Annotated in this window: 52 protein-coding genes (2 of these 52 only partly in view); 30 read left to right on the top strand and 22 right to left on the bottom strand. The window is 63.4% G+C overall.

Translation table 11 applies throughout. The features are described 5' to 3' along the window. Positions 1-278: the 5' end (the start) of a hypothetical protein gene (locus tag AC1TPF_RS26740; RefSeq protein WP_482145819.1), read on the bottom strand. Its footprint begins 733 nt before the window's first position; the window shows 278 of its 1,011 coding nt (coding positions 1-278); its start codon is at positions 276-278; its stop codon lies off the left edge, out of view. Positions 279-515: 237 nt separating this feature from the next. Here AC1TPF_RS26740 and AC1TPF_RS26735 point away from each other — a divergent pair, with 237 nt between their 5' ends. From AC1TPF_RS26735 to AC1TPF_RS26715, 5 genes are read left to right on the top strand one after another with little or no spacing between them, the layout of a single operon-like run. Continuing rightward, positions 516-1,613 carry an alpha/beta hydrolase gene (locus AC1TPF_RS26735; protein ID WP_482145818.1) on the top strand — a complete coding sequence of 366 codons (1,098 nt, stop codon included), beginning with the start codon at positions 516-518 and terminating at the stop codon, positions 1,611-1,613. Continuing rightward, on the top strand, positions 1,610-2,899 hold the full coding sequence (locus tag AC1TPF_RS26730; RefSeq protein ID WP_482145817.1) for an oxygenase MpaB family protein: 1,290 nt from the start codon (positions 1,610-1,612) through the stop codon (positions 2,897-2,899). The genes AC1TPF_RS26735 and AC1TPF_RS26730 overlap by 4 nt, the downstream gene beginning before the upstream one ends. Continuing rightward, complete coding sequence (gene hmgA, locus AC1TPF_RS26725; protein ID WP_482145816.1) at positions 2,896-4,236, top strand: homogentisate 1,2-dioxygenase; 1,341 nt, start codon at positions 2,896-2,898, stop codon at positions 4,234-4,236. The genes AC1TPF_RS26730 and hmgA overlap by 4 nt, the downstream gene beginning before the upstream one ends. Further along, complete coding sequence (locus tag AC1TPF_RS26720) at positions 4,233-5,708, top strand: aldehyde dehydrogenase family protein (RefSeq protein ID WP_482145815.1); 1,476 nt, start codon at positions 4,233-4,235, stop codon at positions 5,706-5,708. The genes hmgA and AC1TPF_RS26720 overlap by 4 nt, the downstream gene beginning before the upstream one ends. 54 nt (positions 5,709-5,762) lie before the next feature. Next, on the top strand, positions 5,763-6,830 hold the full coding sequence (locus AC1TPF_RS26715; protein WP_482145814.1) for a lipocalin-like domain-containing protein: 1,068 nt from the start codon (positions 5,763-5,765) through the stop codon (positions 6,828-6,830). 88 nt (positions 6,831-6,918) lie between these two features. On the opposite strand, the gene AC1TPF_RS26710 is transcribed toward AC1TPF_RS26715, so the two are convergent. Beyond that, positions 6,919-7,500: an FKBP-type peptidyl-prolyl cis-trans isomerase gene (locus tag AC1TPF_RS26710; RefSeq protein WP_482145813.1), complete on the bottom strand. Its 582-nt coding sequence runs from the start codon at positions 7,498-7,500 to the stop codon at positions 6,919-6,921. A gap of 138 nt (positions 7,501-7,638) precedes the next feature. On the opposite strand from AC1TPF_RS26710, the gene AC1TPF_RS26705 reads away from it, so the two are divergent. The 3 genes from AC1TPF_RS26705 (at position 7,639) to AC1TPF_RS26695 (ending at position 10,903) form a co-directional block, all read left to right on the top strand. Beyond that, positions 7,639-8,865: an amidohydrolase family protein gene (locus tag AC1TPF_RS26705; protein WP_482145812.1), complete on the top strand. Its 1,227-nt coding sequence runs from the start codon at positions 7,639-7,641 to the stop codon at positions 8,863-8,865. 96 nt (positions 8,866-8,961) lie between these two features. Then, entirely contained in the window at positions 8,962-9,801 is an 840-nt protein-coding gene (locus AC1TPF_RS26700; protein ID WP_482145811.1) for an SDR family NAD(P)-dependent oxidoreductase, read from the top strand. Positions 9,802-9,820: 19 nt separating this feature from the next. Beyond that, a complete protein-coding gene (locus AC1TPF_RS26695; protein ID WP_482145810.1) occupies positions 9,821-10,903 on the top strand; it encodes a phosphotransferase family protein in 1,083 nt (360 codons plus the stop codon). Positions 10,904-10,919: 16 nt separating this feature from the next. Here the strand turns inward: AC1TPF_RS26695 and AC1TPF_RS26690 are convergent, their stop codons facing one another. The 8 genes from AC1TPF_RS26690 to AC1TPF_RS26655 form a co-directional block, all read right to left on the bottom strand. Continuing rightward, positions 10,920-12,401, bottom strand: coding sequence for an ANL family adenylate-forming protein (locus tag AC1TPF_RS26690; RefSeq protein ID WP_482145809.1), 1,482 nt, complete (start codon positions 12,399-12,401; stop codon positions 10,920-10,922). 4 nt (positions 12,402-12,405) lie between these two features. Continuing rightward, complete coding sequence (locus tag AC1TPF_RS26685) at positions 12,406-12,837, bottom strand: PaaI family thioesterase (RefSeq protein WP_482145808.1); 432 nt, start codon at positions 12,835-12,837, stop codon at positions 12,406-12,408. 27 nt (positions 12,838-12,864) lie between these two features. Then, entirely contained in the window at positions 12,865-13,992 is a 1,128-nt protein-coding gene (locus AC1TPF_RS26680) for an NDMA-dependent alcohol dehydrogenase (protein ID WP_482145807.1), read from the bottom strand. Between the two features lie 30 nt (positions 13,993-14,022). Then, positions 14,023-15,603 carry a class I adenylate-forming enzyme family protein gene (locus AC1TPF_RS26675; RefSeq protein WP_482145806.1) on the bottom strand — a complete coding sequence of 527 codons (1,581 nt, stop codon included), beginning with the start codon at positions 15,601-15,603 and terminating at the stop codon, positions 14,023-14,025. Then, positions 15,596-17,101: a class I adenylate-forming enzyme family protein gene (locus AC1TPF_RS26670; RefSeq protein ID WP_482145805.1), complete on the bottom strand. Its 1,506-nt coding sequence runs from the start codon at positions 17,099-17,101 to the stop codon at positions 15,596-15,598. Before AC1TPF_RS26670 ends, AC1TPF_RS26675 begins: the two co-directional genes overlap by 8 nt. Beyond that, a complete protein-coding gene (locus AC1TPF_RS26665; protein ID WP_482145804.1) occupies positions 17,101-17,886 on the bottom strand; it encodes an enoyl-CoA hydratase/isomerase family protein in 786 nt (261 codons plus the stop codon). The genes AC1TPF_RS26670 and AC1TPF_RS26665 overlap by 1 nt, the downstream gene beginning before the upstream one ends. Continuing rightward, complete coding sequence (locus AC1TPF_RS26660) at positions 17,883-18,686, bottom strand: enoyl-CoA hydratase/isomerase family protein (RefSeq protein WP_482141966.1); 804 nt, start codon at positions 18,684-18,686, stop codon at positions 17,883-17,885. Before AC1TPF_RS26660 ends, AC1TPF_RS26665 begins: the two co-directional genes overlap by 4 nt. Before the next feature lie 78 nt (positions 18,687-18,764). Continuing rightward, entirely contained in the window at positions 18,765-19,583 is an 819-nt protein-coding gene (locus AC1TPF_RS26655) for an enoyl-CoA hydratase/isomerase family protein (RefSeq protein WP_482141967.1), read from the bottom strand. A gap of 170 nt (positions 19,584-19,753) precedes the next feature. Here AC1TPF_RS26655 and AC1TPF_RS26650 point away from each other — a divergent pair, with 170 nt between their 5' ends. Genes AC1TPF_RS26650 through AC1TPF_RS26635 form a run of 4 tightly spaced genes read left to right on the top strand, consistent with a single transcriptional unit; the run spans position 19,754 to position 23,385 of the window. Then, on the top strand, positions 19,754-20,929 hold the full coding sequence (locus AC1TPF_RS26650) for a thiolase family protein (protein ID WP_482145803.1): 1,176 nt from the start codon (positions 19,754-19,756) through the stop codon (positions 20,927-20,929). Positions 20,930-20,975: 46 nt separating this feature from the next. Next, entirely contained in the window at positions 20,976-21,737 is a 762-nt protein-coding gene (locus AC1TPF_RS26645; protein ID WP_482141969.1) for a crotonase/enoyl-CoA hydratase family protein, read from the top strand. Between the two features lie 52 nt (positions 21,738-21,789). Next, positions 21,790-22,560, top strand: coding sequence for an SDR family oxidoreductase (locus AC1TPF_RS26640; RefSeq protein ID WP_482145802.1), 771 nt, complete (start codon positions 21,790-21,792; stop codon positions 22,558-22,560). A 27-nt stretch (positions 22,561-22,587) separates the two neighbouring features. After that, on the top strand, positions 22,588-23,385 hold the full coding sequence (locus AC1TPF_RS26635) for an SDR family NAD(P)-dependent oxidoreductase (protein ID WP_482145801.1): 798 nt from the start codon (positions 22,588-22,590) through the stop codon (positions 23,383-23,385). A gap of 21 nt (positions 23,386-23,406) precedes the next feature. Here the strand turns inward: AC1TPF_RS26635 and AC1TPF_RS26630 are convergent, their stop codons facing one another. Both AC1TPF_RS26630 and AC1TPF_RS26625 read right to left on the bottom strand, forming a co-directional pair. Further along, on the bottom strand, positions 23,407-23,598 hold the full coding sequence (locus tag AC1TPF_RS26630; RefSeq protein WP_482141972.1) for a ferredoxin: 192 nt from the start codon (positions 23,596-23,598) through the stop codon (positions 23,407-23,409). Continuing rightward, on the bottom strand, positions 23,595-24,827 hold the full coding sequence (locus AC1TPF_RS26625; protein WP_482141973.1) for a cytochrome P450: 1,233 nt from the start codon (positions 24,825-24,827) through the stop codon (positions 23,595-23,597). The genes AC1TPF_RS26630 and AC1TPF_RS26625 overlap by 4 nt, the downstream gene beginning before the upstream one ends. 179 nt (positions 24,828-25,006) lie before the next feature. Here AC1TPF_RS26625 and AC1TPF_RS26620 point away from each other — a divergent pair, with 179 nt between their 5' ends. Next, complete coding sequence (locus tag AC1TPF_RS26620; protein ID WP_482145800.1) at positions 25,007-25,795, top strand: SDR family oxidoreductase; 789 nt, start codon at positions 25,007-25,009, stop codon at positions 25,793-25,795. Between the two features lie 73 nt (positions 25,796-25,868). Then, the gene (locus AC1TPF_RS26615) at positions 25,869-27,143 is read left to right on the top strand and encodes a cytochrome P450 (RefSeq protein WP_482145799.1); all 1,275 of its coding nucleotides are present in this window, start codon (positions 25,869-25,871) and stop codon (positions 27,141-27,143) included. A gap of 103 nt (positions 27,144-27,246) precedes the next feature. Here the strand turns inward: AC1TPF_RS26615 and AC1TPF_RS26610 are convergent, their stop codons facing one another. The 3 genes from AC1TPF_RS26610 to AC1TPF_RS26600 are packed head-to-tail and all read right to left on the bottom strand — an operon-like array spanning position 27,247 to position 30,570. Then, positions 27,247-28,392 carry a thiolase family protein gene (locus AC1TPF_RS26610; RefSeq protein ID WP_482145798.1) on the bottom strand — a complete coding sequence of 382 codons (1,146 nt, stop codon included), beginning with the start codon at positions 28,390-28,392 and terminating at the stop codon, positions 27,247-27,249. 39 nt (positions 28,393-28,431) lie between these two features. After that, a complete protein-coding gene (locus tag AC1TPF_RS26605; RefSeq protein ID WP_482141977.1) occupies positions 28,432-28,848 on the bottom strand; it encodes a Zn-ribbon domain-containing OB-fold protein in 417 nt (138 codons plus the stop codon). A 45-nt stretch (positions 28,849-28,893) separates the two neighbouring features. Continuing rightward, positions 28,894-30,570: an acyl-CoA synthetase gene (locus AC1TPF_RS26600; RefSeq protein ID WP_482145797.1), complete on the bottom strand. Its 1,677-nt coding sequence runs from the start codon at positions 30,568-30,570 to the stop codon at positions 28,894-28,896. A 114-nt stretch (positions 30,571-30,684) separates the two neighbouring features. Between AC1TPF_RS26600 and AC1TPF_RS26595 the strand changes: the two genes are divergently transcribed. Continuing rightward, positions 30,685-31,365: a PaaI family thioesterase gene (locus tag AC1TPF_RS26595; RefSeq protein ID WP_482141979.1), complete on the top strand. Its 681-nt coding sequence runs from the start codon at positions 30,685-30,687 to the stop codon at positions 31,363-31,365. A gap of 49 nt (positions 31,366-31,414) precedes the next feature. Further along, positions 31,415-32,332, top strand: a complete 918-nt coding sequence (locus AC1TPF_RS26590; RefSeq protein ID WP_482141980.1) for an enoyl-CoA hydratase/isomerase family protein — start codon at positions 31,415-31,417, stop codon at positions 32,330-32,332. Here the strand turns inward: AC1TPF_RS26590 and AC1TPF_RS26585 are convergent. From AC1TPF_RS26585 to AC1TPF_RS26575, 3 genes are all read right to left on the bottom strand, one after another. Continuing rightward, entirely contained in the window at positions 32,319-33,221 is a 903-nt protein-coding gene (locus tag AC1TPF_RS26585; protein ID WP_482145796.1) for an alpha/beta hydrolase, read from the bottom strand. The two genes, AC1TPF_RS26590 and AC1TPF_RS26585, sit on opposite strands and share 14 nt — an antisense overlap. Beyond that, on the bottom strand, positions 33,218-34,567 hold the full coding sequence (locus AC1TPF_RS26580) for a flavin-containing monooxygenase (protein WP_482145795.1): 1,350 nt from the start codon (positions 34,565-34,567) through the stop codon (positions 33,218-33,220). Before AC1TPF_RS26580 ends, AC1TPF_RS26585 begins: the two co-directional genes overlap by 4 nt. A gap of 96 nt (positions 34,568-34,663) precedes the next feature. Further along, complete coding sequence (locus AC1TPF_RS26575; protein WP_482141983.1) at positions 34,664-35,428, bottom strand: TetR/AcrR family transcriptional regulator; 765 nt, start codon at positions 35,426-35,428, stop codon at positions 34,664-34,666. A 273-nt stretch (positions 35,429-35,701) separates the two neighbouring features. Here AC1TPF_RS26575 and AC1TPF_RS26570 point away from each other — a divergent pair, with 273 nt between their 5' ends. From AC1TPF_RS26570 to AC1TPF_RS26525, 10 genes are all read left to right on the top strand, one after another. After that, complete coding sequence (locus AC1TPF_RS26570) at positions 35,702-36,517, top strand: enoyl-CoA hydratase (RefSeq protein WP_482141984.1); 816 nt, start codon at positions 35,702-35,704, stop codon at positions 36,515-36,517. A 71-nt stretch (positions 36,518-36,588) separates the two neighbouring features. Then, on the top strand, positions 36,589-37,818 hold the full coding sequence (locus tag AC1TPF_RS26565; RefSeq protein ID WP_482141985.1) for an amidohydrolase family protein: 1,230 nt from the start codon (positions 36,589-36,591) through the stop codon (positions 37,816-37,818). Further along, complete coding sequence (locus AC1TPF_RS26560) at positions 37,815-39,455, top strand: acyl-CoA synthetase (protein WP_482145794.1); 1,641 nt, start codon at positions 37,815-37,817, stop codon at positions 39,453-39,455. The genes AC1TPF_RS26565 and AC1TPF_RS26560 overlap by 4 nt, the downstream gene beginning before the upstream one ends. Before the next feature lie 16 nt (positions 39,456-39,471). Continuing rightward, positions 39,472-40,326 (top strand): amidohydrolase family protein, encoded by an 855-nt coding sequence (locus AC1TPF_RS26555; RefSeq protein WP_482145793.1) that lies wholly within the window; start codon positions 39,472-39,474, stop codon positions 40,324-40,326. A 22-nt stretch (positions 40,327-40,348) separates the two neighbouring features. Continuing rightward, positions 40,349-41,446 carry an acyl-CoA dehydrogenase family protein gene (locus AC1TPF_RS26550; protein ID WP_482145792.1) on the top strand — a complete coding sequence of 366 codons (1,098 nt, stop codon included), beginning with the start codon at positions 40,349-40,351 and terminating at the stop codon, positions 41,444-41,446. 14 nt (positions 41,447-41,460) lie between these two features. Continuing rightward, positions 41,461-42,654: an acyl-CoA dehydrogenase family protein gene (locus AC1TPF_RS26545; RefSeq protein ID WP_482145791.1), complete on the top strand. Its 1,194-nt coding sequence runs from the start codon at positions 41,461-41,463 to the stop codon at positions 42,652-42,654. A 54-nt stretch (positions 42,655-42,708) separates the two neighbouring features. Then, positions 42,709-43,914, top strand: coding sequence for an amidohydrolase family protein (locus AC1TPF_RS26540; protein WP_482145790.1), 1,206 nt, complete (start codon positions 42,709-42,711; stop codon positions 43,912-43,914). A gap of 226 nt (positions 43,915-44,140) precedes the next feature. Next, positions 44,141-46,882, top strand: coding sequence for an ABC transporter permease subunit (locus AC1TPF_RS26535; RefSeq protein ID WP_482145789.1), 2,742 nt, complete (start codon positions 44,141-44,143; stop codon positions 46,880-46,882). Beyond that, positions 46,879-47,598, top strand: coding sequence for an ABC transporter ATP-binding protein (locus AC1TPF_RS26530; protein ID WP_482145788.1), 720 nt, complete (start codon positions 46,879-46,881; stop codon positions 47,596-47,598). Before AC1TPF_RS26535 ends, AC1TPF_RS26530 begins: the two co-directional genes overlap by 4 nt. Positions 47,599-47,634: 36 nt before the next feature. Continuing rightward, positions 47,635-48,894: an ABC transporter substrate-binding protein gene (locus AC1TPF_RS26525; RefSeq protein WP_482145787.1), complete on the top strand. Its 1,260-nt coding sequence runs from the start codon at positions 47,635-47,637 to the stop codon at positions 48,892-48,894. 94 nt (positions 48,895-48,988) lie between these two features. Here the strand turns inward: AC1TPF_RS26525 and AC1TPF_RS26520 are convergent, their stop codons facing one another. Beyond that, positions 48,989-50,209 (bottom strand): CaiB/BaiF CoA transferase family protein, encoded by a 1,221-nt coding sequence (locus AC1TPF_RS26520; RefSeq protein WP_482145786.1) that lies wholly within the window; start codon positions 50,207-50,209, stop codon positions 48,989-48,991. Positions 50,210-50,347: 138 nt separating this feature from the next. Here AC1TPF_RS26520 and AC1TPF_RS26515 point away from each other — a divergent pair, with 138 nt between their 5' ends. From AC1TPF_RS26515 to AC1TPF_RS26500, 4 genes are read left to right on the top strand one after another with little or no spacing between them, the layout of a single operon-like run. Beyond that, the gene (locus AC1TPF_RS26515) at positions 50,348-51,904 is read left to right on the top strand and encodes an aldehyde dehydrogenase family protein (RefSeq protein ID WP_482145785.1); all 1,557 of its coding nucleotides are present in this window, start codon (positions 50,348-50,350) and stop codon (positions 51,902-51,904) included. Between the two features lie 58 nt (positions 51,905-51,962). Further along, positions 51,963-52,811: a mycofactocin-coupled SDR family oxidoreductase gene (locus tag AC1TPF_RS26510; protein WP_482141996.1), complete on the top strand. Its 849-nt coding sequence runs from the start codon at positions 51,963-51,965 to the stop codon at positions 52,809-52,811. 53 nt (positions 52,812-52,864) lie between these two features. Then, positions 52,865-53,674 carry an NAD(P)-dependent oxidoreductase gene (locus AC1TPF_RS26505; protein ID WP_482145784.1) on the top strand — a complete coding sequence of 270 codons (810 nt, stop codon included), beginning with the start codon at positions 52,865-52,867 and terminating at the stop codon, positions 53,672-53,674. A gap of 10 nt (positions 53,675-53,684) precedes the next feature. Beyond that, positions 53,685-55,223, top strand: a complete 1,539-nt coding sequence (locus AC1TPF_RS26500; protein WP_482145783.1) for a coniferyl aldehyde dehydrogenase — start codon at positions 53,685-53,687, stop codon at positions 55,221-55,223. Here AC1TPF_RS26500 and AC1TPF_RS26495 read toward each other — a convergent pair. The 3 genes in view from AC1TPF_RS26495 to AC1TPF_RS26485 are tightly spaced (at most 11 nt apart) and all read right to left on the bottom strand, a layout consistent with a single transcriptional unit that may run on beyond the window. Next, the gene (locus AC1TPF_RS26495; protein ID WP_482145782.1) at positions 55,183-55,800 is read right to left on the bottom strand and encodes a cysteine hydrolase family protein; all 618 of its coding nucleotides are present in this window, start codon (positions 55,798-55,800) and stop codon (positions 55,183-55,185) included. The two genes, AC1TPF_RS26500 and AC1TPF_RS26495, sit on opposite strands and share 41 nt — an antisense overlap. Further along, positions 55,797-56,813, bottom strand: coding sequence for an aromatic ring-hydroxylating oxygenase subunit alpha (locus AC1TPF_RS26490; protein ID WP_482145781.1), 1,017 nt, complete (start codon positions 56,811-56,813; stop codon positions 55,797-55,799). Before AC1TPF_RS26490 ends, AC1TPF_RS26495 begins: the two co-directional genes overlap by 4 nt. Before the next feature lie 11 nt (positions 56,814-56,824). Further along, positions 56,825-57,060, bottom strand: partial view of an acyl-CoA carboxylase subunit beta gene (locus AC1TPF_RS26485; RefSeq protein ID WP_482145780.1) — the 3' portion only. 1,267 nt of this gene lie beyond the right edge of the window; 236 of the gene's 1,503 nt are visible here — the last part of the coding sequence; its start codon lies beyond the right edge, outside the window — the gene reads right to left on this strand; it ends in the stop codon at positions 56,825-56,827.

The following is a 57,060-nucleotide window of genomic DNA, read 5'->3' as shown; positions in this document are numbered from 1 at the left end:
TCGGCTTGAACCGGTAGTTGCTCGTGGTGCGCGAAACGCCACACGGTTTCACCGTTGAAGATCACCAGCGGCCGGCCATCTATCGATTCGACACGGACCTTTGGCTCGTCGCGCCAGACTTGAAGGTCATCGACTCCCGCTACGTACAGCGGTATTACTTCGTTTCCAGCCATGAGCAGGTTTCCGGTATCGATGGGACCGGACCGGGAGATGACACCCTGAATCGGCACATCTGGACCGTCGACCAGCTTTTTGAGGACCTCGATCCATTTGGTCATAGTCCTCAGCGTGCCAGACGCAGACGCGGGCATCCTCGTGTTCGGGGGTGGCTCCTTGGTTTCACTGGAACATACCCTCCGGTATGGTACGGTCGCGACTTGTGATCTGGATCGCAATACCCGCCATGTCTTGATCACGCGAAGTCGTGTGCCACGCCGAACAGGAAGTGAGCCCAACGTTTGACGATCGGTGACAGTTTTCAGCGAATCCCGTTTGAGCCCGCCACGGATGGGCGGGTGGAAAGCCATTCGGGTTTGACCCGCCACTATCCGACCTTGCCCGCCAATTTTGTGACGCCAGAGGGGTATTCGAAGCGTGTTGGCCTGATCATGGCCCATCCCGCGTCCAATTTTCTGACCCATTTTCTGCTCCGCGGATTCGCTGAAGCGGGCGTTCCGATCATGAGTATCAACACCCGATACAGCACCAACGAGCCGGCGTTGATCATGGAACGGGCCGCCCTGGATCTCGGTTGTGGTGTGCGGTGGATGCGCGAAGAGCTGGGATTCGAGAAGGTTGTCATACTCGGTTTCAGCGGGGGAGGGTCGCTGGCCGCGTTCTACCAGGCCCAGGCGTTGAACAACGATGTCACGCAAACGCCCGCGGGTGATCCGGTTGACATGTCCGCACTGGTGCCCGCTGACGGGCTTGCTCTCATCGGTGCGCATCCGGGCCGCGCAAGGGTGTTGCGGCATTGGATCGATGGCTCCGTGGTCGATGAATCGAATCCCTTTGAGACCGACGTGCACCTGAATCTCTACAACACGCGACGAACAGTTCCGCTGGATCCGGCCTGGGTGGAGGAATACCGCAACGCGCAACTTCGTCGGATTCGCCGCATCGACGACTGGGCTCTCGACCAATTGGGAGTGCTCGACCGACATGGCGCGGCTGATCGGGCATTTGTTGTCCATCGCACCGTGGCCGACCCGCGGTTTGTCGACCTCACAGTCGATCCCAGCGACCGCGCGATTGGGAGCATGTACGGCGACCCTGCTGCGGCGAACATGGCGGCCGGTGGCCTCGCCCGGTTCAGCACGGTCCGATCGTGGTTGAGTACCTGGAGTTTTGATCGCACCAACGCCGATGCGCTGCGCAATCTGAAGGCGGTCACAACACCGACAACGGTGGTTTGCCTGCGCGCCGATCAGGCCGCATTTGTCAGTGACTCGCGCGATATGTACGAGGCATCAGCAGATCCGCAGGCATCGCTGACCGAACTCAACAATCTCAACCACTACCTCGTCGATCAGCCCGGTGGCCTGCCGATGATCGTCGAAGACTTGAAGTCCTGGCTCATCAAACGCGAACTTGCAGAGGGATTCGAATCGTGACCATCGACGAAACCGCGGTGCCGACAGTCGAATCCGGCCCGGCAACCGCCAGCCATCCGACTGCTTTCTGCTACGAGGAGGGAATGAACTCCCCGGGTGTCCAGCGGGCGCAGACGTTGGTGCGCAGGATCTTCGGTGCCGAGATGTTCCCGACGCAGCGGCAGATCGACGACATCTGTGCCGACATGTTCACGGCGGATCCCGTTGCGGAACGGTTTGTCGACGAGGTCTTCTACGGCGACATCGGGCCCACCCGTGGGCGTGCGATGCTGCAACAGGCATTGGCTGAGGGTATTTCGTCGCTCGCCGATCCACCGGAGTCGATGGTGGCCCTGTTCGACGAGTTCGAGCATGTACCGGACTGGGTGGATCCAGAGATCGTCGAACGGGGTGCGGCGATCTGGCGGCGTTGGGGCACAATGTTGTTCAGTGTTGCCGGCGGGATCACCCTCGAGATGTACACCGAATCGTCGGTCGCGACCCCGCTGTCGCTGGCAGGCGGATATGCCGGTGACAACGCGTTGCGCAGATTCCTGGAAACGGCGAGATTTTGGATCGACGTGTCGGAACCGGAGGCGCTGCTGACCCGTGGCAGCAAAGGCCGTGAGACCGCGATGCTGGTTCGCGTGATGCATGTGTCGGTGCGCAGGCGGGTGGCCGACCACCCCGAATGGGATACCGAGAAGTGGGGCATCCCGATCAGTCAGACCTACATGCTGCTGACGCTGCTCGGCGGCAGCGTGGCGCCTGCGCTCGCCCTGCGGCTGGTCGGAATACAGACGCCTGCAAGCGAAATCCGCGAGCTGATCCACTTCCAGAAGTACATGGGGCACGTCCTCGGAGTGCGGACCCGGTGGCATCCGGAGACCATTGCCGACTCACTGCGGCTCCTTCTGCTGGTCGCGGTGTCCCGCAGTCACGATGCAGGTGATCACGGTGCCGAACTCATCGAGTCCTTCCCGAGGGCGTTCGCTCCACGTTATGGGCACACCGGATTGAAGAAGTTCAGGGAAAAGTACAACGGCACGATCTATGCGGCGTATTCGGCTGTCTTCATGATGCCGTGGACCCGAAAGAAGTACGACATGCCAAGCGCCGTCCCGGGACTACTGTGGTTGATTGCACGACTACCGGCGGTGACGGTCTACGAAATACTGCGACGACTCATTCCGTCGTTGGCCCGTCGTCACGAAAGTCTCATGCGCCGCCACCGGGAGAACTGGTATCGCGCACAGATGGACGGCCGGGAGTCGGAGTTCGACGCCTCGGGGGCGCTGCGGCGATGACTGGGTCGAAGGGCAAGGCGGAGTCGAACAACAAGGCAGAACTGCAGTACCTGGCCGGTTTCGGTAACGAGCACTGGTCCGAGGCGATCCCCGGTGCCCTGGTCACCGGCCAGAACTCACCGCAGCGCGCACCGATGGGTCTGTACGCCGAACAGATCTCGGGCACCGCCTTCACCGAACCCCGAACCATCAACCGGCGCACCTGGATGTACCGGATCGTGCCGACCGCCGCGCACCGCCCGTTCGCCCGGATCGATGACGGCAGGCTGCGCAGTGCTCCGATCAGCACACCTGCTGACCCGAATCGGTTGCGCTGGGATCCATTGCCCGCGCCGACCGGATCGGTCGACTTCCTCGATGGCATCTATACGATCGCCGCCAACGGGGATGTGCTGACGCGCAACGGAATCGCAGTCCACCTGTACTCTGCGACAACTTCGATGACCGACCGCTACTTCTCGAACGCCGATGGTGAACTCCTCATCGTCCCGCAATCCGGTGAGCTGACGATCCGCACCGAACTCGGGGTGCTGGATGTCGGTCCGGGCGAGATCGTTGTCATCGGACGCGGTATCAAGTTCTCCGTCGACATCGCCGATGACCTGGTGTCGGGGTATATCTGCGAAAACTACGGGGCCTACTTCGAGCTGCCGGAGCTCGGCCCGATCGGCGCCAACGGTCTGGCACACGCACGGCACTTCCATCATCCCGTTGCGGCGCACGAAGACGCGGCGCGCAATGTGCAGTGGGTCAACAAGTTCGGTGGCCACCTCTGGGCCACGGACCTGGATCATTCTCCGCTGGATGTGGTGGCATGGCACGGCAGCCACGGCGTGTACAAATATGACCTGGCACAGTTCAACGTGATGGGGACGCTCGGCTGGGACCATCCCGACCCGTCGATCTTCACGGTGCTGACGTCGGTGTCAGAACGACCGGGGCAGGCCAACGTCGACTTCGTGGCATTCCCGCCGCGTTGGGTGGTGGGGGAGCACACCTTCCGGCCACCGCACTTTCACCGCAACGTGATGACCGAGTTCATGGGTCTGATCTACGGCGTCCACGATTCGAAGGCCGAAGGCTTTGTTCCCGGTGGATCGAGCCTGCACAACATGTTCGCCGCGCACGGCCCGGACCTGCAGACCTTCGAGACCGGTAGCAACGCCGATCTCGCACCTCAGAAGTTCGACAACTCATTGGCTTTCATGTTCGAGACGCGGTGGCCGTTGGTGGTCACCGAGTTCGCCATGGCGGCCGCGCACCGGCAGAACGACTACGACGGCGTCTGGTCCGGTCTGCACCGCAACTTTCAACCACCGACAAGGGAGTTCTCATGACCGCTGCAGCAGTCCGGCCGAAATCACCCGTGCTCCCCGAGGCGGGTTTGCGGATCGGTGGACGGGTACGTCCATCGGCAGGCGGGCAAACGTACCGATCCATCAATCCGGCCGACGAATCGTTGGTCGTCGAACTCCCGGCCGGCAATGCCACCGATATCGATGAGGCCGTCAGCGTCGCTCGCACAGAGTTCGAAGAGGGCGAGTGGGCAACCATGCCCGCACATGAGCGGGGTCGGGTGCTGTCCCGGGTGGCAGACCTGATCGAGGCCGATGCAGAGAATATCTCTGCACTGGAATCGGTCGAGATGGGCAAGCTGTATGTGGACACCGTGAACGGTGATGTCCCGGCCGCAGCCGCCGTGTTCCGGCATTTCGGGGGATGGGCCGACAAGATCCAGGGATCGACCGCACAGCTACCGGATATCGCCGGGCAGCACCGGTTCGGATTCACGCTGCGGCAACCGGTGGGCGTTGTCGGTGCGATCACCCCTTGGAACAATCCGCTCGTCATCGCCGCGTGGAAACTCGCGCCTGCTCTTGCTGCCGGATGCACCGCGGTCGTCAAACCCGCTGAGGACGCGTCGTTGTCGACCATCCGCCTGGCCGAATTGTTCTCCGAGGCAGGACTTCCCGACGGTGCGCTCAACGTGGTGACCGGGCTCGGTGACGTAGCGGGCGCTGCGCTCGCCGGACATGCTGGTATCGACAAGATCTCGTTCACCGGTTCGGCGCGGGTCGGCAAGCAGATCCAACCGCTGGCCGGCGACAAGTTCCGCAAGATGACATTGGAGCTCGGCGGGAAATCGCCGCAACTGATCTTCCCGGACGCCGATCTGGACGCGGCGATGTTCTGGATCGCGATGGGCAACTTCTACCACCAGGGACAGGTGTGCGCGGCCGGTACCCGAGTCCTGGTCCACGAATCGATTGTCGACGAGGTCGTCGAGGGCTTGACCGCGGCTGCGCGCGCTGCGGTTATCGGTGATCCGATGGATCCGTCGAGCACGATGGGAACGATCGTGAACGAAAAGCAGCTCGACCGGGTGATGGGCTACATCGAGAAGGGCAAACAGGAGGCCGAGCTGATCACCGGCGGCAACCGGATCGCCGGCCCGGGCTTCTTTGTCGAACCAACCGTCTTCCGCGGGACCAACGACCTGACGATCGCTCGCGAGGAGATCTTCGGCCCGGTGGCCACCGTCATCACCTTCCGCGACACCGATGAGGCTGTGCGACTTGCCAATGCGACGAAGTACGGGCTCAACGCGATGATCTACACGTCGAGCCTGTCAACGGCACATTCGGTGATTCCCCGGCTGCGGGTGGGCATGGTGTGGGTCAATGGCTGGGGTGTGCCCGAGCCGCAGCTCCCGTGGGGTGGTCGCGAGGCCAGCGGGTACGGGCGCGAACTCGGTCAAGCAGGTCTGCTCGCACATACCGAGGAAAAGACCGTCCACCTGGCCTTCTGATCACGGTCGACCAAACGGCCAGACCGCGATCAATACCAACAACGGAGTGAGATCATGACAACCGTGGACATCGTCGAAGCATGGAACGGCCCCGGCCGCAAGGACGGGGTGATCACCGATGCAACACCGAAAAACAATGCGGTACATCTCAGTTCAGGTGGTGCGGCATTCGAGCACTGGTATTTCGATGCCCAGCTCGAGGACGGCCACACCGTCGTCGCGTTCCTGAACAAGCGGCGGCCCGAAGATCCCCCCAAGTGCAGGCCGTGGGTCGAGATCATCATCTACGCCCCGGACGGAACCCGGCGGGAGATCGCCAAGAAATACCCGCGCGGGGAGTCGTTTTTCTCCGAAGAGAAGTGTGATGTGCGGATCGGCAAAAACACTGCTCGGGTGAGCTTTCCGGAGGATGGCGGGCTGCCGAGCTACCACGTCTTCATTCAGGAAGAAGACGTGACGTTCGACCTCACGTTCACAGCCGAATTGCAGCCCTGGATGCCGGGTCGTGGTGAAACACACTTCGGCGCAAAGCATTCCTTCGGCTGGATCGTCGGTGCACCCCGCGCACGTGTGACCGGAACCGTGAAGTTGGGTGCGTTGACCCTCGATGCGAACGGACGCGGCTACGCCGACCACAACTGGGGTGTCGGCGATATGAAGCGTGTCATCGACTGCTGGCATTGGGGCCGGCTCTATGTGGATGACTACTCACTGCTGTACGCATCGGTCAAAACGCAGGAGAAGTTCGGATCGCATGCGATCCAGCCACTGATGCTCGCTCACAACGATTCCATCGTCCTGAGCACCGGAGACGTCGAGTTCACCACCGGGCCGACAGCGTTCGACGAGGTGGCGAATCGTAGTTATCCCACCTGGATCTCGCTGGAGGTGCCAGGAAGTCTGGAGCTGCGTCTGGATGTCCAGCATGTTCTCCATGCGCACGACTTCCTCGACGATATTCCGGTGATCGGCAGCAAGCTGCTGCGCCCGCTCGCGTACCGACTGATCGGGCATCCCGGGTATTTCCGGTTCCAGTCGACGTTCGACCTCAAGATCATCGACGGGGAGCAAACCCACCATCGCACCGGGACGACCCTCCACGAACTGGTTGCCCTGCGCTGACCGCACCCGCCGATGCTCCACCTATACGAAGACGCTCCACATACTTGTGGAGCGTCTTCGTATAGGTGGAGCGTTTAGGGGGTTGTGGTCAGCCGGTTACTTCGAGGATCTTGATTGCGAAGATCAGGGTGTCGTCGCCCTCGATGCCGGCGCCGGGATTGCCGCTCGCGCCGTACCCGTCGTCGGGGGTCATCGCCACGGCGACGGTGGAGCCGACCTTCTGGCCGGCGATGGCCTTCTGGAAGCCTGTGACAACACCGGTCAGCGGGAATTCGACGGGTGCACCGCGCTCGTAGCTGCTGTCGAACACGTTGCCGTCGCGGCCGTCGACTCCCATGTAGCAGACGGAGACCTCTGCGGTCTCGGCCACGATGTCACCGTTACCCTCGGTCAGCGTCTGAACAGTGGTCTCATCCACTGAGAAAGGCTCCGTGACAGTCACTTTGGGAGCCGCTGAGTCAGTCGAACCGGTGACCTCCACCGCGCCGGTCGTGCCATCCAAGGTCCATTCCGGTGCGACATCGCCGGCCGGTTCCGCCGTGGGGCACGACGCCACGGAAGATGCGGCGGCGGCCGAATCGCTCGACGAGTTGTCGTCGGAGCCGCAGCCGGCGAGCAGCAGCAGTGAGGACGAAGCCACGAGGGCCATGGAGAGGCGCTTGGAGATCATAGGAGAAAACTTAACAGTCCATCATCGGGCCTCCGGTCGGCGGCGGTGGACAACCCCACGTGACCGCAGCTACTGTGAAGGCAACCGCAAGCCTAACAGTATCGCTTTGTGGAACGAACCTTTCAGTGGAGGTGCACGGTGACGACGGTTTCAGAGGGTCGGCAACGCAGCAAGGTTTCCTACGACCGCCCGGTTGACTGCGACAACCACTACTACGAGAAGATCGACGCCTTCACCCGCTATCTCGACCCGAAGTTCAAAAGGCGCGGCGTCGAGATCATCACCCGGGGCACCCACACCGAACTGCTCGCCGGTGGCCAGTTGTTCGAGTTCGTGCCCAATCCCACGTTTGATCCGGTGATCGTTCCGGGCTGCCTCGACGCACTGTTCCGCGGCGAGATCCCGGAGGGTGTGGACCCGCGGAGTCTGTCGAAGGTCGAACCGCTCAACGCTGCATATCAGGATCGGGATCTGCGGCTGGAGATGATCGAGAAGCAGCAGATGTCGGGTGTGATCTTGCTGCCGACGTTGGCCTGCGGTGTAGAAGAAGCCCTCAAACACGACATACCGGCAACGATGGCGAGCATCACCGCCTTCAATCGGTGGCTGGACGAAGACTGGGGCTATGCCTACCAGGGCCGGATCTTTGCGACTCCGATGCTGTCGTTCGCCGACCCCGACGAGGCTCTCAAAGAAATCGATCGCCTGATCGACCGGGATGTGCGCATCGTCTCGGTCCGCCCGGCGCCGATACCGGCCGGCCATGGAACGTCCAAGGCGTTCGGTGATCCGCGATACGACAAGGTATGGGCCAAGCTCACCGATGCCGACATCCCGGTCGCATTCCATTTGAGCGACAGCGGCTACACCGAGTTCCTGGGTGCGGCCTGGGGCGGACCACCGAAGTTCGCCCCGTTCCGCTACAACGACCCGCTGGCATCGGTGGTCGTATCGGACCGGGCCATCCACGACACGATTGCCAGCCTCGTCATCGGTGGCGTGTTCACCCGCCATCCGAAACTCCGTGTGGCGAGCATCGAAAACGGTTCGGACTGGGTGCATTTGCTACTCAAACGGTTGCGCAAACTCGCCAACCAGGCGCCGTGGCTGTTCGCCGAAGATCCCGGGGACACCTTGCGCAGACACCTGTGGGTCTCGCCGTACTACGAGGATGACGTCCCGAAACTTGTGGAGGTCATGGGATCCGACCGGGTCATGTTCGGGTCGGACTGGCCGCACGGCGAGGGGCTTCAGACCCCACTCGACTTCGTCCACGAACTCGAGGGCTTCGGCGAGGCCGAAGTCGATCAGATCATGCGGACCAATGTGCTGGACCTGATGGGCATCGAGTACCGAAGGGTCTAGGCAGCAGCTGAAACATCCTGGCGTCATGGCAATTTGGGCCCAATCGACGGCCGAAAGCGCACGTATTGCTGTTGGGCTTACCGTATGGTTGCGCACATGAGTGGAACGTTTGCAGGCAAGGTCGCAATTGTCACCGGCGGCGGCTCCGGAATCGGTGCGGCGCTGACCCGCGCTCTGGTGGCAGCGGGTGCCGACGTCACCTGTACCGACATCGACGCTGATGCCGCCCGCGCTGTGGCGACGGGGGCGGTAGGCGACGGAACGGCTCGCGGCGAGCGGCTCGACGTCACGGACGCGGCGGCCGTGCAGGCTGTGGTCGACAGTGTTGTCGAGCGTCGTGGCCGGCTCGATCTGATGTTCAACAATGCCGGGATACTCTTCGGCGGCGACACCGAACTGCTGACTCTGGACCAGTGGAACGCCATCATCGATATCAACATCCGCGGTGTGGTGCACGGTGTTTCGGCGGCATACCCGGTGATGATCCGACAGGGGGCCGGTCACATCATCAATACGTCGTCGATGGCGGGGCTGGTCGCGACCGGCCAGATCACCAGCTATGTGATGACCAAGCATGCGGTGGTGGGACTGTCGCTCGCCCTGCGTACCGAGGCTGCCGCACACGGTATCGGTGTCTTGGCGATCTGCCCCGGTGCCGTGGAGACACCCATCATCGAGAAGGGCGCTGTCGGCGACTTCGATGGCCGCGACTTCTTCCAGCAAGGCCAGGGAACCAAGCACTTTCACGATCCGGATCGGCTGGCACGAGACACGTTGCGGGCCATCGAACGAAATCGCGCATTGCTGGTGACACCGGCCCGCTCGCGGATGGCCTGGATATTTGCACGGCTCGCACCGGGCCCGATGCAGAAGATGTCCATTCGTTTTGTGGCGCAGTCCCGCTCCGCACACAGCAGTAATAGCCTGCAGAAGTGATCACCAAAGAAAATCGCCCATGAGTGCGACGCTGTCGATCCCGCGGTATCCCTCCGACGTCACCAACACCTGGCTGTCAGGGGTGCTGAGTGCCGGACGCGCACCGGTGACGGTGGCCGAGGTGGCGGTCAGCCCGATCGGCACCGGGCAGACCGCTGCGACCTACCGGATCAATGCCACGTACACCGCAGGCCGCGCAGACCTGCCCGACAGTTTTGTGCTGAAACTCCCGGCCCAGGACGACAGCGTGCGCGACGGTCTGGTGTTGGGGTACGTCAGCGAATGTGCGTTCTATGACTCGGTTGCCGACCGGGTACAGGTTCCGATCCCGCGGTGCTACCACAACGAGATCGCCGATGGTGGAAAGAACTTCGCCCTCTTGCTCGGTGACGAGGTCGATGCGGTGCAAGGCGATCAGATCCGCGGTTGCGGGCAGGAGCAGGCCCTGGCAGTTGCGGGGGCGCTGGCCGGACTACATGGACCCACCTGGTGCGATCGCGCCTGGCATGACTTCTCCGGCCTGGCCTTCGCGACGAAGGAAGTTGCCGCCATTTCAGGACTGAGTGACGTGGCGCAGCTGAGCGCCGCCATGACCATCGACAAACTCGGTGACCGATTGTCGGCCGCGGACCGCGAGACCCTGACCGCCGCGATGGGCATGGTCAAACCCTGGCTGAGTGATTCTCCGGAACGTTTTGCGCTGTTGCACGGCGACTTCCGGCTGGACAACATGCTGTTCGGTGCCGACGGAAAGCTGACCGTGGTCGACTGGCAGACGCTGGGTGTGGGACTACCGGCCCGCGATCTGGCGTACTTCGTCGGAACCAGCGTCGAGTCGGAATTACGCGCCGCCATCGAAGAGGGTGTGGTCGACGCCTATCACCAAGCGCTCATCGGCTATGGAATTGCTGACTACGCACTCGAAACATGTTGGCGCGACTACAGGTTCGGCATGCTGCAGACCCTGCTGATCACCTCGCTGGGTTGCGCGTTCGCAACCGGCACAGACCGTGGAGAGATTCTGTTCGAGGTGATGTTGCAACGTGGGTGTCAGGCGATCCGTGACCTGGGCAGTCTGGAGCTGGTCGCCGCTGCTGCTTGAAACGCAGCAGGCTGATTCATGAGTAGAACGCGGCGACGTCGTTCACCTGCACCTTCAGTGCTGCGTTGCGGGGCAACTCGGCGACGATCGTGATCACCACCGGGACGTGGTGGCTTGGCAGTGACTCGCGGACCAGATCTTTCAAGGATTCTTCGGTGGGTACCGGTAGTCCGGCGCGGACCTCGACGGCGGCAAAAGGTACGTGACCGAGCAGTTGATCTTCGACACCGACGACTGCCGCGTCGAGCACCGACGGATGTCGGAGAAGCACGCTACGGACGGTTTCGGGAAGGATTTTGAATCCACCACGGTTGATCGCGCCATCGCCGCGTCCGTGAATGGTCACGAACCCGTCGGAGTCGACCGACGCGATGTCGGCGGTTGCCAGCCAACCGTTTCCGAGTATCTCTGATCGGGCTTCCAGCCGCCCTTGCATCCCGGTCGGCACCTGCGCCCCGGTGTCGGGGTCGATGATCCGGACCTCGATACCCGGCAACGGACTGCCGACACTGCCGGGCTTGGACTCGCCGAACTCACGATGCAGGTCCGGTGTCCACGCACAGACCGAACCCGCGAATTCGGTTGCGCCGTAGCCCCACAACAGGACTACGTCGTACTTTTCCTCGAAACGCTTGCGCAGCTCTGGATCGAGCGGGCCGGATCCGCCCGGTAGATACTGCAATGACAGGAGATCTTCTGACGGGACATCGGCCTCGAGCACCATGCGCAGGATCGCCGGTTGCACCCCGGTCCGGGCGATCCGATAGGTGCGGACCGCTCGCACCCACTCATCGACGTTGAACTTCTCGAGCAGCACCATGCGCTTTCGGAGAAACGGAGCGGCCAGCAATTGGCAGATCCCGATGCTCCCGAACGGCCAATACACCAGTTCCGGTGGATCATCGGGTGTTGCGTTCTGGCCGATGGTCATGCTCAGCACGGTGTGCTGGAGTGCCTTGGTTGGCAGCGGGAGACGCTTGGGTGGGCCGGTGGTCCCGCTGGTCAGAATGTGGAGTCCGGGCAGGTCGAAGGTGTCGCCGGTGTTTCCGGTCTCGTGGTCGCGCGTCGCCGCGAGTTCGACCGTGGGCTCGGTCAGAGACAACACAATTGCGCAGGCCCCGACTTTGCGGCAGGCCGCGACGACGGGTTTGGTCCAGTCCTGACGGTCGACCACGACAACCGCCGGGCGCAGCGCCTCGATGTCCCGGACGATGGAGGTCTCGGATTGGTAGGAATAGATCATCGCCATCGGACGCCGTGCCACGATGAAATCGAAGATCGCAGCGGCATGGGGCACCCGGTTGCGGACCACGATGCCGACCGATTCGTGAGCCGCCACCCCCGCTTCGACGAGTGCGTTGCCGATCAATACTCGATAGCGCGCGATGTCGTTGCCGGAGTACCACTGCCGGTTGAACTCGATGAACGGGGCATCGCCGTATCCGGCCAGTCGATCATCCAGCTCGGCCGCAAATCGGGTACCGGCATCGATGGTCATCGACTCATCCGAGCTGTGGAGCGGCGTTGTCGACTGTCGAAACCAGCGGCGACTGTCCGCGTACCCGCGCGAAGCTGATGGTTGCGATGGCGGCGAGTTCGTCGGAAGGCCGAGACCTGATCTCGACATCGATGATGACGTTGCGTTTGCCGGCGTGCACAATTCGTGCCGTGGCCTGCGCAGCTCCGGCGGTCACCGGCCGTAGATAACGCAGGTGCAGGTCGGAGGTGACCACATTGCCGTCGCAGGCGTCGAGGGCAAGCCGGCCGGCCACGATGTCGACCAGCGTTGCCAACAGTCCGCCCTGGATTCCACCCGAGAGGTTGACCACGTGCGGTGCCACCGGCAGTTCCCACGCCATGGCCGCGCCGTCGACGGTGGCCTGCCGAAATCCGATCTCATCGAACAACTCGCCAATGGTGTTGGTATAGCTCATGGAGTTCCTTTCGGTGAGGGCGGAAGGTCAGCGGTCAGCATCGGTGAAGCGGATGACACCGCGCAGGTTGCGGCCTTCGAGCATGTCCCGGAATCCGTCGTTGATCTCATCGAGGCGGTACTCCCTGGTGATCATGTCGTCCAGTTCGAGGTCGCCGAGTTTGTACAGTGCCAGCACCTCGGGTATGTCGTACTGCGGGTTACCTCCGCCGAAGATGCTGCCCTGCAAGGTCTTCTGTAGCAGGGTCAGCATCGCCATGTTCAGCGACGTATCGGCCGACTTCGTGTCGCCCATCGCGGTCACCACGCAGGTGCCTCCCTTGGCGGTCACCCACATCCACGACTCGACGTCGCGGCCCTCGCACCGGCCGACGGTGACGATGACCTTCTTGCACATACGGCCGTTGGTGGCCTCCGCGATGTCGGCGAGCGCGGTTTCGACATCGGCATAGACGTGGGTTGCACCGAAACGTTTGGCCTGGTCGCGCTTCCATTCGACAGGATCGATGGCAAACACCCGCCGGGCCCCGGAGATCACCGCACCCTGGAGTGCGGCTGTCCCGACACCGCCGATACCGATGATCGCCACGTCGTCACCGGGCCGGACGGCGGCCGTGTGGACAGCGGAACCGTAGCCGGTTGTCACACCGCAACCCACGATGGCCGCGACGCTGAACGGGATCGACGGGTCGATCTTGACCACCGACGTTTGATGTACCACCGCGTACGGCGCAAATGTGCCGACGAGCGACATGGGAAATACGTTCTGGCCCTGCGCCTGTACCCGGAAGGTCCCGTCGGACACCGACGCTCCCGACAGCAGGCCGGCGCCGAGGTCGCAGAGGTTGCGCATGCCGGACTGACAGGACTGACATCTGCCGCACGACGGGATGAAGGACATCACCACGTGGTCACCGACAGCGAGGTCCTCGACACCGTCCCCGACCTCGGTGATGATGCCGGACCCCTCGTGACCACCGAGGATGGGGAAGTCGGCCATCGGGATGTCGCCGGTGACGAGGTGGTGGTCGGAATGACACAGGCCGGCGGCCTCCATCTGCACCTTCACCTCACCGCGGTGAGGATCCCCGATCTCGATGTCCTCGATTGCCCAGGGCTGGTGGAAGTCCCGGAGCAGAGCGCCCTTCGTCAACATGTCAGACCCTTCATTTGTTCGACTGTGTTTTCAGTTACCGCCGGCAGTGGTGCACAGCAGTTCACGGAGTTGTGGCGCCGGGACCTTGCCGGTGCCGCCACGCGGGATGTCGTCATCCGAATCGACAAGGAGCCACACGGTGGGCACCTTGAACGAACTCAGCGCTGCGGCCGCCGCGGCCCGCAAATCTTCGACCGAGGTGGTGGAGGTGTCGCAGACGATCGCTGCGCCGACTTGCTGTGCACCGCCGACCGGCACATCGGTGACGTACGCCGCCTGGATGCCGGCGATACCGCGCAGCGCCTTCTCCACCTCACTCGGGTATACCGAGGCGCCACTCACCTTGAACATGTCGTCGGATCGGCCGTGGTAGAACAAGAATCCGTTGTCATCGAGGTGGCCGAGGTCGCCGGTGGGGTAGAAGCCGTCGGGCGTGAAGGTGTCGTCGCGACCTCGCAGGCAGATCCCGCGCAGGATATGTGGCCCGCGGACCTGGATTTCTCCGGTCGATCCGGTTGGTACCGGTCCGCGCTCGGACATGATCCGAACCTCCATGCCTGCGAACGGCTTTCCGCAGCTACCCCAGGCGGACCGGGGCATATCGGTATCCGCCGGATATCCGCAGTAGGGACCGAAGGTCTCCGTCATGCCGAACAGGCGGGCCCGGGCACCGGGTGCGGCCCGTTGGCCGGCGGGCAGCAGGGCATCAAGACTGCCGACGACGAGCGAGGACAGGTCGGCCCCGACAATCTGCTGGTGCCGCGCGAGTGCCTCGGCCTGATCGGGCCAGCCGCGAAACAGTGTCACCCGTTCACGTTCGAGCAGGCGCAGCGTGGCCTGCGGCCGGGGGATCTGCTCGGTGACAAGTGTTGCGCCGGCGAGCAGTGTCGAGAGGACACCGCTCCCGAAACCTCCGACCCAGAAGAACGGCATCGGAACGTAGAGGCGGGTATCGGCGGTGATGCATCGGTCGGCGAGTCCGGACACCACCGCACCGAGCGCGCCGGCGTGCGAGTGGAGAACACCCTTGGGGATGCCGCTGCTGCCGGAGGTGAAGGTGATGACCAGCGGATCGTCGGGATGCACGCTATCGGCCAGCGCGTCGACCAGTTGTCCCGCCGTCAACGGCTCGCGTGCTCGGGGCAGGTCGTCATCGGTCCAGACCCGTCGCAACGAGGGCAGTGCGGGGTGGTAGAGAATCCGGTCGGTGAGGTCGCCGGTATCCAGCGACGTCTGTAGATCGTCCAGATAGCGGTGTCCACGGAACTCGCGCACGCCCACCAGGTACTCGATCGAGGCAACGTCGCACTGCGCCAGCAGTTCTCGCGGCGACAGCAGGGTGCTCAGTGGGACCAGTACGGCCCCGATCCGGGTGAGCGAGAGCGCAACCTGTACCCAGTGGACACTGTTGGGCATGATCACCCCGACTCGGGAACCCTTCCCGACCCCGGCCTCGATGAAGCCTGCGGCCAGCTCCCGGGTTGAGGCATCGAGGTCGCGGTAGGTGATCCGATGGTCGGGATCGATGACGGCCGGCTTGTCCGGGTACTGTGCGGCAACGGATTTCACCACCCGCTCGACAGTGAGTGCTGTGGCCTGTGGATCAGACATGCGCACCCCCGACGTCGAAGTGGCGGCGGACGGCGCCGAGATCGGCCTTACCGGAAGGGGTCCGGGGTATCTCGTCGACGATGGCGATCTCGGTGGGGATCTCGTAGCGGGCCAGCATCTTCTGGAGGTATTCGGACAGTGTGTCGGCATTGACCGATCCGTCCGGACGCAGTTCGACCATGGCCACCGGGGTCTGGCCCAATCGCGGGTCTTCGCGGCCGACCACGGCGGCACCGGCGATGGCGGGATGACGTTCGAGTGCCAGTCTCACATCGTCGGGCATCACCTTGAATCCGCCGCGGATGATCGCCTGATCGGCTCGGCCGAGGATCCACACGAAACCGTCGGGGTCGATGCGACCGAGGTCAGTGGTCCGCAGCCAGGGTGCCGAGGCGCCCATCTGACCCGGTTTGACCTCGAGCACCCCGGGTAGGTCGGGGTCAAGCGGTATGCCGTCGGCATCGACCACACGTAACCGCGCGCCACCGGATGCCCGACCCACACTGCCTCGCTTGCTCTCCCAGTACTGCTTGTGGTCAGGCAACGTCCAGCCGGCCACACCGCCCCCGAATTCTGTTGCCGCATAGGATGTCAGGACCCGAATCCCGAACTTCTCGGTGAACGCCTCGGCGTCCTCGACCGACAGCGGCGCGGTACCCGAGGTGACCGCCTTGATGCTGCGCAGGTCATCGCGGGTCAGACCCGAATGCAAGACCATCCGTAAGGCGGTGGGGACCAGGGAGACCGCCCGGGGCCGGTGGGTGCGAACGGCATCGGCCCACCGATCGAGATCAAAGCGCGGCAGCAGCACAAAGGATCGGCCCTCAGTGACACATTGCAGTACCCGGTAGATTCCGCCGATGTGCACCAGTGGCGCATTGACGATCGCCACCCCGTTGCGCAGCTCGGTGGGTGACGACGACCAGGTCCGGTCAGAACCCATCACGCTGCGCGCCAACATGTTGTAGGTGATGTCCACCCGCTTCGGTGGTCCGGTGGTGCCACTGGTCAGCATGTGTACGGCGACGTCGGCCTCCATGGGCTCGCGGTCCACGCTGATCCGGCCTGCTTCGCGCAACGCAGGCGGGCTCGCCAGGTCGGAGATGGTCGCGACGGTTGAATCAGGTTTCGGTGCAACCAGTGTGGTGATGTCATCGGCGGCACCGATGATCAGAGGCAGGTTCAAGGCGCTGATGTCGGCTCGCGTGCGATCGTCGCCGCGTGACGGGTTGATGACCACCACGCTGCCGCCTGCCATCAACACACCCAGGAGGGTGGCCACGTGTGCAGGTTGATTGCGAAGGAGGATTCCGACGCGGCGGTCGACGCCCGAGCGGTGGACGAGGTCGCTGACCCGGTCGGCGAGTGTGGCGAGGTCGCCCCATGTCGACCAGATGCCCTCGTGTTCGATCGCCCGCGTATCCGGTTGCAGGGCCAGGATATCGGCGATGCGCCGGCCCAACGCGTGCCGGGTAGAGACCTCGGTCGGGTCGGTCATCAGCGGATCCTCGGTGTCTGCTTGGTGGCAGGTGCGGCGGCAAGTTCTTCTTTGCCGATCGGATTGCCCAGCCGGGTGTAGATCAGGCCCTGGTCCATGGCGGCCCGATACGGTTTGTCGAGCGATTCCCAGATCGCCTTCACCGTGCCCTGCGTGGCGGTGGGTGGTTTGGCGGCGATGGCTGCGGCGATGGCGTGGGCCCGCTGCCAAAGTTCCTCGGCCGGAACCACTTCGGTGACCAGTCGGATGTCCAGCGCGGTCTGCGCGCTGACCCGCTCGTCGTTGCCCATCAGTGCCATCCGCAGGGTGTCGCCCAGCCCGACCCGCCGCATCAGCCCGATGGGTTCGAGAGCCGATACCAGACCGGCAGAGACATGTGAGTCGAAGAATGTCGCATCGGATGAGCAGATGACGACATCGGCCTCGTTGACGAAGTAGAACGCACCCGCGGTACACATACCCTGCACCGCGCAGACCACCGGCTTCCACACCTTTTGCCACTTCGGGCTGAGCAACTCACCGGGATCCTCGTGATTCCAGACGATGTCTGGTTGGCCGTACGTCGATTTCACGTCGAGTCCGGCACTGAACGCGCGGGTTCCGGCGGCCCTCAAGACCACCGCGTTGACCCGGTTGTCATCTTTGATCCTCTGCCAGATCTCGGCCATCTCGTGGCACATCGTCCGATTGAACGTGTTGAGTTGGTCGGGCCGGTTGAGGGTGATGGTGGCGACCCGGTCTGTCGGATCGACCTCGAGTAGAAGGGTGTCGAACGAGCTGTTCATCGGCACTGCCAATGGGGTGCGCGCTTCTCGGTGAAGGCCAGGGGACCTTCGAGTGCGTCCTCGGTGCGGGTGACACGCTCGCGGAATGATTCGGCCAGCATCTCGGCTTCGTGGAGCGGGAGATCAAGACCCTTGATGATCGCCAGCCGGGTACCCCGGACAGCCAGGGGCGCATTCGAATTCACGACCGCGGCGATCTCGTGCGCACGTTCGAGGAGCCGGTCGTGTTCGACAACCTCACTGACCATCCCGAGTTCGTAGGCCCGCTGCGCGCTCATTCGCTCGTGCTTGCCCATCAAGGCCATCCGCAGGGCAACCGATCTGGGCAGGACCCGGGCCAGGCGGACCGTTTCGCGGCCTGCGACCAGACCGATGCTGACGTGGGGATCGAAGAAAGTCGCTTTGTCGGAGGCGATCACGATATCGCCGGTGGTGACCCAGTCGAGTCCGGCTCCGCAGCACAATCCGTTGACCGCGACCACAATCGGTTTGGCCGTGGTCCGAAACGGTGGGGTGCCCTCCTGCGGTGCTTCCCACTGTTCGTAGGTCGACAAATACGGACGTTCGTTGATGACCTTGCCGTCTCCGGGGATCTCCTTCACGTCGGCTCCGGTGCAGAATGCCCGCCCGGTTGCCGTGACGATGGTGAGCCAGACGTTGTCGTCGTTCTCGGCTTCGTCGTAGGCGCCACGCAGTTCGGTGATCATGTGCGGGCTGAGCGCGTTGAGTGCTTCCGGACGATTCAGCGTGATGGTGGCCGTGTGGCCGTCGACCTCATACTTGATGCAGTCGAACGACATGGGTGCTCCTTCGGGTCGGTGGCAACGGGTGCTCCCTTCGGTCGGGGGCAACGGGTGCTCCCTTCGGTCGGGAGATGGTCATCGCCCATCGAAGTCTGGTGTCCGGCGTTCTTTGAACGCTGACAGTCCTTCTTTGAAATCGCTTGTTCTGCAGGCCAGTTCCAGGGCCGATAGTTCGTGGTTCATCGTTTCGGTCAGAGATGCGCCCTGACCGAAATTGATCGATGCCTTGGCCAGGCCGATCGCGACGGTGGGTCCGCCTGCGAGGCGGTCGACCAGATCGGTGGAGATCTTGTCGATCTCGGTGGCGGCGACGGCGCGGTGGATCATGCCCCACTCCGCGGCCTGGGTCGCGGTCACCTTCTCGCCGAGCAGCAGCATCTCCTTGGCCCGGGCGACGCCGATCAGCCTCGGAAGCAGCCAGGTGGCGCCGGAGTCGGGTGTGAAGCCCCTCGCCATGAAGGGCTCGGCGAAGACGGCGCCCTCATCGGCGACCGTGAAGTCGGCTGCCAGCGCCAGATTGCAACCCAGTCCGGCAGCCCAACCCTGCACGCTGCAGACCACGGGGAGGTGAATGGTGGTCACCAATTCGATCACCCGGTGCGCGGTATGGGGGATTCGGCGGATGAGATTGCCTGCGCGGGGCCGCTGATCGGTCTTGTTCGTTGCCACCCAATCCGAACCGGCACAGAAGTGGTCGCCGCTCCCGCGGATATGGACAACACGCAGGGAGTCATCGGTTGCAGCGTCGGTCAACGCCTTCACGAAAGTGTCGATCATTGCGTGGGTCATGGCATTTCGCCGGGATGGGCGATCGATCACGATGCGCAGAACTCCACCGTCAGCAGAGACCGTCAGTTCTCCATCGGTCGGATCCGGCGGGTTCAAGTCGCCCATGGTGTAGTCCACACCTCTCTGCTGTGCCGCGGTGAACCGAAGGCGTCGGTCAGGTTCCAAATAAGCATACTGTTACTCCTACGGTAGATGCTACGATTTGGTTTCGCCGCTTGTGATCATCACGCTGCGCCCGCTCGCGGGGACGCGGCCCGAGAGCCCGAGGTTGGAAAATGCCCACACCCGTCATCGTTGGTGCAGCCAGGACAGCGATCGGCAGATCGTTCAAAGGTGCGCTCGTCAACACACCTGCCGAGGCACTCGCAACCGCCGTCCTTCCCGAGGTTGTACGCCGCGCCGGCGTCGACCCCGCTGCAGTCGACGACGTGATCCTTGCCGAGTCGCATTACGGCGGTGGCGACCTGGCGCGCTACGCCGCGGTCGCCGCGGGGATGGAGACCGTGCCCGGACAGGCGGTGAACCGGCACTGCGCGGGCAGTCTCACCGCCATTGGCAACGCAGCGGCGCAGGTCGGATACGGGATGGAGCGTGTGGTGGTCGCCGGTGGTGTGCAATCACTGTCGACGGGTCCGGCGATGAAGTGGCGGATCCCTGGTCCGGAGCTGGAGTTCAAAGAGGGCTGGATGCCACCGAGCCATCCGGAGACGCCGGACGCACCGACCCTCGACATGTCGATCACCGTCGGCTGGAACACGGCAAAGGCGGTCGGCATCAGTCGCGCCGAGATGGACGCCTGGGCACTACGTTCGCATCAGCGTGCGATCGCCGCGATCGACGCCGGAAAGTTCACCGACGAGATCTTCCCACTCAAGATCGAACTGCCCGATGGCACCGTTGTCGACTTCAGCGTCGATGAACATCCTCGGCGCAACAGCAGTTTGGAGCGGTTGGCGGCGCTGCCGGTCCTGCATCCCGAGATCGAGGGCTTCTCGATCACCGCGGGCAATAGCAGCGGGATCAATGACGCCGCGGCCGCCGTGGTTGTGGTGGACGAGGACTACGCGCTGGCCGAGCGCCTTGAGGTATTGGGCACTGTAAAGGCCTGGGCTGCTTCGGCGCTCGCTCCACGCGATACCGGACTCGGGGCAGTCGCGGTGATCGGGAAGGTCCTCGCTCGCGCGGGCCTTGCAGCCGGGGACGTCGACCTGTGGGAGATCAACGAGGCATTCTGTTCGGTACCGATCGCGGCCGTGCGCGAGTACGGGCTCGACGAAGAACGGGTCAACTTCTCCGGAAGTGGCGCCAGTCTCGGCCATCCCATCGCCGCGTCCGGCGCGCGGATGGTCACCACGCTTCTGTACGAGTTGAAGCGACGGGGCGGCGGTATCGGAGTCGCGGCCATGTGCGCAGGCGGCGGCCAGGGTGGCGCCGTGCTCATCGAGGTCTGAGACGTCATCGAGGTTTGAAACACACACATCCAACGAGGGGTAAGGCATGTCAGACGAGGTCATTGTCGAGCGTCGCGGGCGCACATTGGTCATCACCATCAACCGTCCGGACGCGCGAAACGCGGTGAACCTGGCGGTCAGTCAGGGGCTGGCCGATGCGGTCGATGAACTCGACAGCAGTCCGGAGCTGTCGGTCGCGGTGCTGACCGGAGCGGGTGGCAACTTCTGTGCCGGTATGGATTTGAAGGCTTTTGCCGCAGGGGAGATGGTGCACATCAAGGGCAAGGGGATGGGCTTCACCGAGAAGCCGCCGGTCAAGCCGATCATCGCGGCCGTGGAGGGTTACGCACTGGCTGGTGGAACCGAACTCGTGTTGGCCACAGATCTGGTGGTGGCATCGAAGACAGCAAAGTTCGGTATCCCAGAGGTCAAGCGGGGTCTGGTGGCCGCGGGCGGCGGTTTGCTGCGACTGCCTGATCGCATCCCGTATCAGAAGGCCCTGGAACTGGCATTGACCGGCGACAGCTTCACCGCCGAGGAAGCCGCCGGATATGGATTTGTGAACGTTGTCGCCGAACCCGGTGAGGCACTGGACAGGGCACTGGAACTCGCCGAGAAGATCACCGCCAACGGTCCGCTCGCGGTCGCCACCACCAAAGAGATCATCGTGAAATCTCGTGGTTGGAGCGAACAGGAGATGTGGGAGAAGCAGATGGAGCTGATCATTCCGATCTTCGGTTCCAAGGATGCCCAGGAAGGCGCTGTGGCCTTCGCAGAGAAGCGTAAGCCCAACTGGTCGGGCGAATAGTCCTCGTCCATTCTGCAAACACTTTGTAACACTTCACTTCTAGGAGATATCCGTGTCATTTGAAGGTCAGTCAGTACTTGTCACCGGAGGCGCGGGCGGCCTCGGCGCGGCAACCGTCCGCAAACTCCACAGCGAGGGTGCCGCCGTTGTCATCGCCGATCTGGCCGATGACAAGGCGCTGGCACTGGCAGAGGAACTGGGCAACAAGGTCGCCTACGTCCGCACCGATGTGCTCGACGACGACGCGGTACTCGCCGCCATCGCCAAAGCCGAAGAGCTGGGCGACTTTCGATCCGTGGTCATCGCTCACGGCGGCTTCGGGGTCCTGGAGAAGGTGGTCAACCGCGACGGCACACCGCATACCAAAAAGGGTTTCACCGACACGATCGCGCTGTACCTGACCGGCACGTACAACGTGCTGCGGCTGGCGGCGGCGAACATCGCCACTCGTGAGCCCAAGGCCGACGGTGCCCGCGGCGCGATCGTGATGACCAGCTCGATCGCGGGATATGAGGGACAGATCGGCCAATCCGCCTATGCCGCAGCCAAAGGCGGAGTGATCTCGTTGACGCTGACCGCGGCCCGTGACCTCAGCGCCGTTGGCATCCGGGTGAACAGTATCGCTCCCGGCACCATGCGGACCCCGCTGATGGAATTGCTCGGCGAAGAAGGACTGGCGAAGTTCGCTGCTTCGGTGCCCTTCCCGAAGCGGCTCGGCCAACCGGACGAGTTCGCGGGACTGGCGCAGTACCTCCTGGAGAACACCTACATCAACGGCGAGGTCGTCCGCATCGACGGGGCGCAGCGGTTCGGGCCGAAGTAACCACCTAGAGCGCAGGGATCGAGAATCATGGATCTCGGATTCAGCGGTGCCAGTGCAGTGGTGGCGGGTGGCGGCCGGGGCATGGGCCTGGCCGTCGCCCGCTGCCTTGCCGAAGAGGGTGCGCGCGTTGCCGTCCTGGCCCGGACGCCATCCGACCTCGATCGCGCCGTCGCCGAACTCACCGTATCCGGTAGCCCCGATGCGGTCGGCCTGGTCGCGGATGTCCGTGATCGGGCGCGGGTGAGCGAGGTCTTCGTCGAGCTGGGGCAGCGGTGGGAAGGCCGACTCAATGTGCTGATCAACGCTGCAGGCCCGAATGTCCAGGGCGACTTCGAGACACTCACCGACGAGCAGTGGCAAGCCGGATTCGATGACGGTGTGATGGGGATGGTCCACACCGTCCGGGCGGCACTTCCGCTTCTGCGACAAGCCGAATGGGCACGGGTGGTGAACTTCTCGGCCGGTTCGACACAGCGGCAGAGTGTCCGGCTGCCGGCCTACACGGCGGCAAAAGCGATGGTCACCAGTATCTCCAAGAACCTGTCGCTGTTTCTGGCGCCGGACGAGATCATGGTCAACGTGATCTCTCCGGGCAGCGTGGCGTCGGATTCATTGATCGCATGGGCCACATCGGTTGGTGTCGACAGTGACGATCCCTATCAGCTGATGGCGGCGATCGACAAACACTTCGGGCATCCGGCGCACCTGCCGCGGGCCGGGCTGCCCGATGAAATCGCACGTGTTGCAGTATTTTTGGCCTCACGTGCCAATTCGTACATGACCGGGGCGAATGTGAACGTCGACGGTGGCACCGACTTCACCTGATCTGCACTCGACCACCGAAGATCATTCAGCGATCGAAATGGCCTGACGGGGGCATTTTCGAACCGCTTCTTTGATCAGATCCAGGTTTTCGGGGGTGACCTCGGGGTGCAGGACGGTGAGCATGTCGTCATCGCCGAGTTCGAAGACCTCCGGGATCACGGCCATGCAAAAGCCGTTGCTTTCGCACAGCCCGAAGTCGACCTGCACTCTCATCGGATCACCCGGACGGGTACGTTGCTCCATCCGGCCACATTCTGCATGGTCACCCGCTTGCAGCTGTCCGCGTCGACCGTGAACTTCGGCATGAAATCGAGCAGCCGATCGATCGCGATGGTGCTCTCCATACGCGCGAGCGCGGCACCGAGACAGCTGTGGATCCCGTACCCGAAGGCGAGGTTCTGCGCCTCGCTGCGGTCGCGGTCGATGTTGAAGGTGTCGGGGTCGGTGAAGGCCTCTGGATCGCGGTTGGCCGAGCCGCCGAGGAGGAACACCGGCTTGCCTGCCGGGATGGTGACGCCGTGCAGTTCCACTTCTTTGAGTGAATACCGCACGTTGTACTGAGCGGGGGCCTCGTAGCGCAGCAACTCCTCGATCGCCGCCGGGATCTTGCTGCGATCTTCTCTCAGCATCTCCCATTGATCGGGGTGCTTGGCGAAGAGTACGCCCACGTTGCCGATGAGTTTTGCGACGGTTTCGGCACCTGCTCCGCCCAACAATGTTGTGAAACTGGCGATTTCGATGTTGTCGAGGCGTGTTGTGCTGCCATCTTCGCGTTCGATCTCCGCGTTGACGAGCTTGGTGAGCATGTCGTCTTGTGGATCTGCGCGTCGCTCCTGGGCGAGCCCGTAGTAGAGCATCGCCGTGTCGATGGCGCACTGCAGCCCGGCCTCCGACATCTCGACCTGGCCGGGATTGCGATGCAGCATCTCGTCGACCCATAACCGAACCTGTTGCCTGCTCTCGGCAGGCACTCCGAGCATCCGCGTGATGACCTCCACCGGAAAATACACAGAGAAGTCTTGGACGAGATCGAACTCGTCCGGATCGACCTCGCCGAGAAAGCGATCCACCTGTTCGGTGACCATCGGCTTGAGTGCGTTGATCGCCCGCGGAGTGAACACCTTGCTGAGCAGTCCGCGCATATGGCGGTGGTCGGGAGGATCCATCACGATGATCGACTTGAACTTCTCGGCTCCGCCGACGCGGACCTGCGCGAGGTCCACACCGCGCGCGGACGAGTAGGTGGCAAAGTCGGTGAGGCCGTGTGCCACATCGGCATGCCTGCTCAGTGCGTAGAAATCGTATTCCTCGCTGTAGTAGACCGGGGCTTCTTCACGCATCCGCCGGTAGGTGTCGTATGCACCGTCGAAGAACTCTTGCGAGAACGGATCGAATACGAGTTTGGCCCCGAACGTGGTTCGCCCAGATTCGAACTTGGTCATACTTCCTCCACCGCTGTGCCGCACGACTGCCGGGGCAGCGCCCACTGTTGCCTGATACCGTAAGCCATACTATATCTGTTTCACGTGCAAGCCAAGAAGTCTTGGCTTATTGCCCAGCGCGACCAACATGTTTACTGTTGGGCTTACAGTCAATTGTACGACGACGGGGTTGTGGCGACATGAGCAGTGCACAGCAGCGCAGAGTGGTGGTTGTGGGAGCCGGGTCGGGGATCGGCGCGGCGAGCGCTGCCCACTTCCATTCGCGGGGGGATTACGTTCTCGCAGTTGATGTCAAGCCGAATACGACACCGGCGTCGGAACATCGCCAGGTTGATCTGCGTGATCCCGCGGCGATCACGGCGTTCCTCGCTGACATCGGTTCCGGCTGGGATCTGCTGGCACATGTGGCCGGCGTACCCGGGACGGCGCCTGCAGGCGACGTGCTGCTGGTCAACTACCTGGGCATGCGTTTGATGACCGCCGGAATGCTGCCGCTGCTGAACACCGGCGGCGCAGTTGTGGTGGTCGCTTCGGTGGCAGCTCTTGGGTGGGAGCAGCGGGCCGCTGACCTCGTCGGACTACTCGATGCCACAGAACCGGCCGCGGTCGTGGCATGGCAGGCGACGCAGGATCCGAACTATCCCGTCTACAGCACCTCGAAACAGGCGGCGATCCTGTTCGCGAAACGGATTGCGGGCCCGGCGTTGTCGAAGTACGGGGTTCGGGTCAACATCGTCAGCCCTGGGCCCACCGAGACCCCGATCCTCACCGACTTCGAGGCGTCGATGGGCAAGGACGTGCTTGATTCGGTGAAGGCCACCGTTGGCAGACATGCAGGCGTCGAGGACATCGTTCCGGTCATCGACTTCGTCGGTTCGCCCGGAGCCGGCTGGATTGTGGGACAAGACATTCACGTCGACGGTGGATTCATCTCGTCGATGATGGCCGGGCCACCGATCGCGCTGTAGCCGGGTCCGTCACGAAGTCCGGCGGAGACGATTCTCCAAAGTGTCAGCCAAACAACAAGATCCAGGGGTATCGATGACCATCGACAGTGCGCCGGTTTCACCACATCCGTATCACCGGCTCGACATTTCGGCCGAGGACTTCTGGAAGGCCGGTGACTTCCGCACGCGTGATGACATATTCGCGCAGTTGCGCGCCGAGGAAGGCCTGAGCTGGCATGCTCCGGTTTCCGCGGTCTTTCCACACGAGGAGACCGGATACTGGGCGCTGACCCGGCACGCGGACATCCGTGAGGTCAGCCAGAACAACGCCGTCTTCGGATCCAGTCTGGGGGTGTCGCTCGATCCGATGCCTGCCGAGATCCAGCGGATGACAACCTACTTCCTGGCGATGGATCCGCCGGATCACACCCGGCATCGCAAGCTGATCAGTTCGGCGTTCACGCCGCGGCAGGTCAAGCGGATCGAGGAACAGATCCGGACGAATGCTCGTGTGGTGGTGGACGATTTCCTGACCCAGCTGCGCACCGGTGAAGAGTTCGACCTCGTGTCGTCTCTGTCGACGAAGCTGCCGATGAAGACCATCTCCGACATGATCGGCATCGAGCCGGAGAATCAGGAGGCCGTCGCCTACGCCGCCGAAAGCCTCATGGGCGGAAGCGATGACGAGTACGCGTCACTGGAAGAGCGGGCGATGCACGTCATGGGTCAGCTCGGGATCCTCCAGAATGCCGGCGTCGAACTCGCTGCCCGTCGCCGCGAAGACCCGCGCGAAGATCTGATGACCAACATCATCAACGCGGAGGTCGATGGGCACAAGGTGTCCGACACCGATATCGGCTCGTTCATGGTGCTCCTCGGCTCGGCGGGCAACGACACCACCAAACAGACAACTACCCACGTGTTCAAGGCGCTGGTCGAGAACCCCGACCAAAAGGCCTGGCTGCTGGAGGATTTCGACGGGCGGATCAACACCGCCGTCGACGAGTTCGTCCGCTGGTCGACGCCGGTGGTCTCGTTTGCACGGCATGCACTGGTCGACACGGAACTGGGCGGCACGCAGATCGCAGCGGGCGAAAAGCTCGGCCTCTTCTACTGCTCGGGTAACCGCGACGGAGAAGTCTTCGACCGTCCCCACGAGTTCGACATCACGCGCGACCCCAACCCCCACGTCGGCTTCGGCGGCGGGGGAGCGCACTACTGCCTCGGAGCGCAACTCGCGAAAATGGAACTGCGCCATCTCTTCTACGAACTGCTGACCCGGGTTCCCGACGTCACCCTCGGTGAACCCGAGTACCTGCAGAGCACCTTCGTCCACGGCGTCAAACGGATGAACGTCAGCCTGGCCTAGTGCCCTTCCGCAAACGCTCCACTTATACGAAGATGCTCCGCATATATGCGGAGCATCTTCGTATAAGCGGAGCGTTTGGTGGCCGGGTGGTGCGGCCCGGTTGTCAGGTGGTCAGGACTGTGGCACCTGCGGTTCCGGGTGCACCGTAGAGCTGGGCGAACCCGACTTTCGGATTGCCACCGACCTGGCGGTCGCCTGCCTCGCCGCGGAGTTGGCGTACCAGCTCGTGGATCTGCCGGATACCGGATGCCCCGATCGGCTCACCATTGGCGATGAGACCACCATCGGTGTTGACCGGCATCGGACCGCTGATCTCGGTGAGACCTTCGGCGAGCAACTTCTCCTGGTCACCGTGGGCGCAGAAGCCCGCCTCGGCCATGTGGATGACCTCGGCTCCGGCATCGGTGTCCTGGAGCTGGATCACGTCGACGTCTTCCGGTGATACCCCGGCGACTTCGAAGGCAGCGCGGGACGCGTAGACGGTGGGCGCCACATCCTCGTCGACGGGGCCATAGGTGGTGTTGACCTCGTAGGCACCGTAACTGCGCGTCCGCAGCTCAACGGCCTTCACGAAGACCGGCTTGGTCTTGAAGCGATGTGCGATGTCGGCGTTGCACATGATCACCGCAGCGGCACCTTCGTCGGGTGCGCAGAACATGTAGTGCGTCAACGGATAGTTGAGCATCGGCGAGCCGAGGATCTCTTCCTCGGAGATCGGCTTGCGGCGGAACGCATTCGGATTGAGGGCGCCGTTCCGGTAGTTCTTGGCTGCCACCTTCGCAAGGGTCTGCGGTGAGATGTTGTGATCGTGGAGGTAGCGATTGGCCTTCATGCCGAAGAACTGCGTGGTCAGGTACTGGCCGTTCTCGGCGTACCACTTCGGCATCCCCACCAGGGTCGGGTCTTCGGTGAATGCACCGCGCGGATGCTTGTCCAGGCCGATAGCGATCCCGATGTCATAGCGACCGACGCGGATCGTGTCGGCGCACACCTGAGTTGCGCTCGCGCCGGTGGCGCAGGCGTTGAACACGTTGGTGAAGGGTATTCCGGTGAGCCCCAACATCCCGACGATGTTGTCCGGATTGGCGACCGTCCAGCTGCCGCCGACACCGAACTGGATGTCTTTCCATTCCAGGCCGGCGTCTTTGAGTGCAAAGCGGACGGCGTCGACACCCATCTCCATGGCGGACTTGCCCTCGAATCGGCCGAACGGGTGCAGTCCCACTCCGATGATCGCGACCCTCGTCATTGTGCTGTCCGATCTGTCATGTCAAAACCCTTCTTGGTGTCAGATCGCCTGGAAGGCGAACGTCACGATCTCGTTGCCGTCGTCGTCGGCGGTGAACGGGATCATCGTGAGCTCGACATCCATCCCGAATTGCAGTTTGGCGGTGTCGCTTTCGGTCAATCGACCCTCGACCCGGACCACATCGCCGAGCTGGACCAGACCGACCGCAAACGGTGTGAAGGTCTTCATGGTCTCCCGCCCGGCGTACGGAGCTCCCGGAAGAAACCCCTGGGTGGTCCACGCGACCAGGGTTCCGCGGCGCGGCAGCAGTGCCGCCGACACCTGATCGCTGCTGCATCGCGGGCAGAGTTTGTGTTCGGGAAACACAGTGGCCTCACAATCACCACAACGACTTCCGATCAGCTGGGGATCGGTGCTCGGCCAGGTCGAGATCTCCGGTGCCAAGGCTTTTTGCATCAAGCACTCCATTCGTGGTTCTGCGGATGAGGTGAAGAACGGGGGTCAGTCGCCGGTGACCGCCTGCGCTCGGGCCCACCGATAGTCGGCCTTACCCACGGGGCTTCTCTGGATCGCAGTGCGGAACAGAACGGCCTTGGGCAGTTTGTATCGGGCGAGTGATTTGCCTGCGTGATCGACGAGGTCCTCGGAACTTGCTGTCGCGCCATCGATCAGCGCCACCACGGCAACAACTTCCTCACCCCAGCGTTCACTGGGACGTCCGGCCACCACGACATCGCTGACCGCCGGGTGGGAGGCGATGGCCATCTCGACTTCCTCGACAAAGACCTTTTCGCCGCCGGAGTTGATGGTCACGGAGTCTCGGCCCAGCAGTGCGATGTTGCCATCGGAGAGCAGTCGGGCGCGGTCGCCGGGCAGGGAGAATCGGATGCCGGCAACGGTTGGAAACGACTTCGCGGACTTTGCTTCATCACCCTTGTAGCCCAGCGGGACGTGTCCGCGCTGAGCCAGCCATCCGATGCCGTCGTGTCCGGGTTCGAGGATCGCCTCGAGGTCCTCAGAAAGGACGCAGGTGTCCGGTCCAGGATTGAATGTTCCGGTGGAAACGGCGTCGGCAGTGGACAAGTGGGTCATCTGCGCGCCGGTCTCCGAGGAGCCCACACCGTCGATCACGATGGCGTTGGGGAGGGCGTCGATCAGTCGCGCCTTGATGGTCGGCGTCAGAATCGCCCCACCGTTGGCCACGGCGAACAGCGACGTTAGGTCGGCGGAGGTGTCTTCCAGCGCAGTGAGCAGGGGCCGTGCCACGGCGTCGCCGACAAGCATCACCACCCCGGCTTTCTCCCGTTCGATCGCGGCCACGACGTCGTGGGGATCGAGATGGTCGACGACGGTGGGGAACACCAGGGATTGGCCTGTGCTCAGTGCCTGCATGGCGGCCCACTGGGCGGCGCCGTGCATCAGCGGTGGCAACACCACGATCTTGATCCCCGGGTTGTCGACCACGCGGGCGGCGATGTCCTCGTACGAACGTGCGAGTTCACCGGTTGCGAGATTCCGCCCACCGAAGGCGGACACAAAGATGTCGTGCTGACGCCACAGCACGCCTTTGGGCATACCTGTGGTCCCTCCGGTGTAGAGGACGTACAGGTCGTCCGGCGAAGGTTCGACGGGCGGTGATTCCGGGGAGCTCTCGGCGATGACGGTTTCGTAGTCCACGGCGCCGGGCAACAAATCGTTTCCCGAGTTGTCGGCGATCTGGATGAGCACTCGCAGGTGTGGGAGGTCGGGCAGCACCGCGGCGAGCTGTGGGGCAAACACGGCGTGATAGACCAGCGCACTGGCGCCTGCGTCCGCGAGCAGGTACCGAAGCTCGTCGCTGACGTACCGGAAGTTCACGTTGAACGGGGCGACGCGGGCCCGGAAGGCACCCAGCAGCGTCTCGATGTATTCGTTGCCGTTGTAGGCGTAGATGCCGAGCAGATCCTGACCGGTTTCGTGGCTGGCGAGTTCATCGCGTTCGGTATGTACGCCCAATCCGCACGAATGGAGGTAGGAGGCAAGGCGTTTGGAACGATCCGCGACCTGGGCGTGGGTGTAGTGATCGTCGCCCTGGGAGATGAAAACGCGGTCGCCGATCGCGGCGGCGACGACGTCGGCAGCCGCTCCGACGGTGAACTCGGTAGTTGTCGGCTCGGCCCCGGTGTCGGTGTTGGACACAATTCCTCCTCGATGGCGGCTTCGCGGCCACAGGTGGCCTGATGTCCACTACTGTAAGGTATACGGGAACGCGTGCGACAGTCTTTGCGACAAGCATTTTGAAGGAGTGGGACCATGGCGCTGGACGAACAGGTGACCTCGGGCGAGAGCGCCAGACCCAGTTATGGCGAAGCCCCACTCGACCAGACGGTCGCCGCCGCAGCGGCCATCCGCCGTCTGATCGAAGTGGCACTCTCACTCGAACATGAGCACCCGACGGTGGATGCCATTGCCGCCCAATGTGAGCAGTGGGAGCGCGAACTGGCCGTTGCGGCGCCACCGAATCCGGCGCCGCGATTCGGAGATGAGGTCGGCGCGGATCGGCGGGTCTACCTCGACCACGCCTTTGACGTCGGTGCATTCAATCCCTGTTTCCCCGAGTACGAGTTCGACCACCTCGACCCCCGCAGCGCATCGGGACGGGTGGAGTTCGGGTTGTCCTACGAAGGTCCACCGGGATCGGTGCACGGTGGGTTCTTGGGCGTGTTCTTCGATTGTGTTGTACAGCACCAGAATTGTGCGGTACGACTATCGGGTAAAACCCGTTCACTCAACATCGCCTACCGACGGCCGACGCCGGTGCTCACCCCGTTGCGGTTCGAGATCGACCGATCGCACGAGGGTCGCGAACTCATCTCGACGGCGCGCCTGCTACTCGGCGACGAGACGTTGTGCAGCGCGCAGGTCACCGCGGTTGCATTACCTCCCGATCAGCTGGCCGGCTCGCGCCACGGCAAACGCAGGATTTCGAACTGATGCGCAGGCACCGCACATCCCCCGTGCGAATCGATAAGGAGTTTGGCAGATGACATCGTCGACTGTTGGAAGTGACCGGGTCCTGTTCGAGGTGGACCGTGACACCCGGATCGCGACGATCACGCTGAACAATCCACAACGCCGTAACTCCTACGACGCAGCAATGCGCGATGATCTGGCCCGGTGCCTCGATGTGGTCGCCGACGACGACGACGTGACGGTCGCGCTGCTTCGCGGCGCCGAGGGGGTGTTCAGCACGGGCGCCGACATGAACAACGCCTACGGTTGGTACGGCGAAGAGAAGGGCGTCGATGGGAATGATGCAGGCGCCTCGGGGAAGAGTCGCAGGCCCAGTCAGCGTCGACGACTCAATGTGGACCGCAAGTCATTTGGCTTCTACCACGAGTTCCTGGGGTTCCCGAAGGTCACCGTCGGCGAGATCGGCGGGTATGCGCTTGGCGGTGGATTCGAGATGGCGCTCATGTGCGATATCTCGGTCATCGCCAGGGACACCAAGATCGGGATGCCCGCGACCCGGTTCCTGGGCCCGGCTCTGGGCAGTCTGCACATGTTCTTCCACCGCCTCGGCCCGGTGCTGGCCAGGCGAATGTTGTTGACGGGCGACATCATCGGTGCCGGGGAGGTGGAGCATCTGGGCGTCTTCACCGAGACCTGTGACCCGCAGTCCCTGACCGCCGCTGCCCGCTACTGGGCGCGCAAGGCGGCAAAGATGCCGGCCGATGGCGTGGTGATCGCCAAAGAGGCGTTTCGGATGGTGGAGCAGAATCAGGCGTATCAGGGCGAGGAGGTGGCGAGCTACCTCTTCCACGCCTTCGGGACGAACCTGCAGTTCGCGCCGGGGGAGTTCAACTTCGTCAAGACGCGAGCCGAACATGGGACCAGGGAAGCATTCCGGTTGCGCGACGAGCACTTTCACGTCGAACGTGAGGACTTCAAGAACCTCTGAGATCTGCACCGGCGGTCAGCGCGCGGGTCAGGAACTTCACCTGATGGGCGACAACCGTTTCGTGCCACGGCTTGCCCGGATACACGTCGAAGTGATCGCAGGGATAGTGCCGGATCTGCGCGCGGGCCCGCACCGCGGTCTTGATCGCGGCGTCAACCGCGACGCAGCGGTCGAAGTCCGCGATCTGGAACAGGGCGTGGCAACGCACCTGCGCGGCGCGGCGGCCGGGTCGATGCCGGATGGCCTCGACCGCAATCGAGGCGTTCACCTCGTTGCGCCAGGTGGGTCCGGCTATGGACGTGTAGTCGTCGAATGTGCCGGACACATCCAGCAGTGCGCCCGAACCCGGTCGTCCGACCGCGGGCACCATGATCCGAGGCCGGCCCAGTGCCGCGGCGGCCTTGTCTCGAAGTCCCTGTGCAAGAAGCTTTGCCACCCGTGACGCCCGGTGATCACGGCGGCTCGCCACCAGGGGCGTGAGCGAGATCAGCGCGACGATGTCGCTACGACCGGCCGCAACCTCCAAGATGGTGCCGCCGGACATCGAGACACCCCAGAGCACCATCCGCTGCGGATCGACTTCGGGGAGCAGTGCGGCCTGGCGTAGCGCGGCGCGATAGTCCTGGACCTGGCCGGGCAATGAGATGACCTGGCGTGGCCGGCCCGCACTGGCGCCGAAACCCCGGTAGTCGAAGGCGATGACGTCCAAACCGGCGGCGGCGAGGCTCCGGCCGAAGGGTTCGAGCCCACAGTCCTTGGTGCCGGCGAATCCATGTGCCATGACCACCACTGGTCTGCCGGTGCCACCCGCGAGCCTGTTGTCGGCGGCGGGAAAGTGCCAGGCATCGATGTCGACACCGCCGGAGGGGAACACCAGTTGATTCCTCACCGGCGGGCACCTGCCCGGCGTCGTCCCTGCGGGAGTTCCTGCAGTCTCATCTGACGTTCGTAGTCGAAGAAGTTGACCTGCTGCGTATGTCGAGGGCGGTCGAGCACATTGTGCAGGTACATGTCTTCGTCGGCCTTGATGATCCGGTGCATCTCGTCGACGTCTGGTGGCCGATACGCCCCCGCTGCGTAGGCGGCGATCAACCGCGACTGGCATTCCACAAATGGGAAAAGAGTCGGAACCGACTGTGCGAAGCCGGCAAAGGCCAGATCGTCGAAACCCGGTTTGAGGATGCGCTTGTAGAGCGCGATGCGATTGTCCGGCGCGCTGATGAAATCACGATCGAAGAACGGGAAGGTGATGTTGTAGCCGGTGGCGTAGATGATGACGTCGACCTCGGCGCTGGTGCCGTCGTCGAAGTGCACGGTCCGGTCGTCGAGCTGCCGGACATCGGGTTTGGGGGTCACGTCGCCGGAGCCGAGCCTCAGGGGCAGTTCGATCGACTGCGTTCCGTGGGCATCGAGGAACCGGTGCGTCGGCCGCGGCAACCCCCACTGCGCCGGATCGCCCGAGATGAACTCAGCAAAGCCGTTGATCATTGTGCGCTGCAACCGTTTCGGGATGTAGGGCAGCGCACGTCCGTACTTGTCGACCGGTCGTCCGGCGATGTATTTGGGAACGATCCAGGACCCTGAGCGGGTGGACAGGTAGACGGTGTTGTTCAGCGTTCGCGAGGAGACCTCGACGGTGATGTCCGCGGCGCTGTTGCCGATGCCGACCACGAGAATGCTCTTGTCGCGGCAGTCGAGGGGTTCGGATGGATCGATGTACTGATGGGAGTGGATCGTCTGTCCGCTGAACTCACCGGGGAACCCGGGGTAACGGGGATCCCAGTGGTGGCCGTTGGCAACGACCAAGAACTCGAAGTCATGGCTGCCACCGTCGCGGGTGTGCAGGGTCCAGCCGCCACCGTTGTGGTGCTCGGCCCGGATGACGGCACTGTTGAACTCGATGCGCTCCAAGAGGTCGAAGGCTTCGGCATAGTCGTCGAGATAGGACTTGATCTGCGAATGGTGTGGAAAGTCCGGGAACTCGTGGGGCATCGGGAAGTCCCGGAACGACAACTGATGTTTCGAGGTGTCGATGTGCAGCGAACGATAGGCACTGGAGACACCGTTCGGATTCTGGAAGGCCCAGTTGCCGCCGATCCGGTCCGAGGATTCGAAGCAGGTGTACGGCACCCCGTAGTCGCCCAGCATCTTGCCGGCTGTCAGGCCGGCGATACCGGAACCGATGATCCCGGTGGAGCGTGGCCCAGTGGATCCGGACCCAGTAGCGATGCCCATTCGATCTCATCTCAGCCGAAATGTTGTCGTATGCCTTGTCCATGAGGCCACTTCGATGAGTCTGGTTTGTATTCGCCGTGTTCGCAGGCAGTTTGGCTAACTCGCTTCAGGTGTCTTGCCGTTGCGGCGTGGCGATGCCGATGATTTTGCCGCCCCTGCCGACGTGGCCTCGATCAGCCGGCTCGCATGATCGAGGATGCATTCGAGACCGAAGGCGAAGTTCTTGTCGTCCGGCGCACCGATGCTGTGCCCGCGACCGACGCCTTCGGAGAGCAGCGGCGTCGTCTCCGGCGTGATGATCAGGTGCTCGTAGTACGCGCGGGCTTCGGGGTCGGCAGCCTTCTGCTTGTGGTGCAGACGCGCCAGGACAACCGAACCGCGCACGTGGAGCTGGACCGCCGAGTACGTGTCGAATGCGTCGTCAAGGGACAGTCCGGCCTTCACCAGGTTGGCGACGGCCAGCTCGATCAGTTGCGCACCGGGTTGTCCGGCCCGTGGACTCATCGACCCCCGGATCAGGATCAGGTCGCACAGGATCGGGTTCGCGGTGAAAGTCTCGCGCATCCCGTACGCATGTTCGCTGAGCGTTTCGCGCCACGGCCGGTTCTGCGGGAACGGGGTTTCCCGGGCGAACTGGCCCAGCGCCCGGTCGGTCATCGCGTTGAGCAGGTCGTCCTTCTTGCGGAAGTACCAGTAGATGCTCGTGACTCCGACACCGAGATGTTTGCCGAGCAGCGGCATGCTGAGGTTGTCGATCGAGACCTCTTCGGCCAGTTCGAATGCACCCTTGATGATGTCGTTGGGATCAATGGATCCACGCTCTCGCCGTTGCCGCTTCGCTGGAGCGCTTTGCTTTGCCATTTCGAAACCACTTCCGTCAACACTCGTCTGCCGACGAGCGCGTCCGCCGTCGTACTTGATCGTCCCCGTAAACGTTACCGAAGACCGTGCAGTAACCACCGTTGCCAGGTCTGTGAGCTGGGTCTCCGTTTGACGGTGCGGCAGCGTGTTCGGCCGACGTGAGGGTGGCCCCCGTGGCCTGTGCAAACCCTTGTGGAATGCACTACCGATAGGTATACAGTAGTGGTGCCAGAGAGTCCTCGGGGCTGTTTACCCAATTCAGGAGGTGCCGCTGTGTCCGAGGCGGATATCGATCAGGCGGTTCTGTATTCCGAGACCGATGCCGGGGTTGCCGTCCTCACGCTGAACCGTCCGGATCGGATGAACGCCTGGGGGATCGACATGGCAAATGCCTTCTACGAGTGCGTCGATCGGGCCGAAGCGGCTCCTCATATCCGGGTGTTGGTCGTCGCGGGCAGCGGTGGTGCGTTCTGCGCCGGCGCCCACCTCGGCTCATCCGAGACCATCGGTGACTCGCTGTCGCGCACGGGTGATGTCGATATCAGCAAGATCATCGGGGATCGGCCGGTGTCGTTTCTGACCGGCTTGCGTAAACCCGTTGTCGCGGCCATCGACGGGCCTTGCGTCGGCATCGGTCTGGTACTGGCCCTGATGTGCGACGTCCGTTTTGCCACCACGGGCACAAAGTTTGCGGCACCCTTCGCCAAAAGGGGGCTGGTCGCCGAGAACGGCATCTCCTGGATACTCCCGCGACTGGTCGGATGGGGTGTGGCCATGGATCTGCTGCTCAGCGGTCGTACCTTCTACGCCGACGAGGCCGCAGATCTCCACTTGATCAAAGAGGTTGTCGCCACCGAGGTACTCATGGAGCGGGTACTCGAATACGCCGAAGGTATTGCCCTGCAGTGCGCCCCGAGTTCGTTGGCGTACATCAAGGAGCAGGCGTATCGGGATTCGACCGGCGATGTGGGCGAAGCCGGTTCCCGCGCCGTGGCTTTGATGGGTCACTCGTTGACCCGACCGGACTTCTCCGAAGGCATCTTGGCCTTCTTCGAGAAGCGAAAGCCGAACTTCCCGCCGCTGCAGTGAACAGCTCCACTGCGCGGCAACGGGTGCTCCAACAACACAATTCACCGCTCGCCGGATCGAAAGGACACTCAATGCCGAAGCTTCCGTACCGGGCGATTGATGTCGACAACCACTACTACGAACCGCTCGACGCCTTCACGCGACACCTCGACAAGAAGTTCCGCCGCCGGGGTGTGCAGTTCGCCGACAACGGGCGGCACACGATGGCGATCATCGGTGACCGGGTGAACCGATTCATCCCCAATCCATCGTTCGACCCGATCATCGTGCCGGGCTGCCTCGATCTGATGTTCCGGGGCCAGATCCCCGACGGGGTCGACCCGGCCTCCCTGATGCAGGTCGAGAGTATCGAGATGCGCCCCGAGTATCGCGAGCGCAGCGCCCGGGTTGCGATCCTGGATGAGCAGGAGATCGAGACGATCCTGATGTTCCCGACATTCGGGTGTGGTGTCGAGGAGGCGTTGACCAACGACATACCCGCGACGATGGCCTCTTTGCACGCATTCAACCTGTGGCTGGACGAGGATTGGGGTTTTGCACGCGCTGACAACCGGATCATCACGGCACCGATCATCTCCTTTGCAGATCCGGAAGCTGCTGCCGCAGAAGTCGATTCCGTCATCGAAAGGGGTGCGCAGCTGGTCTGCGTCCGGCCCGCACCGGTTCCCGGGATTCCGAAGCCGCGGTCGTTGGGGGACCGCCTGCATGATCCGGTCTGGGCGCGCCTGGCCGAAGCCGGTATACCCGTGGCCTTCCACCTGAGCGACAGCGGATATCTCAACATCGCTGCGATGTGGGGTGGCAAGGCGAACTTCGAAGGATTCGGGACCACCGACCCGTTCGACAAGATCGTCGTCGATGATCGGGCGATACACGACACCATCGCCTCGCTGATCGTTCACGGCGTGTTCGACCGTCACCCCACGCTTCGGGTGGCGAGCATCGAAAACGGTACGGACTGGATGCACCGGCTGGCCAAACGTCTGGCCAAGCTTGCCAATCAGTTCCCGCGGTCATTCCCCGGCGATCCGGTCGAGACGCTGCGCAACCATGTGTGGGCGGCCCCGTATTACGAGGAGGACATGCCGGCGCTTGCCGAGCTGATCGGCGTCGAGCGCATCTTGTTCGGCTCGGACTGGCCGCACGGTGAGGGGCTGGAGACTCCGGTGTCGTTCGCCGACGACCTGTCCGATTTCAACGAGGCGGATGTCCGGAAGATCATGCGCGACAACGCCTTGGAGTTGCTGGGTCGTTCACCCGTTGTGGCAGGCGCCGGGCCCGAGAAGAAGGCGGGCCGATGAGGGAATGGTCGATCGGTGATGTGCTCGACGAAGTGGCGTCGGCGATACCGGATCGGGTGATGACGGTATGTGGCTCGCGGAGGAGCACATTCGCCGAGTCGGCCGCGCGGACACGCCGGCTGGCCAATTACCTCGTCGATCAGGGCCTCGGCATCCACACCTCGCAATCCGAACACGAACGCTGGGAATGCGGACAAGACCGGGTTGCGCTGATCATGCGCAACGACCTCTACCCGGATGCGATGATCGCCTGCCTGAAGGCCCGCGTGGTCCCGGTCAATGTGAACTACAACTACACGGCGCGGGAGATCGCCGAACTTCTCGCCTACGTTCGCCCGAAAGCGGTGATCTACCACCGCTCATTCGGCCCCGAGTTCGCCGCGGCGTTGACTGCCGAAGGGGTCGAGCTCCTGATCGAGGTCGCTGACGGCAGCGACGCGCCGCACGTCGACGGCGCGGTCTCCTTCGATGATGCTGTGGCACAGGGTGATCCGGACAGGACGCTGCCCTCCTCACCCGACGACATCGTCATGCAGTGCACCGGTGGCACAACCGGGCGACCCAAGGGGGTGATGTGGCGACAGAGTGATCTCTATGTGTCGTCACTGGCCGGCAATGACTACGAGTCCGCCACCGACCTCCACAACATCGCACTGACCGGCGGTCAGGTCTGGTTTGCGGTGTCGCCGCTGGTGCATGCGGCAGGTATCTGGACGGCGTTCTCGGGACTGCTGACCGGGCAGACCGTGGTGCTGTTCGACGACCGCGACCACTTTGATCCCCGGGCGGTCCTGGAAACGGCGGAGCGGGAGAAGGTCTCGCTCATGACGATGGTCGGGGACGCCTACGCGGCGCCGATCGCTGCGGAGCTGGGGCGCAAGAGCTACGACCTGTCATCGATGTACGCCATTGCCTCCGGCGGGGCGGCGACCAACCTGATCCACAAGACCGCGTTGCTGGAAGCTCTACCTCATGTGATGGTCATCGACGGATACGGATCATCGGAGACCGGTGGTCTGGGCTTCTACACGAGCCAGAAGGGTGCCCTGGGGGAGACTTTCGGACTCCGGCCCGGCGGAACGGTTGTCTCGGCCGATCGCACCCGGGTCCTCGACCCCGGGGACGACGAGATCGGCTGGACTGCCCGCGCGGGTCGGGTCCCTCTTGGATACTTCCAGGATCGAGTGGCCACCGAGAGCACGTTCCCGGTACTCGGCGGGGTGCGGATGTCGATCCCCGGTGACCGGGCGACCCTTGACGCCGATGGCACGGTGCGACTTCTCGGACGCGACTCGCTTGTGGTCAACACCGGCGGCGAGAAGGTATTCGTCGAAGAGGTCGAAGCCGTACTGCGGAGGCAACCGGGTATCACCGACGCTCTGGTGCTCGGTCGGGCCAGTGATCGCTGGGGCCAGGAGGTGGTGGCGCTGGTCGCGCTCGAGCCCGGTTCGAGGCAGACCGTGGAGAGCTTGCGAGCGTTGTGCAAGTTGGAGTTGGCCGGGTTCAAGGTGCCCAAAGCGGTGATCTTCGTCGAACGGGTCAAACGACTCGGCAATGGCAAGCCCGACTACCGGTGGGCGAAGGCAGAGCTGGAATCTGCCTGTGACACAGCCCGTCCCGTGACCTCAGCACTGTAGAAACGGATTCGTTCACATGCCAACACAAGCAATCGTCACTCCGGCAATCGATTGCCTGGTCAACGTCCACTTCGGCGAGACCGCGCAGCAACCCGGCTGGATGCTGAAGGTGCGCGACGACTACTTCAAAGGTCCCAAGTCGATGTTCGGACCGGTGGATATGGCCGAACTACTCGACGAGATGGATGAGCAGGGTGTGCGCAAGGCGATCCTGATGGACAACCTCGCAACTCCGTCGACCACCGCACGTAAGTTCGTCGAGGCCGAACCCGACCGGTTCACCCTCGCGATGGGCGGCATCAACCTGCTCAAGCCGATGCCCGCACTCCGGGAACTGACCGCGGTTGTCCGAAACCTACCGGTGACGTATGCGGTGGTGGGACCGAGCTTTTGGGGTGACGGAATGTATCCGGCCAGTGACGCGGTCTACTACCCGCTCTACACGAAGTGCGTGGACCTGGACCTGCCGCTCTGTATCAACACCGGGATACCCGGCCCGCCGATACCCGGTGAGGTGCAACATCCGATCCATCTCGACCGGGTCTGCGTGCGTTTTCCCGAGCTCCGGTTGTGCATGATCCACGGGGCCGATCCCTGGTGGGACGTGGCGATCCGGCTTCTCGTCAAATACAGCAATCTGCGGCTGATGACATCGGCCTGGTCGCCGAAACGTCTGCCGGAGAGCCTCTTGCACTACATGCGGACCCGTGGGCCGAACAAGATCATCTTCGGTTCGGACTGGCCGGTACTGCCGATGCGGCGGGTTTTGCCGGAAGCGGCAGCACTTGATCTGCCTGCCGATGTGCTCGAGAACTACCTCTACAACAACGCTCAGGACTTCTTCTTCACCGGCGCGATACAGGAGCAGTGACCCCGGATATGGAGCAATGATCATGGACCGCTACGAATTGCGCAGGCTGGATTACACCCTGTCGCCAGACCAGCTCGACCTGCAGGTGGCCTACTCGAAGTTCTTCAGCACCCATTCGGGGATCGAAGTGGTTCGCGCCGCCGAACCCGAAGGTATCGACAAGAACCTCTGGGAACGACTGTGTGCCACCGGTGCCACATCGATGGCGGTGCCGGAGTCGGTTGGCGGTGACGGTGCCACCCTGGTCGACCTCACGCTGGTGGCCGAGGAGATCGGCAAGTCTATTGCGCCGGTCCCATGGATCGATCACGTGTGTGCGGCGCGGCTGCTGGCCAGAACCGGTGTGCTGAAAGAAGATTCCGCGTTTACGCGGGACGTTGTCGCCGGTAGACAGTTGGTGGTACTGGACCCACACGGCGACGAGGTGGAAGGACCCCGGCTGGTGGCCGCGGCTTCGGCGGCCGACCACATCATTCTGCGAGACGGCGACAACATCGTCAGGTTGACCGCCGACACCCGGCCGGCCCGGGTCAGCAACATCGGACACCTGCCGATGGCCTGGGTGGATCCTGCCGGGGGCGGTCATCGCACCGTGGTGGCCAGTGGGCCAGAGGCGATTTCCGAATACGAACTGGCGCGCGATGAATGGCGGGTGCTGACCGCCGCGGCTCTGGCCGGTCTGGTCGAGAAGACGATGCAGATCGCTGCCGAGTTCGCCAAGAGCCGCTACACGATGGGCGTTCCGATCTCGACACTGCAAGGCATTTCACATCCGCTGGCCAACATGGCGATCGTGGTGGAGTCGGGCCGCAATCTGTCGCGGCGGGCGGCCTGGTTCCTCGACAACGAGCCGGACGAGCGGCGTGAGCTCGGCGCTGCGGCCTTTGTCTACATGGCAGAAGAGGCCACGCGCTCGGCGGCCGGTGCCGTCCACGTCCAGGGTGGATTGGGCGTCACCACCGAAGCGGCGGCCACCGCGTACCTCGTCCGCGCCAGAGGATGGCCGCTGGCGGGCGGAGATCCGGCGATCAGTGCGCGGCGGGTTGCCGAGATCATCGGGGCTCGCGAAAGCGCGCAGGACACGTTTCGGGCGCATACGCCGACGCCGGTAACGGTCTAGGAAGGGACGCGGACATGGATTTCTCAAAGGTCGAACTGGCAGCGGAAGATCAGGCGTTCCTCGACGATGTGCGTGCATTTCTCGGAACCCATGTCACCGACGAGGTGATCCGCCGAGATCGCGAAAGCGGCGACAACTTCGACGAGGCAGTACATATGGCAATGGGTGCGGCGGGCTATCTCTCGGCCGAATTCCACACGGAGACCGAAGGTGGCTTCACTCGGATCCAGCGGCGCATCTGGCAGCTGGAGAAGCGTCGGTCCCACGCTCCGTGGGTGACGTGGGGGACAACATCGATCGTGGCGCGGTCGGTGTTGTCGTTCGGTTCGCAAGAACTCCGGGACGAGGTGCTCCCTGGTGTCTTCAGCGGTCACATCCGGATGTGCCTGGGTTATACCGAGCCCGAGGGGGGTTCGGATATCGCCACCTCCAAGACCCGAGCCGTGCGGGATGGTGAGCGCTGGATCATCAACGGGTCCAAGATGTTCACCACCGGTGCCCACAACAGCAAATACGTCTTCCTGATCACCAACACCGACCCGGACGCCAAGAAACACAAGAGCCTGACGATGTTCCTGGTGCCGCTGGATTCACCTGGCGTCGAGATCCAGGGCATCCGTACCGTCGACGGGGACCGGACGAACATCGTCTACTACAGCGACGTCGAGGTCGACGACCGCTACCGGCTCGGTGAGGTGAACGGCGGGTGGGCCGTGCTGATGGGGCCGCTCAGTGTCGAGCACGGTGTGACCGAGCGCAAGCCCGACGGTCTGGACGACATCGCGATCATGATGCATCAGGGCCTGTACATGGCGACAACCGTCGACAAGGTCGCGGCCGCGGTGTCACGTGAGACACGTTCCGGTAAAAGGGCTCTCGATGATTCGTCGGTGGCGTATCGGCTCGGTCGCAGTGCCGCCCGGATGGAGGCGTCGCTGTCGGCGCCGGGCATGTTCGGCCGGGTGGCCATCGCCCAGGCAATGCGTGACACGGCCCCGGATCTGATGGACATCCTCGGTACCGCGTCGACCTTGCCGGTCGAGACCGAAGGCGCCACCGATGACGGTGCATCGGAGTACCTGTACCGCTGGGCTCCGCTGTGTGGCATCTACGGCGGCACCTTGGAGGTGTTCCGCAACATGATCGCGCAGCACGCTCTCGGGCTGGGACGCCCCGACTATTCGCAGGCGAAGGCCAAAGCAGGTTAGGAACAGCCGATCATTCCTGTGCACAACAATTTTGACAACTAGGAGCGTGCAATCATGCCGTCGCGCAAAGTCAACTTCCCGGTGTTCGATTCCGACAGCCATATGTACGAGACACAGGAGGCCCTGACCAAGTTCCTCCCGGAACACGCCAAGGGCACGATCCGCTACGTCGACATCGATGGGCGCACCAAGATCGTCGTCCGCGACACGATCAGCGAGTTCATCCCCAATCCGACATTCTCCGTTGTTGCCGCACCGGGGGCGCAGGAAGACTACTTCCGCAACGGAAATCCGGAGGGCAAAAGTGCCCGGGAGATCATGGGCAAGGCGATGAAATCGATTCCGGCGTTCCGGGAACCGGCGGCCCGTCTGGAGAAGATGGATGAGCTGGGTGTCGACTACGCGTTGATGTTCCCGACGCTGGCCTCCCTTGTCGAGGAGCGTCTGAAGGACGATCCGGAACTGACACACGATGTGATCCACGCGCTCAACGAGTGGATGTTCGAGCAGTGGTCGTTCAACTACGAGGACAGGATCTTTGCGACGCCGGTCATCACGCTCCCGATCGTGGACCGCGCCATCGAGGAGTTGCACTGGGCCCTCGAACGGGGAGCCCGCACGGTGCTGGTGCGTCCGGCACCGGTTCCCGGGTTCAGGGGGTCGCGGTCTTTCGGTTTCGAGGAGTTCGACCCGTTCTGGCAGGCCTGCGTCGATGCCGGCATCCCGGTGTCGATGCATGCCTCGGACAGTGGCTACTCCGAAGTGCTCAACATCTGGGAGCCGGCATCGGAGTTCAAGCCGTTCGCCCCGACCACGGGCTTTCGGACGGCCGCGATGGGCAGTCGCGCCATCGAGGATGCAATGACCGCGTTGACCTGTCACGGGACCCTGTCGCGGGTGCCGGATCTCAAACTCCTGCTGATCGAGAACGGGGCGGACTGGCTGCCGACATTGTTCCGCAACCTCGAGAACACCTACAAGAAGCTGCCACAGTTGTTCCTGGAGAACCCCATTGAGGCATTCAGGCGTTGCGTGTATGTCAACCCTTTCTGGGAGGACAGCTACGCCGAGGTGGTCGACCTGCTCGGAGCCGATCACGTTCTCTTCGGTTCGGACTGGCCGCATCCGGAAGGATTGCAGGACCCGTTGAGTCTGATCGACAACAAACTTGCCGGCCTCTCCGAAGAGGACACCCGAAAGATCATGGGTGGCAACATGTCCAGGCTGCTCGGTATCGATGCGAAGGTTCAGGTGGGCTAGCGGAGAGCCGCTCGACCCCGGCTGATGGCGCCGATCTGCCCACGTGCAGATCGGCGCCCTTGTTTGTGTCCAATGATCGGACGATAAGTCTTTTGGGTCGGATGTCCCAGTAATCCCAATTCAACTATTGTTCCTACCGTTTCGTTTACCGTAGGGGCATGCCCGACAGCCTCGGCCGCCGATCACGGGGCCGGGTGTCGGGCCTCCGATCTCAAGAAAGCCGCCCATGACCGAGCATCTTCAATTCCTCGTCCTAGGTATCAGTAGCGGTGGTGTATTCGCTGCTCTCGCAGTGGCTCTGGTGCTCATCTATCGGAGTTCGGGGGTCGTCAACTTTGCCACCGGTGCGATCTCGCTGTACGGCGCGTACGTGTATGCCTTCCTGCGGGAAGGCGAATTCGTGCTCCTGGTCCCGGGGGCGCCGAAATCCGTGGATATCGGCGGTGATCCGGGATTCTTGATCTCCACGATCATCGCGGTGATCTTCTGCGCACTGCTGGGTCTGGTCATGTACGTCGTGATCTTCCGGCCGCTGCGCAAGGCACCGCCGATCGCGCGGGCGGTTGCGTCCATCGCCTTGATGCTTGTCATGGTCGCGGTGGCGGCCAAGCAGGTCGGAACGCTTCCGGTTGGAGTCGATGCCATCTTCCCCGTCGACATCTGGACGGTTGGCGATGTTCGGATCCCGCAGGACCGGATCTACTTCGCGCTCACGATCATCGCCATCGCGGTTGCGCTGGCCGCGGCCTATCGGTTCACCCGCTTCGGCTTGTTCACCCGCGCGGCGGCGGAAAGTGAAGAGGGTGCGTTCGTCAGTGGGGTCTCACCCGATCGGACCGCTGCCTACAACTGGATGATCGGTTCCGGTGTGGCGGGCCTCGGCGGCATCTTGATCTCGCCGATCGTTCCGCTCACCCCGACGGCGTACACGCTCTTCATCGTTCCGGCGCTGGCCGCGGCGATCATGGGACGCTTCACGTCGGTGCTCGCGGCCACGGCCGCCGGGTTCGCGATCGGGATGTTGCAGTCCGAGGCGACGTACTTACCGCGGGTCTATGAATGGCTCCCGTCGACCGGTCTGGTCGAGTTGGTCCCGCTGGTCCTGATCCTCATAGTTCTGGTCGCCTGGGCTCGGCCGCTTCCTTCCCGAGGCGGGGTCATCGTTGCCGAATTGGGCAGTGCGCCATATCCCAGGCGATTGTGGTCGACGACGATCGTGGCGACTGCGGTCGCTGCGGTCGGTGTGATCGCACTCGGCGGTGACGTGCGGTCGGCGTTGATCACCAGCCTGATACTCGCGGTCATCGGACTCTCGCAGGTTGTTGTCACCGGCTACGCGGGGCAGGTGTCACTGGCACAGCTCGCCTTGGCAGGCACCGCAGCATTCCTGGTCGGACCCATCACCGAGAACTGGGGCGTCCCATTTCCGATCGCGCCCCTGCTGGCGGCAGCGGCGGCCACGGTACTGGGGGTCATGATCGGACTCCCGGCGTTGCGCGTCCGCGGGTTGACGCTGGCGGTGGTGACCCTCGCGCTGGCCTATGCGATCGAGGCATTGTGGTTCCGTAACACCGACATCGTCGGCTCGAGCGGAATCGAGGTCCCGGCACCGAAGCTGTTCGGAATCGACCTCGGGATCGGGATCGGCAACGACTATCCGCGGATCGGGTTCGGCCTGCTGTGCCTGGTGGTACTCGTGGCGGTGGCCGTCGGGATCGCGTTGCTGCGACGGAGCAGGCTCGGCACTCGGATGCTGGCCGTCCGCGCCAACGAACGGTCTGCCGCGGCCTCCGGTGTCGATGTGACCCGAACCAAGTTGCTGGCGTTCGCAATCGGTGCATTCATCGCCGGCATCGGTGGCTGCCTTTACGCGTATCAACAGACGAACATCTCCTATCAGCCGTTCATGGCCATCGCCGGTCTGACTCTCTTTGCCACCGTCTATCTCGCGGGGGTGACCTCGATCTCCGGTGGCATCCTCAGCGGCATCCTCGGAGCGGGTGGTCTGGTCTTCTACGCCGCAGACCAGATGATCGGGGACAGCACCGGGGATTGGTATCAGGTTGCTGTCGGCGTCGGGCTGGTGCTGATCGTTCTGCTCAACCCCGAGGGTCTGACCGGACCCGCGCACCGGGCCATCGCGCGGATGGGACGGCCCTCCACCAGTGGTCGCGTCGGATCTGTTGTGGCGGTGAATGTCCCGGACGCCGACCACAGCCCGGTGGAGCTCGGTGAACCGATTCTGAGCCTGCGCGAGGTCACGGTTCGCTATGGCGGAGTGGTGGCGATCGACAACGTGGGGTTCGACGTGCCGCGAGGCGCCATCATCGGCCTGATCGGACCGAACGGTGCGGGCAAGTCGACTTTGATCGATGCGATCAGTGGGCTGGCACGTTCGACCGGCACCATCACCCTCGACGGCGAGGACCTCACGGGAAAACGTACCCACCAACGTATCCGAGCCGGATTGGCCCGCACATTCCAGGCGATCGACCTGTACGAGGATCTCAGCGTCCGGGAGAACGTACTGGTCGGCCTCTCGGCCCGCGGCGCCGACCATGGACCAGGAGGTGACGACGACGTCACCGCGGTGTTCGAACTACTGGGACTGTCCGAGGTCGGTGACATTCGTGCCGGTGAACTGTCGCAGGGCCAGCGCCAACTCGTGTCGATCGCCAGAGCGCTGGCGGGGCGGCCGAAAGTGCTCCTCGTCGACGAGCCGGCCGCTGGACTCGATACGACCGAAAGTCATTGGCTCGGTGAGCGGTTGATGGCCATCCGGGCGAGCGGGGTGACGATTGTCCTGGTAGAGCACGACATGAGTTTGGTGCTCAGTGTTTGTGACCGCATCGAGGTGTTGAACTTCGGTCGCACACTCGCGTCCGGCACGCCCGCGGAGATACGTAGCGATCGCGCGGTCACCGAGGCCTACCTCGGAAGCACCTTTGCCGGGGAGGCCGTGAAATGAGCTTGCAAGTTATTGGTTTGGAGGCAGGCCACGGCAAGGTCAAGGTGGTCGGCAAGCTCGATCTGGAGGTTCCCGGCGGGTCTGTGCTTGCGATCCTCGGTCCGAACGGCGCCGGGAAATCAACACTGTTGCGGACGATGGCGGGATTGCTTCCACCACTGCGCGGCACGACGAGCGTGGACGGTCGTGAGCTCGCCGGTGGCCGTCCGGTGGCGGCGAATCGTGCGGGTCTGGTTCTGGTACCGGACAATCGGGCGTTGTTCAGCTCGCTGACCGTCGAAGAACATCTGTCCATCGCACACCGGCGCGGTGGCCCCGAGATCTCGGAGATCGTGGACTTGTTCCCGGCCTTGCAGCCTCGGTGGGAGGTGGCGGCGGGTTCACTGTCGGGTGGCGAACAGCAGATGCTCGCCATCGCCCGAGCGCTGGTGCAGGCACCGAAGGTATTGCTCATCGACGAGATGAGCATGGGCCTGGCCCCCGTGATCGTGGAGGGTCTGCTTCCGGTTGTCCGCCAGATCGCCGAAACCACCGGTGCCTGCGTCGTTCTCGTGGAACAACATGTGCGCCTGGCCCTCGAGGTCGCCGATCACGCGATTGTGATGGTGCACGGCAACGTCACGCTCCGCGGTACCGCGACAGAACTTCGCAGCGCGCCGCAGCGACTCGAAGCCGCGTACCTGGGAGGTGGCATTGCCGTAACGCCGAACACCTAGCCCCAGCAAGCGTCTCAAATGTCAGGAGATCAGTACATGTTCAGTTTGTCGAGAAAGCGGTGGGCCGTTCTGCCCTGCGCCGCGGCTGTCGTGGCGCTTGTCGCCACCGGGTGTTCGAGCGACGACAGCAGCTCATCGGATTCGACCACAGCCGACCAGTCTGTCTTGGGCGAGGTCAATCAGGCCACGGGTGAGCCGATTCCGATCGCGTTCGCGTGGACCGGGGCCAATGCGGCGACCCACGTCGAGGAGTTGAAGGCGGCGAACGCGGCCGTCGGCTACATCAACGAGTACCTCGGTGGTATCAACGGCAGGCCGATCGAGCTCACGGAGGTGTGTGAAGATCAGATCCAGGTCGCAGCCGCCCGTGAATGCGCCAACAAGTTCGTCCAATCCGATGCGGTGATCACGGTGACCGGTGAGTTCGCGAATGCCGACACCGTTGCGAGCATCACCTCTCCGTCGGGGATGCCCTATCTGTCGGTGTCCGGTGGCGGGCAACAGGTGTTGTCGCTCCCGAACACCTTTGTCCTGGGCAATCCGCTCGCACCGATTCTCGGAACACCGGCGGCATATGCCAAGGATAACGGGTACAAGAAGGTCGCCATCCTTGCGATCGACGCGCCGAACGCGGTGCAGCCGATCCAGTTCCTCGGCCCGATGGCCTTTGGAAATGCCGGGGTGGAAATGGATCTGGTGACGATCCCGCCGGGAACCGCTGACGCGACCCCGCAGGTACAGGCGGCGTTGTCGAATGATCCGGACATGTTCCACATTCTCGGTGACGTCCCGTTCTGTACGGCAGTGCTCAAGGCGATGCGGACACTGAACACCGATCAGGAGACGATGCTGATCACGCAGTGCATCGGAGGCGAGGACGTTGCTTCTCAGATCCCCGGTGGCTACGCGGACATGCCGGTCGGGGTGTCGAGAGATCTGTCGCCGACGCAGAAGGACTATCAGATCTTCGCGGCAACACTGGCCAAATACAACGGTCAAGGTGCTGAAACGGCCGGATCTCCCTGGGTTGGCCTGGTGTCGTTGCAGCGGGCCTTGAACGGCATGGACGGCGAGATCAACCGGGAGACGATCGCGGCCAGACTCGCAGCGATGCCGGAGCCTCAATTGGTACCGATGGCAGCCGGTCTCACGTTTCAGTGCGGCACCAAGCCGATTCCGGTGACACCGAACGTCTGCACGAAGGACGGACTCATCGGCATGGCGGAGGAAGACGGCACGGTTGTCGACATCAAACCCATCGATGTCTCTGCCCTCTTCACGCGCCAGGCCACCTGAACAACCTGACCGATCTCAAACGAAAGAACTCTGGCGCCGGGGGAATCCCCGGCGCCAGAGTTCTTTTCGGTCTGTTCGGGTTTGTTGCCCCGGGTCAGATGATCGCGCCGGCCTCTTTTGCGGCGATGATCTCGTCCCAGTCCATGCCGAGTTCGAGGAGTATGGTCTCGGTGTGTTCACCGTATTCGGGGGCGCGGGCGCCATCGGGTGCGGTGTTGTTGAATTGAATTGGTGCACTGACGGTTTGAAAGGCGACACCGTCGTCGTCTGTTGCCGTCAGGAGGTAGCCATTGGCGGCCACCTGGGGGTCGTCGAGGACTTCACGGGGTGTGGCAAGGCCGGCCCAGACGCCGGGCTCGTCGGCCAGGATCTTGCCCCATTCCGCCAGATCGCGGTCGGCGAAGACCTTTCGCAGCTCCGCGGTGGCGAGATCTTTGTTGGCGACCAGGTTGGCGATCGGTGTGAACCGTTCGTCGGTCGCCAGTTCTGGACGTCCGATCCGGTCGCAGAAACCGGCCCAGTATCGGTCGGCCTGCAGGAACACCAGCTGCAGCCACCGATTGTCGCGGGTCTTGTAGCGATTGACCACCGGGTTGGGAGCTTCGCCCGGCGGGTACGCGGGGATTCGATCGATCCCGTAGTGGTCGGCGGCGACGATATCCGGTGCGACGGCCCACATACCCTGTGCCAGTAGGGAACCGTCGACGATATCGGGTTCGCCGGTGCGCTCGCGATGGAACAGTGCGGCGGCGATACCGCCGGCCAGCGTGCTGCCGCCCTGCAGGTCGCCGAATGCCGGACCCTGGGCGAACGGGAACTCGCTGCCGTCGGGTGTCAGTGCGTAGGCCACCCCGGCCCGGGCCGTGTAGCCGGAGGCGTCGAATCCGCCTTTGTCGCGGTCGGGGCCCAGTGATCCCTGCCCACTGCCTCGGGCGATGATCAACTGTGGGTTGAGTTCGCGTAGCGCGTCGACCGTGAGGCCGGCCCGTTCGAGTGGGCCGGGCAGCCAGTTGGTCAGGAAGACATCGGCTTCGGCGATCAGTTTGGCGAAGATCGCCTTGCCGTCGGGGGTTTTGATGTCAACGCCGATGCTGCGTTTGCCGCGATTGCCGATTTCCATCATGAAGTTGACCTTCACCCGCGAGTCCTGCGGCTGCAGTCCGCCGACGGTGAGCTGCCGACAGGGGTCGCCCCCACGGGTGTCCTCGATCTTGATCACATCGGCGCCCCAGTCGCGCAGGATGACGCCCGCGCTCGGGACGTATGTCCATGAAGCCAGCTCGACCACGGTGACACCGCTCAGCAATGAGGACATTCGCACTCCCTTTCCAACTGTTTGACGCACATAATGTTCGAGCCTACTGTAAGAATTACAGTTAGTCAGCCCGTCAGCGTCCGGGCTCACGCGGTTCCGCGTCGGTACCTATGCAGTTCTCGATGATCAGGAGACGACTTGAGCAACGTCAGCATCGAAGGGCCGGGTATCGAGGGTGCCGAAACCAGTGTGGAACTCGGACAACGCGTCGGTCGCCGAGCAGAGACGCGGATGCTCATCGATGGACAGTTGGTCAGTGCGGCCGATGGCGCCGAATACGACAATCTGAGCCCGGCGACGGGACGGGTCCTCGGAGTGACCGCCGCGGCGGGTACGGCGGATATGGAACGGGCGATCAGCGCCTCCCGGCGGGCATTCGACGAGACGGACTGGTCTACCGATCGCGCGATGCGGCGACGCTGCCTGGGGCAATTACAGGCGGCCATCGAGGCCGAGCAAGAGGACCTGCGTGAGGAACTGATCGCCGAGGTCGGCTGTCCGGCGGCGACAACACAAGATGCGCAACTGGATTGGCCGCTGGCGCAGTCACTGCGTTATCCGGCAGACCTGATCGAGGGGTTTGAGTGGGAACGTGTCCTGGACGGCGGGGGACTGTTCGGCGAGCGCAATGTACGTACTGTCGTGAAGGAAGCGGTGGGTGTGGTGGCGGCGATCTGTCCGTCGAACTACCCGATCGAAGTGATCCTCAACAAGCTTGGTCCGGCACTGGCGGCAGGCAATACCGTTGTACTCAAACCGGATCCGAACACCCCGTGGAATGCCGCGCGGCTGGGCCGTCTGATCGCCGAGCACACCGACATCCCGGCCGGTGTGGTGAATGTCGTGACCACGCCCTTCAACGAGGTCGCGGAGTTGCTTGCAACCGATCCGCGCGTCGACATGCTCTCGTTCACCGGGTCGACCGACGTCGGCAAGCTGCTCATGCGCCAGGGCGCGACCACCATGAAACGCACATTCCTCGAACTCGGTGGCAAGTCGGCGCTGATCGTGCTCGATGATGCCGACCCGAGCCGGATCATCTACGGCGCATTGGCTTCCACCGCTCACGCGGGTCAGGCCTGTGCGGCAACATCACGGATACTCATCCACCGGTCGCTGTTCGATGATGCCGTGGCCGACGTGGCCGCTGGGTTCGAAATGCTTCCCGTTGGTGATCCGGCCCATGCGGGTACCTTTGTCGGTCCGGTGATCAGCGATGCGCAGAAGTCGAGAATCCTTGCGCACCTGGATCGGGCGCGCGCCGACGGCGCCGAGTTCGTCACGGGTGGCCGAACCCCGGACAACCTGCCCGAGTATCTGGCTGGCGGCAACTTCGTGCAACCGACTGTGATTGTCGGAGTGGACAACTCCGCTGCCATCGCCCAGGACGAGATCTTCGGCCCGGTGGCCGTGCTCATCCCGTTCGACGACGACAACGATGCGGTCCGGATCGCCAACGACAGTGCCTTCGGACTCGCCGGTGCGGTCATGTCGGGTTCGACCGAGCGCGGGTTGAAGGTCGCGCGCCGCATCCGGACCGGATCGATCGGCGTGAACGGCGGGATGTTCTACGGCGCCGACGCACCGTTCGGCGGTTTCAAGAACAGCGGTGTCGGGCGGCAATGCGGCATCGAAGGTTTTGCGCAGTACCTCGAGACGAAGACCGTCGCGCACCGGGCGCCGAAACCGCACTGAGGCGTGCCGCGTTCGGCGACGCACAGACCGAATCCATCACGAGCAAAGGGATCAGCACATGGGAAAACTGGACAACAAGGTGGCGGTGGTGTCGGGTGCCGCACGCGGCCAGGGGCGTTCGCACGCGGTGAATCTGGCGGCCGAGGGTGCCAGCATCATCGCACTGGACATCTGCGCCGACCTCGAGGGCAACACCTATCCGCTTGCCCGGCCCGAAGATCTGGAGGAAACGGCTCGGCTGATCGAGAAGGAGAACGTCCGGGTGGTCACCGCGGTGGTTGATGTCCGCGAACGTGCCGCGGTGTGGAAGGCGGTGGCCGACGGTGTCGAAGAACTGGGACGGCTCGACATCGTGGTCGCGAACGCCGGCATCTGCGCGATGGGTGACGGGCAGACCATGCAGTCGTGGTCGGACACGATCGATACGGATCTGTCCGGTGTTTTCAACGTGATCCAAGCCAGCCTGCCGCATATCGCCGACGGGTCCTCCATCATCGCAACCGGTTCACTGGCCGCGCAGCTCGGAAGTGCCACCAACCAGGGACCGGGTGGCTCGGCGTACAGCCTGGCCAAGCAGATCGTGGCCCGGTACGTCAACGATCTGTCGATTCAGCTGGCCAAGAGGATGATTCGCGTCAACGCGGTCCACCCCACCAACGTCAACACCGACATGCTGCACAACGAGGGCATGTACAAGGTGTTCCGCCCCGATCTGGCTGCCCCGACCCGCGAAGACGCCGAGATGGGCTTCCCTGCGATGCAGGCGATGCCGGTGCCGTACATCGAACCGCAGGACGTCTCGGACGCGGTGGTCTTCCTCGCCAGCGACGCGTCGAAGTACATCACCGGCACGCAGTTGCGGATCGATGCCGGCGGCTACATCAAAGCCAAGCCCTGGAAAGGGTGACGAGTAAGGGTGACGAGTAGGGATGACGAGTAGGGATGAGGAGGGATGAGGCAATGTCAGACGTGATCGGATTCATCGGGGCGGGGCAGATGGGTGAGCCCATGGTCACCCGTCTGGTCGCCGCAGGCCATGACGTGCTGCTCTATGCGCGCAAAGAGGAGGTGCGGACCCGACTGGCGGATCAGGGCGCACGGCTTGCGGATTCGGTTGCCGAGGTCGCTGCCGGTAGCGACATCACGATCCTGTGCGTCTTCTCCGACCCTCAGCTTCTGGAGCTTGGTCGGGGAGAGGGCGGGTACATGGCCAACGCCAGATCGGGCTCCGTTGTGGTCTCCCACACCACCGGACTCCTGAGCACCCTGACCACACTGAAGACGGAGTATCCCGACGGCCCGGAGCTGATCGATGCACCGGTGAGCGGATCTGCCGATGACATCCTCGCCGGCACGCTGACCGTCTTGCTGGCAGGCCCGGAGCCGGTACGTGAACGCGTCCGGCCGGTCCTGGCTGCGTACGCCGACCCGATCATCGACACCGGTGACGTGGGAAGTGCGTTGGCGCTCAAGCTGATCAACAATGTGCTGTTCGCCGCCAATGCTCAATTGGTCGCCTCTGCGATCCAACTCGGGGAAAAGCTGGGCGTCGAAGAAGCTCAATTGCTCGAGGCCTTGGCTGTGTGTAGCGGTGCCAGCAAGGCGGCGCAATCACTACAGCTCATCGGTGGACTCCAGGGCTTCACGGACCTGGCCGGTCCATACATCGCCAAAGACGTGGCGGCCTGCATCGCCTCGGCCGAGGAATCGAGCGTTGATCTCGGCTTGCTGCGGTCGGTGGTCGAGACCGGTCCGATGAACATCACGTGATGGCTCAGTGATGGGCACCGAGATCGCGGAGGCCCTGGACAAGCAACGAGCATCGTTCCTGCAGGATGGTCCACCGGATGCCGCGCTGCGGCGCAACCGCATTGATCGTCTGATGGCACTGGTCCTCGAGCACTCCGACGAGTTCGTCGAGGCCATGGTTCGTGATTTCGGTACCCGGTCGAGAACCGCAACACTGATGACGGAGATCTTCGGGATGATCTCCGTCATCGAACACACGCGGTCCCACATCCCACGGTGGATGCGGACCACCCCGGTGATGCGCGCGGGTCGGTTGGCCGGGATCACGGCGCAGGTGCAGCCGACGCCGCTGGGCGTGGTCGGCATCGTCGGACCGTGGAACTTTCCGCTGAATCTGGTGATACTCCCCGCGGCAACCGCGTTCGCCGCAGGCAACCGGGTGATGATCAAGATGTCCGAGATCACCTCACACACCGCGGAGCTGACGGCACAGCTGGCGCCGCGCCACTTCGACGACACGGAGTTGGTGGTCGTCACCGGTGGACCCGACATTGCCGCCGAATTCGTCTCCCTGCCTTTTGACCATCTCTTCTTCACCGGTTCACCGGTGGTCGGCAAACTCGTTGCGCGCGCCGCCGCCGAGAACCTGGTCCCGGTGACCCTGGAGCTCGGTGGAAAGAACCCGGTGGTGGTCGCCCCGGATGCCGATATCGTGCGATCGGCGCAACGGATTGCCAAGGGCCGCATGGTCAATGGCGGTCAGGTGTGTGTCTGCCCGGACTATGTGCTGGTACCCGAAGAGCACGCCGAGACGTTTGTCGACGCGGTCCGGGCAACGTTCTCGGCGATGTTTCCGACGATCATCGACAACGACGACTATTCGTCGTCGGTGAACCAGGCGAACTTCGAGCGGATACTCGGCCTCCTCGATGATGCACGTTCACATGGCGGCATCGTCGAGTCCGTTGCCCCCGAAGGCGAAGTTCTGCCGGACGGACGGACCCGCAAGATCGCGCCGACGATCGTCTCGAACATCAACGAAGAGATGACGATCGCGCACGACGAGATCTTCGGCCCGGTGCTGGTTGTCCGGACCTATCGGGGTCTGCCGGACGCCATCGACCAGGTCAATCGGCGACCGTCACCGCTGGTGGCCTACTGGTTCGGCCCCGACAACAACAACTTTCGGACATTCGTGCGGCATACGCGCAGTGGGGGAGTTGCCCGCAACGACTTCGCCATCCACATGATGCCGTCGGATGCGCCCTTCGGCGGTGTCGGGAACAGCGGTACGGGCGCCTATCACGGCAAAGCGGGGTTCGACGCGTTCAGCCACCACCGCACGGTTGTCGGGACCGATCTGCGCTTCTCGGTGACAACCGGGATCGCGACACCGCCGTTCAGCGGTCCGATGCGCAGGGGCGGCGACCTCGCCATCGCCATGGTTCGGTGGCGGACCCGTCGCAGGCTGAGTCCTGACCGACCACGCGGTGTCGAGGCGGGGTCGCAGACCGTGAGGCGGGGCAGGGCTATTGCTTCCATGCCTCGATCAGTTTGTCGGTGGTGGTGATGGTGGCCAGCAGTGACAGGGTGTTGTCGATGACGGCGTTGCCGTACTCGGTGGGGATACCGGCCACCGCATCCCTCGGAACGACGACGCGGTAGCCGGCGTTGACCGCGTCCATCACCAGGTTCGCGATCGCCACATTCAGCGAGACCCCCACTGCCACGATGGTGCTCACGCCCAGGTTGCGCAGGATGGGGTCCAGATCGGTGCCGCCCATCGGCCCGAGTCCGTGCCACCGGCGCAAGACGAGGTCTGACGGGTCCGGTCCGAACTCGGGGAGCAATTCGGCACCCGGCGTTCCCGGGGTGATACCGACCTCGGTCCTTCCGAGGGCGAACAACTTGGCATTGTGGTTGGAGCCCAATCCATCCGGTCGTCGCTGCACCAGGGCGTGCACCACCTGAATACCTGCCGAACGCGCCGCGGGCAACAGTCGGACGATGTTGGGCAGCGCCTCCCGGCGGGCCTCGTCGGCAAGCATCCGCAGACCTGCGTCGGGGCCGACCACCGCTCCCTGCAATTCCTGGGTGATGACTGCGGTGCGACCGGGCGCAATCAACTCGGAGAGATCGACCTTCACGATGAGGTACCGACTGTCTCGGTGGGCGGGACGTCGTAGAACTGTGTTGCCCACTTGCGCATCGCCCGAAACGGTGGCGCATCAACCCGGGACAGTGGCGGATGCTCGACATACTCCTGGTAGCGCCAGATACTGAGGTCCTCGAATACCGTGACGAGGAACTGTTTTTCGACCTTCTCCCGGACGTCATCGGGCGGGATATCGGATTCATCGCCAGGGTTGCGCGGCCACCAGATCGAATAGAACAGGTCGGAGTAGCCGTCCTCGACCGGTGTGCAGGCGAAGATCAGACGATAGTTGGTGGCGCCCTCGAAAGCGCTGATGGCAAAACCCAATCCAGAGAAATGGCTGTGGATGAACAGCGCCATCTTGTCCGGATCATCGCTGCGCACATCGGGCCAGCCGGTGAGGAATCTCCACTCGTTGTCGACGACTTCCCAGTTCAATCCGACCGGGGTGACGGTGGCATTGTGGACGTATCTGAAATGGGCGCTGTCAGGGCCGTTTTCGGCAACGATCTGCGGGTGGACCGGTTCGTGCTCGGACTTGCGGGCGAACTCGGGATACGGCCGGTAGTAGGCGTCCGCAGCGGTCGGGAATTGCGGAAACTTCCCGAACAGGTCCGGCAGCTCCCACCTGGGTGGCTCACCACGGGGGTGATGCCACATGAACACCAGGCCGTACTGCTCCTGAACCGGGAAGGTGCGCAGTGTCAGCATCTTGTTGGGTCGATCGGGTTCGTCGGGCCGGAATTGGTTGACGCCGTCCGGGCCCCACTGCCAGCCGTGGAACGGGCATTCGACGCAGTCGCCCACCACCTTTCCGCCGTGCCCGAGGTGCGCACCGAGATGCCGACAGCGCGCCGAACTCACGTGCATGTCCCCGGACTCGCCCCGGTAGGCCACCAGGTCTTCGCCGAAGTACTTCAGCGGCCTGGTCTCGCCGACCGGATACTCCTGCGACCAACCGATCACGAACCAGCCGGTGACCTTCCAGGTGAACGGAACCTTCATGGGTTGACCTCTCAGGGGGTGATGGTTGTTCGCATGACGGGCTGGGCCGCAGCCTGCCGGCCGCGCAGCGCACGTTCCAGTGAGGTGAGAAGTGCGTTGCGTGTCTCGGTGGGATCGATGAGTTCATCGAAACCGAGGTGTCCGGCCGATCGGTAGGACGCCTCGAGTTCCATTTCACGAAGCACCGTGCTCATGTCCTCCTTCGCGTTGGACGCCCGGCTCAACGCGGCGGCACTCATCGCGCCCA

Source organism: Williamsia sp. Y853, assembly GCF_056786495.1.
This window is presented reverse-complemented; position numbering and strand designations above follow the sequence as displayed.

Excerpts from the sequence above, each read along its gene's own strand:
- AC1TPF_RS26620 (WP_482145800.1), top strand. The coding sequence starts at position 25,007 with ATGAGCAGTGCACAGCAGCGCAGAGTGGTGGTTGTGGGAGCCGGGTCG.
- AC1TPF_RS26555 (WP_482145793.1), top strand. The coding sequence starts at position 39,472 with ATGCCAACACAAGCAATCGTCACTCCGGCAATCGATTGCCTGGTCAAC.
- AC1TPF_RS26715 (WP_482145814.1), top strand. The coding sequence starts at position 5,763 with ATGACAACCGTGGACATCGTCGAAGCATGGAACGGCCCCGGCCGCAAG.
- AC1TPF_RS26550 (WP_482145792.1), top strand. The coding sequence starts at position 40,349 with ATGGACCGCTACGAATTGCGCAGGCTGGATTACACCCTGTCGCCAGAC.
- AC1TPF_RS26500 (WP_482145783.1), top strand. The coding sequence starts at position 53,685 with ATGGGCACCGAGATCGCGGAGGCCCTGGACAAGCAACGAGCATCGTTC.
- AC1TPF_RS26590 (WP_482141980.1), top strand. The coding sequence starts at position 31,415 with ATGACATCGTCGACTGTTGGAAGTGACCGGGTCCTGTTCGAGGTGGAC.
- AC1TPF_RS26720 (WP_482145815.1), top strand. The coding sequence starts at position 4,233 with ATGACCGCTGCAGCAGTCCGGCCGAAATCACCCGTGCTCCCCGAGGCG.
- AC1TPF_RS26700 (WP_482145811.1), top strand. The coding sequence starts at position 8,962 with ATGAGTGGAACGTTTGCAGGCAAGGTCGCAATTGTCACCGGCGGCGGC.
- AC1TPF_RS26530 (WP_482145788.1), top strand. The coding sequence starts at position 46,879 with ATGAGCTTGCAAGTTATTGGTTTGGAGGCAGGCCACGGCAAGGTCAAG.
- AC1TPF_RS26645 (WP_482141969.1), top strand. The coding sequence starts at position 20,976 with ATGTCAGACGAGGTCATTGTCGAGCGTCGCGGGCGCACATTGGTCATC.
- AC1TPF_RS26505 (WP_482145784.1), top strand. The coding sequence starts at position 52,865 with ATGTCAGACGTGATCGGATTCATCGGGGCGGGGCAGATGGGTGAGCCC.
- AC1TPF_RS26690 (WP_482145809.1), bottom strand. The coding sequence starts at position 12,401 with ATGACCATCGATGCCGGTACCCGATTTGCGGCCGAGCTGGATGATCGA.
- AC1TPF_RS26650 (WP_482145803.1), top strand. The coding sequence starts at position 19,754 with ATGCCCACACCCGTCATCGTTGGTGCAGCCAGGACAGCGATCGGCAGA.
- AC1TPF_RS26675 (WP_482145806.1), bottom strand. The coding sequence starts at position 15,603 with ATGTCTGATCCACAGGCCACAGCACTCACTGTCGAGCGGGTGGTGAAA.
- AC1TPF_RS26595 (WP_482141979.1), top strand. The coding sequence starts at position 30,685 with ATGGCGCTGGACGAACAGGTGACCTCGGGCGAGAGCGCCAGACCCAGT.
- AC1TPF_RS26510 (WP_482141996.1), top strand. The coding sequence starts at position 51,963 with ATGGGAAAACTGGACAACAAGGTGGCGGTGGTGTCGGGTGCCGCACGC.
- AC1TPF_RS26655 (WP_482141967.1), bottom strand. The coding sequence starts at position 19,583 with ATGGGCGACTTGAACCCGCCGGATCCGACCGATGGAGAACTGACGGTC.
- AC1TPF_RS26560 (WP_482145794.1), top strand. The coding sequence starts at position 37,815 with ATGAGGGAATGGTCGATCGGTGATGTGCTCGACGAAGTGGCGTCGGCG.
- hmgA (WP_482145816.1), top strand. The coding sequence starts at position 2,896 with ATGACTGGGTCGAAGGGCAAGGCGGAGTCGAACAACAAGGCAGAACTG.
- AC1TPF_RS26605 (WP_482141977.1), bottom strand. The coding sequence starts at position 28,848 with ATGCAAAAAGCCTTGGCACCGGAGATCTCGACCTGGCCGAGCACCGAT.
- AC1TPF_RS26710 (WP_482145813.1), bottom strand. The coding sequence starts at position 7,500 with ATGATCTCCAAGCGCCTCTCCATGGCCCTCGTGGCTTCGTCCTCACTG.
- AC1TPF_RS26615 (WP_482145799.1), top strand. The coding sequence starts at position 25,869 with ATGACCATCGACAGTGCGCCGGTTTCACCACATCCGTATCACCGGCTC.
- AC1TPF_RS26525 (WP_482145787.1), top strand. The coding sequence starts at position 47,635 with ATGTTCAGTTTGTCGAGAAAGCGGTGGGCCGTTCTGCCCTGCGCCGCG.
- AC1TPF_RS26565 (WP_482141985.1), top strand. The coding sequence starts at position 36,589 with ATGCCGAAGCTTCCGTACCGGGCGATTGATGTCGACAACCACTACTAC.
- AC1TPF_RS26635 (WP_482145801.1), top strand. The coding sequence starts at position 22,588 with ATGGATCTCGGATTCAGCGGTGCCAGTGCAGTGGTGGCGGGTGGCGGC.
- AC1TPF_RS26630 (WP_482141972.1), bottom strand. The coding sequence starts at position 23,598 with ATGAGAGTGCAGGTCGACTTCGGGCTGTGCGAAAGCAACGGCTTTTGC.
- AC1TPF_RS26490 (WP_482145781.1), bottom strand. The coding sequence starts at position 56,813 with ATGAAGGTTCCGTTCACCTGGAAGGTCACCGGCTGGTTCGTGATCGGT.
- AC1TPF_RS26660 (WP_482141966.1), bottom strand. The coding sequence starts at position 18,686 with ATGTCGTTCGACTGCATCAAGTATGAGGTCGACGGCCACACGGCCACC.
- AC1TPF_RS26685 (WP_482145808.1), bottom strand. The coding sequence starts at position 12,837 with ATGAGCTATACCAACACCATTGGCGAGTTGTTCGATGAGATCGGATTT.
- AC1TPF_RS26670 (WP_482145805.1), bottom strand. The coding sequence starts at position 17,101 with ATGACCGACCCGACCGAGGTCTCTACCCGGCACGCGTTGGGCCGGCGC.
- AC1TPF_RS26680 (WP_482145807.1), bottom strand. The coding sequence starts at position 13,992 with ATGTTGACGAAGGGCGCTCTGCTCCGGGACTTCCACCAGCCCTGGGCA.
- AC1TPF_RS26625 (WP_482141973.1), bottom strand. The coding sequence starts at position 24,827 with ATGACCAAGTTCGAATCTGGGCGAACCACGTTCGGGGCCAAACTCGTA.
- AC1TPF_RS26545 (WP_482145791.1), top strand. The coding sequence starts at position 41,461 with ATGGATTTCTCAAAGGTCGAACTGGCAGCGGAAGATCAGGCGTTCCTC.
- AC1TPF_RS26540 (WP_482145790.1), top strand. The coding sequence starts at position 42,709 with ATGCCGTCGCGCAAAGTCAACTTCCCGGTGTTCGATTCCGACAGCCAT.
- AC1TPF_RS26665 (WP_482145804.1), bottom strand. The coding sequence starts at position 17,886 with ATGAACAGCTCGTTCGACACCCTTCTACTCGAGGTCGATCCGACAGAC.
- AC1TPF_RS26610 (WP_482145798.1), bottom strand. The coding sequence starts at position 28,392 with ATGACGAGGGTCGCGATCATCGGAGTGGGACTGCACCCGTTCGGCCGA.
- AC1TPF_RS26695 (WP_482145810.1), top strand. The coding sequence starts at position 9,821 with ATGAGTGCGACGCTGTCGATCCCGCGGTATCCCTCCGACGTCACCAAC.
- AC1TPF_RS26580 (WP_482145795.1), bottom strand. The coding sequence starts at position 34,567 with ATGGGCATCGCTACTGGGTCCGGATCCACTGGGCCACGCTCCACCGGG.
- AC1TPF_RS26535 (WP_482145789.1), top strand. The coding sequence starts at position 44,141 with ATGACCGAGCATCTTCAATTCCTCGTCCTAGGTATCAGTAGCGGTGGT.
- AC1TPF_RS26520 (WP_482145786.1), bottom strand. The coding sequence starts at position 50,209 with ATGTCCTCATTGCTGAGCGGTGTCACCGTGGTCGAGCTGGCTTCATGG.
- AC1TPF_RS26575 (WP_482141983.1), bottom strand. The coding sequence starts at position 35,428 with ATGGCAAAGCAAAGCGCTCCAGCGAAGCGGCAACGGCGAGAGCGTGGA.